The sequence below is a fragment of the Mesorhizobium abyssinicae genome (genome assembly GCF_049887195.1).
Lineage (GTDB): Bacteria > Pseudomonadota > Alphaproteobacteria > Rhizobiales > Rhizobiaceae > Mesorhizobium > Mesorhizobium abyssinicae.
The window spans coordinates 1-53,917 of the sequence record NZ_JARAKC010000027.1 but is presented as its reverse complement, the minus strand read 5'-3'; the positions used below and the strand labels follow the sequence as shown (position 1 = coordinate 53,917).

General features: G+C 58.6%; 52 protein-coding genes and 4 pseudogenes. 31 read left to right on the top strand and 25 right to left on the bottom strand.

Going from position 1 to position 53,917, the window contains the following annotated elements; all coding sequences use genetic code 11:
- Positions 1–445 precede the first annotated feature (445 nt).
- The 11 genes and pseudogenes from PU724_RS30220 to PU724_RS30170 all read left to right on the top strand — a co-directional run.
- A pseudogene (locus PU724_RS30220) lies at positions 446–687 on the top strand (transposase); the annotation flags it as partial.
- Between the two features lie 1,357 nt (positions 688–2,044).
- The gene (locus PU724_RS30215; RefSeq protein WP_354425025.1) at positions 2,045–3,169 is read left to right on the top strand and encodes a serine hydrolase domain-containing protein; all 1,125 of its coding nucleotides are present in this window, start codon (positions 2,045–2,047) and stop codon (positions 3,167–3,169) included.
- A 279-nt stretch (positions 3,170–3,448) separates the two neighbouring features.
- Positions 3,449–3,760 (top strand): hypothetical protein, encoded by a 312-nt coding sequence (locus tag PU724_RS30210; RefSeq protein WP_354425027.1) that lies wholly within the window; start codon positions 3,449–3,451, stop codon positions 3,758–3,760.
- Positions 3,761–4,274: 514 nt separating this feature from the next.
- Complete coding sequence (locus PU724_RS30205) at positions 4,275–4,409, top strand: hypothetical protein (RefSeq protein ID WP_426213734.1); 135 nt, start codon at positions 4,275–4,277, stop codon at positions 4,407–4,409.
- Positions 4,410–4,523: 114 nt separating this feature from the next.
- Positions 4,524–4,844 carry a LysR family transcriptional regulator gene (locus tag PU724_RS30200; protein ID WP_354425122.1) on the top strand — a complete coding sequence of 107 codons (321 nt, stop codon included), beginning with the start codon at positions 4,524–4,526 and terminating at the stop codon, positions 4,842–4,844.
- A pseudogene (locus tag PU724_RS30195) lies at positions 4,780–4,995 on the top strand (LysR substrate-binding domain-containing protein); the annotation flags it as partial. The gene PU724_RS30200 and the pseudogene PU724_RS30195, both read left to right, overlap by 65 nt.
- A 38-nt stretch (positions 4,996–5,033) precedes the next feature.
- Positions 5,034–5,390 carry a LysR substrate-binding domain-containing protein gene (locus PU724_RS30190; protein WP_354425029.1) on the top strand — a complete coding sequence of 119 codons (357 nt, stop codon included), beginning with the start codon at positions 5,034–5,036 and terminating at the stop codon, positions 5,388–5,390.
- Between the two features lie 370 nt (positions 5,391–5,760).
- Positions 5,761–6,345: an SET domain-containing protein-lysine N-methyltransferase gene (locus PU724_RS30185; RefSeq protein WP_354425031.1), complete on the top strand. Its 585-nt coding sequence runs from the start codon at positions 5,761–5,763 to the stop codon at positions 6,343–6,345.
- Between the two features lie 993 nt (positions 6,346–7,338).
- Entirely contained in the window at positions 7,339–7,488 is a 150-nt protein-coding gene (locus PU724_RS30180) for a hypothetical protein (protein ID WP_426213733.1), read from the top strand.
- Between the two features lie 98 nt (positions 7,489–7,586).
- The gene (locus PU724_RS30175; RefSeq protein ID WP_354425033.1) at positions 7,587–8,642 is read left to right on the top strand and encodes a hypothetical protein; all 1,056 of its coding nucleotides are present in this window, start codon (positions 7,587–7,589) and stop codon (positions 8,640–8,642) included.
- A 63-nt stretch (positions 8,643–8,705) separates the two neighbouring features.
- Complete coding sequence (locus PU724_RS30170) at positions 8,706–9,074, top strand: hypothetical protein (protein WP_354425035.1); 369 nt, start codon at positions 8,706–8,708, stop codon at positions 9,072–9,074.
- On the opposite strand, the gene PU724_RS30165 is transcribed toward PU724_RS30170, so the two are convergent.
- Positions 9,025–9,372, bottom strand: coding sequence for a hypothetical protein (locus PU724_RS30165; RefSeq protein WP_354425037.1), 348 nt, complete (start codon positions 9,370–9,372; stop codon positions 9,025–9,027). The two genes, PU724_RS30170 and PU724_RS30165, sit on opposite strands and share 50 nt — an antisense overlap.
- A 378-nt stretch (positions 9,373–9,750) precedes the next feature.
- On the opposite strand from PU724_RS30165, the gene PU724_RS30160 reads away from it, so the two are divergent.
- A complete protein-coding gene (locus PU724_RS30160; protein WP_354425039.1) occupies positions 9,751–11,277 on the top strand; it encodes a Fic family protein in 1,527 nt (508 codons plus the stop codon).
- Between the two features lie 279 nt (positions 11,278–11,556).
- On the opposite strand, the gene PU724_RS30155 is transcribed toward PU724_RS30160, so the two are convergent.
- Positions 11,557–12,636, bottom strand: coding sequence for an IS5 family transposase (locus PU724_RS30155; RefSeq protein ID WP_354425041.1), 1,080 nt, complete (start codon positions 12,634–12,636; stop codon positions 11,557–11,559).
- 549 nt (positions 12,637–13,185) lie between these two features.
- Between PU724_RS30155 and PU724_RS30150 the strand changes: the two are divergent.
- From PU724_RS30150 to PU724_RS30135, 4 genes and pseudogenes are all read left to right on the top strand, one after another.
- Positions 13,186–13,391: pseudogene (locus tag PU724_RS30150) on the top strand (MFS transporter); the annotation flags it as partial.
- Positions 13,392–13,756: 365 nt separating this feature from the next.
- On the top strand, positions 13,757–14,266 hold the full coding sequence (locus tag PU724_RS30145; RefSeq protein WP_354425043.1) for a phasin: 510 nt from the start codon (positions 13,757–13,759) through the stop codon (positions 14,264–14,266).
- Positions 14,267–14,872: 606 nt separating this feature from the next.
- A complete protein-coding gene (locus tag PU724_RS30140) occupies positions 14,873–15,106 on the top strand; it encodes a hypothetical protein (RefSeq protein ID WP_426213732.1) in 234 nt (77 codons plus the stop codon).
- A 28-nt stretch (positions 15,107–15,134) separates the two neighbouring features.
- Entirely contained in the window at positions 15,135–15,776 is a 642-nt protein-coding gene (locus PU724_RS30135) for a DUF930 domain-containing protein (protein ID WP_354425045.1), read from the top strand.
- A gap of 29 nt (positions 15,777–15,805) precedes the next feature.
- On the opposite strand, the gene PU724_RS30130 is transcribed toward PU724_RS30135, so the two are convergent.
- The 6 genes from PU724_RS30130 to PU724_RS30105 form a co-directional block, all read right to left on the bottom strand.
- The gene (locus PU724_RS30130; RefSeq protein ID WP_426213731.1) at positions 15,806–16,054 is read right to left on the bottom strand and encodes a hypothetical protein; all 249 of its coding nucleotides are present in this window, start codon (positions 16,052–16,054) and stop codon (positions 15,806–15,808) included.
- A 228-nt stretch (positions 16,055–16,282) separates the two neighbouring features.
- Positions 16,283–16,618, bottom strand: a complete 336-nt coding sequence (locus tag PU724_RS30125) for a hypothetical protein (RefSeq protein ID WP_354425049.1) — start codon at positions 16,616–16,618, stop codon at positions 16,283–16,285.
- Positions 16,619–17,162: 544 nt separating this feature from the next.
- Positions 17,163–19,175, bottom strand: coding sequence for a tetratricopeptide repeat protein (locus PU724_RS30120; RefSeq protein ID WP_354425051.1), 2,013 nt, complete (start codon positions 19,173–19,175; stop codon positions 17,163–17,165).
- A gap of 2 nt (positions 19,176–19,177) precedes the next feature.
- On the bottom strand, positions 19,178–19,810 hold the full coding sequence (locus PU724_RS30115) for a hypothetical protein (RefSeq protein WP_354425053.1): 633 nt from the start codon (positions 19,808–19,810) through the stop codon (positions 19,178–19,180).
- A gap of 19 nt (positions 19,811–19,829) precedes the next feature.
- Positions 19,830–20,753 (bottom strand): ImmA/IrrE family metallo-endopeptidase, encoded by a 924-nt coding sequence (locus PU724_RS30110; RefSeq protein ID WP_354425055.1) that lies wholly within the window; start codon positions 20,751–20,753, stop codon positions 19,830–19,832.
- Positions 20,750–21,070: a helix-turn-helix domain-containing protein gene (locus PU724_RS30105; RefSeq protein ID WP_189044636.1), complete on the bottom strand. Its 321-nt coding sequence runs from the start codon at positions 21,068–21,070 to the stop codon at positions 20,750–20,752. Before PU724_RS30105 ends, PU724_RS30110 begins: the two co-directional genes overlap by 4 nt.
- Before the next feature lie 187 nt (positions 21,071–21,257).
- On the opposite strand from PU724_RS30105, the gene PU724_RS30100 reads away from it, so the two are divergent.
- The 3 genes from PU724_RS30100 (at position 21,258) to PU724_RS30090 (ending at position 23,857) form a co-directional block, all read left to right on the top strand.
- Positions 21,258–22,505: a nucleotidyltransferase domain-containing protein gene (locus tag PU724_RS30100; RefSeq protein ID WP_354425057.1), complete on the top strand. Its 1,248-nt coding sequence runs from the start codon at positions 21,258–21,260 to the stop codon at positions 22,503–22,505.
- Positions 22,505–22,885: a type II CBASS E2 protein gene (locus tag PU724_RS30095; protein WP_354425059.1), complete on the top strand. Its 381-nt coding sequence runs from the start codon at positions 22,505–22,507 to the stop codon at positions 22,883–22,885. The genes PU724_RS30100 and PU724_RS30095 overlap by 1 nt, the downstream gene beginning before the upstream one ends.
- A gap of 264 nt (positions 22,886–23,149) precedes the next feature.
- Positions 23,150–23,857: a patatin-like phospholipase family protein gene (locus PU724_RS30090; protein ID WP_354425061.1), complete on the top strand. Its 708-nt coding sequence runs from the start codon at positions 23,150–23,152 to the stop codon at positions 23,855–23,857.
- Positions 23,858–23,879: 22 nt separating this feature from the next.
- On the opposite strand, the gene PU724_RS30085 is transcribed toward PU724_RS30090, so the two are convergent.
- A complete protein-coding gene (locus PU724_RS30085; RefSeq protein WP_354425063.1) occupies positions 23,880–24,320 on the bottom strand; it encodes a hypothetical protein in 441 nt (146 codons plus the stop codon).
- Between the two features lie 332 nt (positions 24,321–24,652).
- On the opposite strand from PU724_RS30085, the gene PU724_RS30080 reads away from it, so the two are divergent.
- From PU724_RS30080 to PU724_RS30060, 5 genes are all read left to right on the top strand, one after another.
- Positions 24,653–25,228, top strand: coding sequence for a hypothetical protein (locus PU724_RS30080; RefSeq protein WP_354425065.1), 576 nt, complete (start codon positions 24,653–24,655; stop codon positions 25,226–25,228).
- The gene (locus tag PU724_RS30075; RefSeq protein WP_354425066.1) at positions 25,225–26,610 is read left to right on the top strand and encodes a 7-cyano-7-deazaguanine synthase; all 1,386 of its coding nucleotides are present in this window, start codon (positions 25,225–25,227) and stop codon (positions 26,608–26,610) included. Before PU724_RS30080 ends, PU724_RS30075 begins: the two co-directional genes overlap by 4 nt.
- Positions 26,594–27,784, top strand: a complete 1,191-nt coding sequence (locus tag PU724_RS30070; protein ID WP_354425068.1) for a helix-turn-helix domain-containing protein — start codon at positions 26,594–26,596, stop codon at positions 27,782–27,784. Before PU724_RS30075 ends, PU724_RS30070 begins: the two co-directional genes overlap by 17 nt.
- Positions 27,741–28,418, top strand: coding sequence for a PIN domain-containing protein (locus PU724_RS30065; RefSeq protein WP_426213730.1), 678 nt, complete (start codon positions 27,741–27,743; stop codon positions 28,416–28,418). Before PU724_RS30070 ends, PU724_RS30065 begins: the two co-directional genes overlap by 44 nt.
- A gap of 468 nt (positions 28,419–28,886) precedes the next feature.
- Positions 28,887–29,330 (top strand): hypothetical protein, encoded by a 444-nt coding sequence (locus PU724_RS30060; RefSeq protein WP_354425072.1) that lies wholly within the window; start codon positions 28,887–28,889, stop codon positions 29,328–29,330.
- Between the two features lie 49 nt (positions 29,331–29,379).
- On the opposite strand, the gene PU724_RS30055 is transcribed toward PU724_RS30060, so the two are convergent.
- Positions 29,380–29,907 (bottom strand): helix-turn-helix domain-containing protein, encoded by a 528-nt coding sequence (locus tag PU724_RS30055; RefSeq protein WP_426213729.1) that lies wholly within the window; start codon positions 29,905–29,907, stop codon positions 29,380–29,382.
- Positions 29,908–30,007: 100 nt separating this feature from the next.
- Positions 30,008–30,421: a hypothetical protein gene (locus PU724_RS30050; protein ID WP_354425078.1), complete on the bottom strand. Its 414-nt coding sequence runs from the start codon at positions 30,419–30,421 to the stop codon at positions 30,008–30,010.
- A 596-nt stretch (positions 30,422–31,017) separates the two neighbouring features.
- Between PU724_RS30050 and PU724_RS30045 the strand changes: the two genes are divergently transcribed.
- Positions 31,018–34,704, top strand: a complete 3,687-nt coding sequence (locus PU724_RS30045; protein WP_354425080.1) for a poly-gamma-glutamate hydrolase family protein — start codon at positions 31,018–31,020, stop codon at positions 34,702–34,704.
- A 901-nt stretch (positions 34,705–35,605) separates the two neighbouring features.
- On the opposite strand, the gene PU724_RS30040 is transcribed toward PU724_RS30045, so the two are convergent.
- The 4 genes and pseudogenes from PU724_RS30040 to PU724_RS30025 all read right to left on the bottom strand — a co-directional run.
- Entirely contained in the window at positions 35,606–36,631 is a 1,026-nt protein-coding gene (locus tag PU724_RS30040; protein WP_354425082.1) for an IS110 family RNA-guided transposase, read from the bottom strand.
- A gap of 187 nt (positions 36,632–36,818) precedes the next feature.
- The gene (locus tag PU724_RS30035; RefSeq protein ID WP_354425084.1) at positions 36,819–37,898 is read right to left on the bottom strand and encodes an IS110 family RNA-guided transposase; all 1,080 of its coding nucleotides are present in this window, start codon (positions 37,896–37,898) and stop codon (positions 36,819–36,821) included.
- 533 nt (positions 37,899–38,431) lie between these two features.
- Positions 38,432–38,638, bottom strand: coding sequence for a lytic transglycosylase domain-containing protein (locus PU724_RS30030; protein ID WP_354425086.1), 207 nt, complete (start codon positions 38,636–38,638; stop codon positions 38,432–38,434).
- Between the two features lie 241 nt (positions 38,639–38,879).
- A pseudogene (locus PU724_RS30025) lies at positions 38,880–39,116 on the bottom strand (DUF736 domain-containing protein); the annotation flags it as partial.
- A gap of 25 nt (positions 39,117–39,141) precedes the next feature.
- Between PU724_RS30025 and PU724_RS30020 the strand changes: the two are divergent.
- On the top strand, positions 39,142–39,792 hold the full coding sequence (locus PU724_RS30020; RefSeq protein WP_354425088.1) for a zinc metalloprotease: 651 nt from the start codon (positions 39,142–39,144) through the stop codon (positions 39,790–39,792).
- A 42-nt stretch (positions 39,793–39,834) separates the two neighbouring features.
- On the opposite strand, the gene PU724_RS30015 is transcribed toward PU724_RS30020, so the two are convergent.
- Complete coding sequence (locus PU724_RS30015) at positions 39,835–41,049, bottom strand: hypothetical protein (RefSeq protein WP_354425090.1); 1,215 nt, start codon at positions 41,047–41,049, stop codon at positions 39,835–39,837.
- A gap of 337 nt (positions 41,050–41,386) precedes the next feature.
- Here PU724_RS30015 and PU724_RS30010 point away from each other — a divergent pair, with 337 nt between their 5' ends.
- Positions 41,387–42,496, top strand: coding sequence for a type IV toxin-antitoxin system AbiEi family antitoxin (locus PU724_RS30010; protein WP_354425092.1), 1,110 nt, complete (start codon positions 41,387–41,389; stop codon positions 42,494–42,496).
- Positions 42,487–43,350, top strand: coding sequence for a nucleotidyl transferase AbiEii/AbiGii toxin family protein (locus PU724_RS30005; RefSeq protein ID WP_354425094.1), 864 nt, complete (start codon positions 42,487–42,489; stop codon positions 43,348–43,350). Before PU724_RS30010 ends, PU724_RS30005 begins: the two co-directional genes overlap by 10 nt.
- A 167-nt stretch (positions 43,351–43,517) precedes the next feature.
- On the opposite strand, the gene PU724_RS30000 is transcribed toward PU724_RS30005, so the two are convergent.
- Complete coding sequence (locus tag PU724_RS30000) at positions 43,518–44,933, bottom strand: hypothetical protein (RefSeq protein ID WP_354425096.1); 1,416 nt, start codon at positions 44,931–44,933, stop codon at positions 43,518–43,520.
- A 232-nt stretch (positions 44,934–45,165) separates the two neighbouring features.
- Here PU724_RS30000 and PU724_RS29995 point away from each other — a divergent pair, with 232 nt between their 5' ends.
- Positions 45,166–46,032 carry a hypothetical protein gene (locus tag PU724_RS29995; protein ID WP_354425098.1) on the top strand — a complete coding sequence of 289 codons (867 nt, stop codon included), beginning with the start codon at positions 45,166–45,168 and terminating at the stop codon, positions 46,030–46,032.
- An 11-nt stretch (positions 46,033–46,043) separates the two neighbouring features.
- Here the strand turns inward: PU724_RS29995 and PU724_RS29990 are convergent, their stop codons facing one another.
- The 3 genes from PU724_RS29990 to PU724_RS29980 all read right to left on the bottom strand — a co-directional run bounded on the left by PU724_RS29990 (position 46,044) and on the right by PU724_RS29980 (position 47,277).
- Entirely contained in the window at positions 46,044–46,550 is a 507-nt protein-coding gene (locus PU724_RS29990) for a hypothetical protein (RefSeq protein ID WP_354425100.1), read from the bottom strand.
- Positions 46,477–46,866 (bottom strand): hypothetical protein, encoded by a 390-nt coding sequence (locus PU724_RS29985; RefSeq protein WP_354425102.1) that lies wholly within the window; start codon positions 46,864–46,866, stop codon positions 46,477–46,479. Before PU724_RS29985 ends, PU724_RS29990 begins: the two co-directional genes overlap by 74 nt.
- Positions 46,867–46,974: 108 nt before the next feature.
- Positions 46,975–47,277 carry a hypothetical protein gene (locus tag PU724_RS29980; RefSeq protein ID WP_354425104.1) on the bottom strand — a complete coding sequence of 101 codons (303 nt, stop codon included), beginning with the start codon at positions 47,275–47,277 and terminating at the stop codon, positions 46,975–46,977.
- A gap of 227 nt (positions 47,278–47,504) precedes the next feature.
- Here PU724_RS29980 and PU724_RS29975 point away from each other — a divergent pair, with 227 nt between their 5' ends.
- Positions 47,505–47,921, top strand: a complete 417-nt coding sequence (locus PU724_RS29975) for a recombinase zinc beta ribbon domain-containing protein (RefSeq protein ID WP_354425106.1) — start codon at positions 47,505–47,507, stop codon at positions 47,919–47,921.
- 349 nt (positions 47,922–48,270) lie between these two features.
- On the opposite strand, the gene PU724_RS29970 is transcribed toward PU724_RS29975, so the two are convergent.
- The 4 genes from PU724_RS29970 to PU724_RS29955 form a co-directional block, all read right to left on the bottom strand.
- On the bottom strand, positions 48,271–49,251 hold the full coding sequence (locus PU724_RS29970; RefSeq protein ID WP_354425108.1) for a recombinase zinc beta ribbon domain-containing protein: 981 nt from the start codon (positions 49,249–49,251) through the stop codon (positions 48,271–48,273).
- 41 nt (positions 49,252–49,292) lie between these two features.
- Positions 49,293–49,961: a recombinase family protein gene (locus tag PU724_RS29965; protein ID WP_354425110.1), complete on the bottom strand. Its 669-nt coding sequence runs from the start codon at positions 49,959–49,961 to the stop codon at positions 49,293–49,295.
- 24 nt (positions 49,962–49,985) lie between these two features.
- The gene (locus PU724_RS29960) at positions 49,986–50,219 is read right to left on the bottom strand and encodes a hypothetical protein (RefSeq protein ID WP_354425112.1); all 234 of its coding nucleotides are present in this window, start codon (positions 50,217–50,219) and stop codon (positions 49,986–49,988) included.
- A 318-nt stretch (positions 50,220–50,537) separates the two neighbouring features.
- Positions 50,538–51,176, bottom strand: coding sequence for a hypothetical protein (locus PU724_RS29955; protein WP_354425114.1), 639 nt, complete (start codon positions 51,174–51,176; stop codon positions 50,538–50,540).
- Between the two features lie 176 nt (positions 51,177–51,352).
- Here PU724_RS29955 and PU724_RS29950 point away from each other — a divergent pair, with 176 nt between their 5' ends.
- Positions 51,353–51,598 (top strand): helix-turn-helix domain-containing protein, encoded by a 246-nt coding sequence (locus PU724_RS29950; RefSeq protein WP_354425124.1) that lies wholly within the window; start codon positions 51,353–51,355, stop codon positions 51,596–51,598.
- Positions 51,599–52,182: 584 nt separating this feature from the next.
- Here the strand turns inward: PU724_RS29950 and PU724_RS29945 are convergent.
- Positions 52,183–53,760 (bottom strand): TIR domain-containing protein, encoded by a 1,578-nt coding sequence (locus PU724_RS29945; protein ID WP_354425116.1) that lies wholly within the window; start codon positions 53,758–53,760, stop codon positions 52,183–52,185.
- Positions 53,761–53,917 lie beyond the last annotated feature (157 nt).

Below are 53,917 nucleotides of genomic sequence, written 5' to 3'. Positions count from 1 at the left end.
CGGATTTGAAGAGGATCTGGTGTTATGTGCCATTGGGAGAGCCGGCGAAGCAGATATTCATGTGGTCGAGTCATAAATTCTCCTGAATGTTTGCTTTACGAGAACCCTTATGGCAGCCCTATCTGACAGCCTGAAAGCGGTCTGCGGGATGGCGATCCTGTCTGATCGCAGCGAGATCCAACGGAGCTGGGGCGCCCCATGGGATGCGCAGCCTGTATTGCGTTCGGACGAATGTCATGTGAGCTCCTAGGCTAAAGACTGCGCGACGGGCCATGTCGGAACACGGCATCACGGCTATGAATATGCAATTGGCATGCCACCAAAAGGGTTGTGAGCAGCGGCCCCAAATCGGAGGGTTGCCCCTGGCCGGCTTGATCCTAACCTCCAGGAGGTCTGGATCTGAACACAGATTGTCGTCAATCGGACGCGGACAAAATGCTGTGGCCACACCACCGCCAATCTCAGGATGCCCAATAACATGACGGCGATCTTCCTGCCCTCGCGCACCCCCGGAACTGAACCCGGTCGAAAACGTCGGCAATATCTGCGGCAGAATTGGCTCTCAAACCGCGTCTTCGACGACTACGACGCCATCATCGACGCCGCTTGCAAGGCTTGGAAGAACTCCTCGCTGCGCCCGAAACCATCACATCAATCGGAATGCGGCAATGGGCGCACGCCGGTCAAACTCCATGGTTATTACACTTGAAACCCTTTTCGGTCTTGCTGTGGTGCGCTAAGCCGCGATATCGGTCACCTGCGGCTCGGTCCGCTCGTCCCACCCTCGGGCAGCACACCCTCGGGAAGAGCTGCGCCGGGCCGCCCCTGTGTTTCATGGCCTCGCCGGCGGCTCGCTCCAGACGCGAGGTGCTCGGCCTGCAGTTCTGCGTCACGCGATCCCAAGCAGAGTCAGCAATTGGCGCGGTTCAAGGGCACAACGAAAAGCTGCCCACACGAAGCAGTCACGCCATTGCACCTCGTCGACGCCAGAGACCGAAACGCACATGTTCTCGGGAAAAATAGTCGTCGCGATCAGTAACTCAGTGCAGATGGAGATTATGCCATCGCCCCCCGGAAAGCCGCACATACCGAAGGTTAGGAAGTTCCGTGACTTGCCTGGATGCGAAGTCTCCCTCGGAAATCAACGGAGTTGCGAGCGACGAAGGTTCACTCCCGTTGATGACGAGGGAAATGAGCTTTCCAGCCCCTTTGCGCCGGCACATTTCGAGCGCCTCTCTCCAAACTTCTGGACGCAATCCGAGAACGACAGCGCCGTTTGTCGGCAACGGCACGACACTTCGCAACGCGTTGAAATTGAACGCGCACCAAGTTGGCATGGCTGTTGCTTCGGCCTTACAGACTTCGCAAAATGGCGATATCTATTTTTGCATACAACTCATGCGCGTCAAATCCAATCACAACTCATAAAGGAGAAAGACCCATGATCCGCACGCTCGCAATGGCCGTCTTTCTTCTTACAACCTGCGTCTCGTCTTTCACGACTACTCCAAGCGAATTCCGAGATGAAGCAAGGATTTCGCCTTCGCACGACTGGAAACCTCCCGCAGGGTCCGGGATAATCTTTAAAAGTAAATCCTCACCGAGCTTGAACATAGATGATCAGTTTGTGTGCTTCTACCCCTTTTATTGCGTTAGGTTGCCCTAAATGACCTGTATCTGGTGATCGGATGTAGGCCGAGTTGCGAGCGCGCGGCTGGCTCCACCTTGGCACTGCTTTTCGAGCAGTAGTTGCTATCCATAGTAGTGGATTGAATCTAACACTTGGTGCCCACGTTTGACGGCGGCATGATTTTGTCCGGTCGGCGGTCCAGGTGAAGCGTTGGGTTGTCGGATTATGCTCGGCGAGGAAGCGGTTGATGGCCGCCTACAGGTCGACGACCTGATGAAAGCCGCCTCGCCCTGCTCATGCTTGGACGGCGCTTTTTGCCAGATCCACTCATTCCGCACGGTTTCGACGCCGCGACGTTCTGTGCGCTGGAAACATTTAAGATGTTGTCAAAGAAATCAAAGGAAGGTGCCGTCTATGATACTCAGCACAATAGTTAATCCCGACCTTGTCGCCGGGTCCGACCAAACGCCCCGCTGGAACGTGCCAGAGTACCGTCGCCGCGGTTTCCATAATCTGCACACTATAGCCCGTTACACCATCTCACTGCGTGCCCCGCGGGTGTTGCCGCTGAGAAAGCAAATCAACTGGAAGATTGGTGACCGGCCGAACGTGGCACGCTTCCTCGCCGTGCCGCATTTCTCAGCCTTCGTCGTTGTGCGCGACGACCGCATCCTGTATGAGGCCTATGCGCGGGACTTCGGCCCTGATCAGCCGCATCCCCTCATGTCGATCACCAAGACGATGCTCAATCTGATGCTAGGTCGCTTGGTGGCCGACGGCTTGGTCAGCCTCGATGATCGAGTCACAACCTATCTGCCTGAGATCGGCTCGGGATATGCGAAGGCGACTGTCGGAGCGCTTGCTGACATGAACGTCGCCAATGACTACGATGAGTACGGTGCCCCTTTCTCAACGTGGAACTATGCCGTCTCGGGGTTCGTTCTTCCGCCGGAGGGTGGCAAGGAAGAGACGTTCCGCTCTTGGGTCAGCGGCATCACCGGGCACGACCTAATAAATCGCACCGGGTACGAGCTTTACAAGTCGGCCAACAGTGAGGTTCTCGGATGGATCATCGAGCGTGTCAGCGGTCGCTCACTGCGTGATTGGTTGATCGAGATCGTGGAAGCGGCCGGACTCGAGGGACGTTTGCATATCGTTTGTGATCGCGAGGGCGTTCCGGAGATGTCCGGGGGCGCCTGCCTCTCTGCGTGCGACTTGGCGCGTTACGGGCTGCTATTCGCTCGCATGGGCGCGGGTCTCGACGGTCGTAACTTGGGGGACGCTGATTTCATCGAAGACGTCCGGAGGAATCCGGGACCTTCCAAGAGGCCGCCTTTAGAGTGGCTTCGCTACAGCCGCCACCTATTTACCGATGGTGTCTGGCTCGGGCACGGCGGCTCCGGCGGCCAGTTCCTGCTTGCGAACCCTGAAACGGGCACTGTCGTCGTCTACTTCAGCGTGCTTGAGAGCGAGAGCGGCCATGACTCCGACTTCACCGTGCTCTTGGTCAGGATGATGGCGGAGGTCGCCGCAGAATAAGGAGACGTTGCGGTCCGAACCGCTTCGGCTAAGGCACGCCAGGTTTCGTGCGTCCGCCCGGGGCATAAGTCGGCATAGTCAACCGATGGTACCCATTGGGAATGCCAGGGACGACTCACTGCGGTATGTCGTTCCGCAACGTGCAATAAATCGAGGCGCAGGGCCCTGTTCCAGGGGTGGGGAGACAGCAACAATGAAGATCGCACTGGTCTGGCATTCCGGCGATGGGCAGTTGCCCTTCTCACTCGTTTCACTTATTTCAGATGATTGAGGATTGCCATGGAAACTGCACATCTGAATTTCGAAAGCTTCGACGGTCGGCTTCGCCGCGCTGCGGAAGACGCGTTGGGTTCGTTGCGGGAACTGGGAAAGGCGAAGAAGCGCGTTCCGGTAACCCTCGACCCACAGATCGCTTCGGTGCTCGCCAGATTTTTGAATACAGCTCTGGAGCGGAGCGGCGTTGCTTACGGACCGCTTGGAACGGAACTGTCACCTAGCCAGGCGGGCAAGATTCTGGGTCTATCGTCGGATGAAAGATGGGCAGCTGCCATTCCACTATGTCGGCACTCACAGGCGCTGCACCCTCGCTAATGTCCTTAGCCTGAAGACCAAGGAGGACGAGCAGAATCGCCTTATGACCGAGATTTATCAGGACTTCGAGGGGATCGGAGGCATTGGATCGGAGCCAGCGATCTGACGACAGGCCGACCGTTCTGGCGGATACCAATCTCCTCTTTTCGCAACATCAGCGAAACATCCCGACGACGCCGGCCCTCGAAGGGCTTTTTCGCTTGCATCGGTCAGCCAAGGTCGAGAACGACCGCGATGCGGCAACGCACTCAGAATTGTGCTGTAGAGCCCTCACCGCGTACTCGGTAGCAGGCCGTGGGTCTCTTAAGAGCATTGTCGTGGCTTTTGGCCGCGGTTGCCCTACATTAAACGCGAGACGCGTTCTCAGGAGCTTGCGCCATCACGTTCGATATCTTCTTCTGGTATGTTTTCCCGCTGATCGTGGCCGTCGGCGCCTTCAGTTGGATCGCCTAAGACCGCCACATCAAAAGTCGCTCGCTGACATCAAGGCGTTTCTTGCCAAGAACAACGGCAATTGCGCCATCGCCTGCGACGCCAATGGACCGGCGGTGATATCGTGAAGGTCAGCGATGCTGCCTTCCGCGGATTGCTTACGGTGCGCTGGTTCGGCTTCCCACTGATGGTCTATGTCGCGGCTTTCTTCCTCTGATGCACCGAGCTGCTTTTCCTCTTATGCAATAGATTGCATTCCGTGATAATACGCTCGATCTGAGATGCATTGTTTTGCATTTTGCAAGAGTGACCGGTGGACATAATCACGGCAATGCGCATCGCCATCGAAGTCGCGCGCCTCGGCAGTTTTACCGCAGCAAGCAGGGGGTTGAGGCTTTCTGCGCCGTCAGTGAGCCGGATTATGGCTGAGCTGGAGGCCGATTTAGGGGTGCGCCTCTTCAACCGCACGACCCGTCAACTCAATCTGACGGAGGCTTGTCTGGAGTTTGTGCAAAAAAGTTCCGGCATACTTGAGGAGCTAGACAACATGCGAAGCGTGGTTCCGCGAGCGCCACGACACCCCGCGAGGGCAACTGCGTGTGTCGTGCGTTACGGCTTTTGGCAACGAATGCCTAGCGCCAGCGCTGCCTGAGTTTTTGCAAAGAATCCCCCAAGTAGGCATCTCCCTTGCGCTTGGCAACCGTTTTGTTGATCTTATTGAAGAGCATTGCGATGTAGCAATTCGAGTCGGCCCATTAAGCAATTCGTCTATGATTGCGCAGAAGATTTCTTCGCAAAGATAGAATTTGTCGCGTCTCACGGGTTTTGCAGAAGGTTTGTTATGCCGAACTCATTCGACGAAATCAGACGCTACCCATCGGTCACGCAAATAAGCGGAGAATGGGGCGGAATACACCAGTTTAGACATTTAGGAAAAATTGTCGATTTTGAAGTAGGGCAACACTTTACAATGAACTCCGCCCGCGCCGTGAAGAATGCGTGCCTGACAGGCTACGGTTATTCCTTGCTAGCGGATCTTATGGTTGCAAAGGACCTTGCAGAAAACCGCCTGGTGCAGCTCCCGCCAAACTACGAACCCGTGGACCAGCCAATTTACGCCTTTTATCCTCAACGGCGGCACACGCCGCAGAAGGTTCGAGTTTTCATTGACTACTTGACTGAGATTTTCGGGCGTTGATCACCAGACAGCGGTCAGCATCTTTCTTTCTCCGGCTGTCGGGGGCGGCGTCACACCAGCCGCACCTCCTGAAGAACGCGTCAGCGGCGTGCGAACTGCAGCATTGAATTCGTTTGGTCGAACGCGCTTTTCGCTCTTCGGCCATTCTAAGTGCACAGACAGCTCGATCGACGTTTTCCGACATTATTGTCGCGTTTTCAACCCTACTGCCGAGCCCTTTGCCAGCCTACGTCGGGCAAAAAAGGGCGAAGCCGATGCAAAGGGGCCTTTTTTCCAAGGCGAAGCATAGACTGGCACGGAACTTGAGATGCTGTTTACGCTAACTGATCGTTTCACTAGAGCAGACCAGCGCCTAATTTGAAGTGCCGTGATGAAGAATCGTAACGTACCAAATCCGCGTCGGACGAAATGCACCTCTATTTTAGCAGACGACATCGGCTGCGCGAGGCGGATCAATGTTCGGAACGTGACCGTCCGCGACACAGGCGACGAGAGGGGGCGCGGCGTCTTCGCTGCCCGTCGCTTCTTGCCTGGAGAGATTGTTATGATTGGGCTAATCCATCGCTGGGAAAAAGAACGGGCGATATACTCAATTCAGATGGACTGGAACGTTCACGCGATATTTGACGAGCCGGCGAAATACTCGAATCACTCTTGTGATCCCAATCTCGCCATTGTGCCTAATCGCTTCGGCGCCTATGATTTCATCGCAATTCGAGAAATCTCACCTCAGGTCGAGGTCACCTGGGACTACGCCACCACGGAGACCGAGTGCATCGGGGTATCAAACTGCCTTTGTTCGGCAGCAAGTTGCCGAAAACTGATCGGAGCCTTCCCTGCGTTGCCTCCCGATCATCCGCTGCTGATGTCGGGGTTCTATGCACCTTATCTCCAACGAAATCCCCGGCATTTCCCTAGAGGGATAGGGATGTTGGCCAAGATTGTAGGTTCGTAGATCTTTAGGCATCTCTGAGCGAGCACGCTCAACGGTGACACAGCAGCCCCAATCCGAGTTGCTCGTGAGATTGCCTCCAGGCCACTGGAAGTCATTATGGCCGCGCCGTTTATGGATACGTTGGACCTGGCGTCCTACAGAATTGATCCTTCTGCCGGCGTGTTCCTTCGGAAGTCGCTGCGTCTTGTTCAACGCACTTTTCTTGACGAGTTCGTCAAACTCGTCGCCAACGCGTGGGGTCACTTTCATCGAAAGACGTTTTGACGGGGTATCGTGCCAGCTTCTCCACTTCGCTCGATGAACCTCCGCGTTTCTGCGAAGCCGCTCCACCAGGGAATCGTCGTTGACAGACCTGCACGAAGTACGCAACTCAGGCATCATCTGCGGCTCTTCGGGTTCAACGATTTCGGAGCCAATATCCATCACGATGGACTTGACCAATGTCGCAGGATGGCTGCGGCCCTTGCTGCCTAGTGGCAAGCCGTTAACCACCTGATTTCGCTCCGATCAACTCCGCTAACTGCGGAACGGTGCGGTGCCACACGATGGGCCTTCAGGCAGGAAGCTAATCATAGACGCTTAATCGCTACCGGGCTGCGCTACTGCCCGACAGGAAAAGCGCCGTAGCGAACACGTACGACAACTTCGGACAATGAACCTCGGACCTCCCATGGCGCGAACTGAACGTAATCGTATTGCGATCGAAATAGTTCGGATCCGAGCAAATTTGAATCTCGCCGTTTACCCTTTCGAAGGATCCGCACCCTATATGCCGCCTTCCCTGGCGCAAGCTGGGCAATTGAGGACAAACTGATGCTTGCAACACGCATATCGATAGCGACGCGGGACGGCCGCGAAGCACGGGGCTGAGGCCTCCGGTATGTTGTGCCGGAGAACCCTCGCTCCGGCTTCCTGATCCTCCCAGGAACTGTCAACCGCCACGGCGCCCGCCAGTGGAACGCTGTCGGCGCGCGCACAAAAGGAGGGCTCACCATGCGCAAGAAAATTGCAACCAACCGATTCGTTCCGCGCGCTCCGCTGCGGGAGGAACTCCGGCCGGACTGGCAGTCCTCGGCAGCAGTGCTTCGCCCCAAGGAGCGTGACGGCGCTGCCGCCAGAAGGAGCTTGCAAATAGCGAGCTGACGGCTGCTGCGCGGGAGTGGACTCCTCCGGAGCCCACCCGCGCGTCGCGGAAGCTGTCGCGTCCCGCTGCTAAGAAGGGGGAAACTGTGGAGGGCGGGATGCCCTTGCGCTCCACGGCATCCTACCGGGGAACCGTGGTCGACCATGCCCGGAATCGGGAGTTCGTCTACGAGAGCAAGGAGGAGCGCGGCTTCATCTACCTCTCGCTGGCCAGTAGCCTGGTCGATGATTACCTCGATCAGCCGCCTCCGGTCGAATACTTGGATGAAAATGGGAGGCTCGCCATGCACACCTTTGACGCTTTCGTGGACCTCGTCGACGGCACCCGCGCAGCCGTTGACGTGAAGCCGAAAAGCAACGTCGTCAAATCGGGAATCCTTCAAGTCCAGCGGCTCATCCAGCAACAGCACGGGAAGACGGTTGCAGACGTCTATCTGGTCTGGACCGAGGATCACATTCACCCGGATGACGTGGCGGACGCGAAGCTCCTGCTTCGCGCTCGTCGGCTCCTCTGCGAGAAGGCCGATGCGGTGGTCGCCGGACTTGCCGACAGCTTGCACGGCTGGTGTCGCCTTCGCGACCTCGTGGCTGTGCGTAGCATCATCATCGATCATGCTCTCGATACGCTCGCACTCGGTCCAGGCAATGTCTTGTTCGGGCGCGATGTCGGTACCCGTCGACTCCATTCTGTCCACACGGCTGCACAGGAGTTCTCGGTTCATCCCAAACGGCTGCGCAAGGCGTTGGAGAGGACGGGGCTTGCTAGTCAGGGCCCGGTCCGGCTCAGGGGTCACCGCGTGGTTGTTGACCCTGCACAGGTGGCCACCCTCGCGATGCAATTGAAGGCGACGATGAACATGACAGCCGCGCAAGCCTACGCTGTGAAGGCACTCGTCGATAAGGGGCTCATCACGACCGTCACGGTGAAGAACCCCGTCACCGGATGGATGCAGCCGATTGTCCGGAAAGACGAGCTCGAACGGTACCAGAGGGAATACGTGTCACTGCACGCGTTGGCGCGGGAACGGGGCGAGCATTTCGCGCGGGTGAAGAAGGCCCTCGTAGCAGCAGGAGTCGCTCCAGTCGGCGATCCTGAGGAACTGAAGCAGACGCTCTATCGGAGGTCCGATCTTCCCTATGGATCAACCCGATAAGGACCGATGCGTAGCTGAGAAAGGCAAGGAATCAGTTATAGGCCCAGACGAAAGGGGTGAGCCATGGAAGCCGACGACTCCCAGCAGAAACTGCCCGTACCGCTCGACCGAAACGGACTTCTTTCGCCCGGATTCTCGGGAATGCTGCATCCCGATCAGATGTGGCTCAGGCAAAACCGCTTCAACCGCACCAAGTACAGCGCTCTTGCGCACGGTTACTCCCTCTTGGAAATGGAGGATGAATTCGGCGACGTCTGGTACCTTGTCTTCGACGATTCGGCAATCCTATCCCGGGAGTTTTCGATTCACCCGAAGATGCCGCTGACAAGGCGGAAGAGCACTGGAAACAACGCAATCCTGGTCGGCCTGGATTCGAGCCCCGCTAGACGAAACCGTTGGCTGCCTCGAAAGCCCGCCGATCATCTGCATTGAGCTTGATCAGCCCAATCCTGACGCACTTGACGTTGTCCGGATGGTCCCATTTCATCAGCGAGCGACGGCCATATTTTGCCTCGTGCTCTAATGCCTTGGCCGCCCTTTCGGTCAGTTCGCGGTAAGCCGTCCTTATTTCCTCGAGCGGCGATACAGACAGCCTTGAACCAAGGCGGCCCATGAAACTTGCGAGCACGTCGTAAGAGCCGCGTCCTTCAGCACGCAGCATCGCGCCCAGCGCGACTCCATCATCGTTTTCCGGGGTTTTGCCCAACACGGTATCGGCCGCCGCATCCATCCGCACTCTCCATTCAATTGGACCCCCTTCACGATGCCTGATGGCGCTGCCGGCGCAAGCAGAAGCGGAACAACTCGACACGGCTTTCCGAGCAGCCTTCATGCGAGCAAGTGATGAGAAGCGATGCGTGAGCGCGAATTAGTGACGCGTCACGCCTCCCCCTGACGGCACCTATGGCCCCTATCCGGGCTCGCCTGACTTCGCAGGCTTCTTATGTCGGAAAAGTTTTCGAATCTACGCCATTAACTCTCGATTATTTTCATTTCGGCTTCTTCCCGCCCCCTTTCAATACGTTAAGTGCGAAAAGTTTTCGACGACAGGCGGTTAAGTCGGAATTGTTTTCAAAATGCCGCTGTCTCAAACCTTAATGGGGCAGGAATGAGCGACTTCCCTGAGTTTGTGCTGTCGACAAAGGAGAATTCCTTAAAAGTCTCGCGTGCTGCAGAGGCGGGGAAGCTACGCGAGATCGGAAGCCGCCTCTACACGACCCACATGTTCGAAGACCGGACGGCTCTCGTCCGGCGTAATATCTGGAAGATCGTCCCTCTCTATTTCCCAGATGCAATTGTAGCAGATCGAACCGCCCTAGAACAGAAGCCTGCCAGCGACGGCTCTGTGTTCCTGATCGCCAAAACCAAGCGTGATGTCGAATTGCCGGGGTGCGTTATCCGGTCACGCAAGGGGCACGACAGAATAGAGGGCGACTACCCGATGCGCGTCAATCTGTATTGCACGTCACTAGCCCGCACGTTTGTGGAAAACATGGTACCGTCTCGCTCAAGAAGCGGGATCGCAAGAACAGCATCGCGTAGCGAGATCGAAACCCACCTTCTCACACATTATCGCACTGGTGGCGAGACGGGCATCAATATCTTACGCGATCAGATCAAGAAGGTCGGGAGCGAACTCGGATTGATCGATGAAGCCAGGCAGCTGGGTTCTATGATCGGCGCCCTGATCGGTACGCAAGAAGCCAAACTGTCGGCGCCAGCCGTGCCTGCTCATGTCTCCGGCGAACCCTACGATCCACAACGCATCGATCTGTTCAATAAGGTTTACGACCTTCTCAGAGGCAGGGCGCCCCAAGCTCCACTGCTGTCCACTCTCAGCCATGAAGGCAAGATCAATCAGGCCTTTTTCGAGGCATACTTCTCCAACTTCATCGAAGGCACAGAATTCGAACTAAATGAGGCCGAAGATATCGTCTTCAATGGAGCTATCCCTAACGAGCGGCCTGCCGATGCTCATGATATTGTGGGCACGTTCGAAGCTATCTCAGATTCGAATGACAATGGCCGCGTTCCAAACAATTTTGATGACTTCATCGAACTTCTGAAGGAGCGCAACAAGCGGATCATGAATGCGAGGCCGGAGAAATCACCAGGCCAATTCAAGACAAAAGAAAACAGATTTGGGATGGTGACCTTTGTGAAGCCAGAGGATGTCATCGGCACGCTGAAGGAGGGCTTCAAAATCCATCAACGTCTCGATAGCCCGATGGACCGGGCGATCTTCATGATGTTCTTGGTCGCCGAGGTCCATCCATTCCACGATGGAAATGGCAGAACCGCCCGGATCATGATGAATGCAGAGCTGACGACATCAAAGGAAACACGGATTATCATCCCGACTGTCTACCGTTCGAACTACCTCGAAGGGCTTCGGATGACAACCAATGCAGGTGATCCCAGCGCTCTCATCAGAACGCTTGAATTCGCACAGCGTTACGTTCACGCGATCAATTGGTCCACTCTCCAGAAGGCAACCTCCTTTCTCACAAAAACAAATGCTTTTGTTCGCCCAGAAGTCGGCGACCGAGAAGCGATCAGGCTTCGTTTACCGCGTCCAGAAGATGACGACGGTGATGGTAGCGGCGGCTCCGTGTCAGGCGGACCTAAACTCTGACTGTTCTCCTGTCATCCTGCGGCGGTGACGGCGTGATTTGTCACTGCTCGTCTCGCAGCCCGCGAAATCGGACGGCACCATCCAAATCAGCGGACAACGTACAGAGCGGAAACTTGATCAGCATTTGGACAGATCGATTTACCGCGGCTTTTGAACGGCAAGGTGCGCAAAACGCGCGCTGTTGGCCGAATCTAACTCTAAACAAGGTTTTCGCCCCTTGCCTGGGTGGATGGCCGATTGACTTCGTCGTTGCGTCAGCGGTTTTCGCCGCCTTCGCCGTCATGCGAGCGCAGTTCGCCCCTGGTGCCATACGAAGCGGGTGAGATTGTAGGCGAGGTTGGCCATGCCGATCTTGATCCTGGCCCGCGCGATGCCGATCGTGCGCACGAACAGGCCCATCCTGGATTTCTGCTGCGCGAAGACGTGTTCGACGAATGCGCGGGTTTTCGATCTCCGCCCATTGGCCCGCGACGTCGCCTCGCTCATGGGCCGACCTTTCGGTTTCTTCTGGTGGATGTCAGAGACGTAGCCGTTCTTCTCCAGCCACTCCTCGTTCTTTTTCGAGCGATAGGCCGTGTCGGCCCAGACAGTCGAACCGGTGTTGGCGCGGTTGAGGACATTGCGAAGCTGCGCGCCATCATAGGCCGCCGCGCTCGTGACGTTCCAGCCGCGGATGAAGCCATGCCGACAATCGATCGCAGCGTGGTTCTTGTAGCCGAAGGCGGGAATGGCGATGTCGCGCTGCTGCGCCTTTCCGTCCCCGGCCATCTTGGCCTTCGAGAACTTCACCGTCCAACGCGCGTCACGGTCCTTCTGGCGCAGCTTGGCGGGCTTGTTCTTCCACTGGTGCGGAACCTTGCCCGCCTTGATGTCAGTCTTCTCGGCGTCGGTGTTGCGCTGCTTGGGCGCCGCCACGATGGTGGCATCAACAATCTGCCCGCCCATCGCCAGGTAGCCGGCCTCGCCGAGGTGCTTGTCGAAACGGGCGAACAGCTTGTCCACCGCGCCGGCCTGTGTGAGATGCTCCCGGAACAGCCAGATCGTCTTGGCGTCCGGCACCCTGTCGCCGAGCCCCAGCCCGAGGAAGCGCATGAAGGATAGCCGGTCCTGGATCTGGAACTCGGCCTGCTCGTCAGACAGGCCGTAGAGCGCCTGCAAAACCATGATCTTGAACATCATCACCGGATCGTAAGGTGGTCGGCCACCCTTCGTACCATCGGAGCGCTTCAGCGCCTTGCCGAGCGGCTTGCGGAAAACCTCCCACGGCACTACCGCGTTCAGCTTCCCCAACGGATCGCCGGCCTCACTCAGCCGCAAATAGCGCTCGTCAATGTCCCAGAAACCAGCCTGTCCCCGCATCCACTGCCTCCACGCAAATCAACGCGCCGAGTGAATCAAAATCCGGTTCCAAAGGCGAGGTATTTCGAACTGTCCATTTGCGATGGTGAATTCGCGCGTCCGAAACTCCTGACATTTGAATACCCACGAAGCGCCCCAACGAGTCGAAGGCCACGGTGTCAAACGCTATCCCGAACTGCCCCCTTTGGTGAACCCGAAGGTGGGGGCAGTTCTTCATGACGGCTTTCGAGCGTCCCGATCTTGGTGTGTTGCCGCTTAACCGATCGGGCAAATTCGATCGGCTCGCGACAAGACTGCGAACGTCTGGCATGCCAAGCCGTTAATATAAATCGTCTGGTTCAAGTCGTGGCGAGGGCAAGAGTGTTTGAGCTGACGAAACCTATTTCGAACCCGTGAGGAGGCTGTTTTTCGCCCCGTCGCAAGATCCATCCTGTCTCAAGACGCAAGAAGTCGATGAAGATCGCAATCGTGGATCTGGTCGAGAGGTGGAAGTCGGCACGCAAGACCGACATCCGTCACGTTCTGGTACGAAACGCCGACCTCAAAAGCCCGACAGCCTTTCTTACGGGAACCGGTGCCGCAGCGGGCATTGCACTGATCAATTCGGTAGGAAATCTGGCCGGCTTCGTCAGCCTTGCGGGCTACCTCACGATCTGACCGGGACGACGCACGTCGCCATGTACGCGCTCGCCACCATCCTCCTGGCCGGCGCGATGCTGGTGCTGACGCCCCCGCCCAAGCTGGTCAACAAGTGACGCGACCGAAGTAGAATGGAGTGTCCACGATGACTGTTCCCGCTGTGCATGAGTAAAACCCCGTTATGACCAGCGCGACCCGGGTAGCAGTGATTGGCCCCGGCTGCAACAGCGCGTTCAGATCGCTTTCCGCTATGGCAAAAGCATAAATGCATCAAAAATGTAAAGCGCACAGGCCAAAATGTAATATAATATTAACAAATCAAATTATTTGTATGATTATATACTGTGCTACAGTTCAGACGTCCTTTTGCTCTCGGCAAACGCGCGTTATCGCCGTCCTAGTGAGCAACAGTAGAGACGATAACGGCTGGCGAACGAAAACCCGGTGGTGGCTTGCCAAGCGCAAAAGGAGCCCTCGTGCAATGCAAAAAGAGAATGCGCACATCAGAGAGATCGTCGATCAGAAGGATAGCGAAATGGCCAAGACCGAAGATCAAGACGTCGGAACTATCCAATTCCCGGCATTAGACCCTGCCAAAGCCATCGATCAGATGCGTGCAGTCGCCGAAAAGGCGGGCAAGCTGTCGACAGGAACTCTTGTCAAATTCGCGTCGAGTGCTGAAGACGCCCGGAAAATGCTCGATTCCATCTTCGAAAACACAAAAGCGGTCGGTGCCGAACTTTCGCTGAAGACGATCGCTGGAATGCGCGCCAATGCCGAGGCAGACCTCTCGCATCTACATGCGTTGGTTGGCGCCAAGTTGCCGTCCCAAGTTATCGCGCTGCAGTCGGGCTTCTGGCGCAAGCGGGTCGAAATGTATGTGCAGCAGGCCAAGGAATTCCAGGCGCTCAGCACCAAAGCAGTGGCCGACGTCACCAAGCCGATCACGGACGCCTTGGAGAAGGCGCTGACCGACGCCAAGGCGGCATGATCTTGCCGGAAACTAGATGGAAGGTCCCCTTGGCATCGGCCGAGGGCTCTATCCGGAGCCCTTGGCATCTTCAGAACCGGGCCACGCAAACATACATCAGTTCGCGAACCTGCTGATCGACTTCACCGGTCCGGCAGAGGCCGCGATCGAAGCCATTTCACTGCGCTACAACGCGGATCGGACACCGCCGGGAGGACGCCAAGTAGTACCTCTGCAATAGGATTTGACGATTTCGATGGGTTGTAACCTGGCAGGCTATCGGGTTCGACGAGCAGTTCAATGCTGCGCGCGAGGCCCGGTTGCCTACGGATCAATCCCGCGTGCTCGAGGGGGTCAGCACCATCTGATGGACGGAAGGCGCGGTGGCGCCGAAAAAGCGCTGCATGTCGCATTCGGCCGGCGAGCGCCCGTTGAGCCAGGCCGTAGGTCCCGATGAAGGCGAGATGCTGTCCCTGCTTTTCGGTGAAGCGGGGTTGGGCTGGGCGGCTGTCCTTCAAGTAATTGATTCATTCTTCTTCCGGAACCTCCCCAACCGAAGGAGACCATCCGGATGAATGTACGCTATCCCGTCGATCTCGATCAACCCGAGGCGACGAACTCACAGCCATGCTGCGAAGCCGCAAGCATTCGGCGCGCAAGCTCAAGCGCGCCCAGATCCTGCTCGCTGCCGATGCCGGTTTGGGCGACGAGACCATTGCGACGAGCTCCGGAGGACATTCTTCTCGGCTTTATTCGGAAGTGGAAAAGAGCATTTTAGCCGATCTGAGCTTGGCCCAGGTCCACGGCCATCAGAGCTGTAACCTTGCCGATACACGAAAAAAACGGCCGGTATGCCCCTAACGCAATAGCGCTGAGCCTTGCAATCTGGATGACGTTGCACCTGATCGTCGTCTTAGCCGTTGGATTCCTGCCAACTAGGAAATCGCCGCCTCCGCCAACCGGACAAAGCATCACCGTCGAAATCCTGAGTGAACAGCAAGCTGCAGCAACCGCACAGCCTGCTGTTACCCAAAGCGACAGCAAGCCCATCGCATTGCCCACACCAATTGACCGGGCACCTGAGCAAGACACAAAACCAGCGATAGCCAACGAGTTGGTTCCTCAGGGAAATGGTATGGTTCGGGCCAAGGAGTTATTCTCAGCGAAAGTGCTGGCAGACCCGCTAAGCAAGGAAGCTTTGGTTGCGCTGAGACTACTGGGCACTGATGATCGTATTATCCAACTCTGCAACGTCGAGGCCATGGAACAGGTCCAAATATGGAAGGCCGACTTCCAGCCGGATTTCGTCGTTGCCTACGCCATGGCCGACACAAAGCTTTCCGGTCTTACACTCCGAGCGGACGGCGCGGCGCTCAGAAGCAAGCGCCATTGGTACAACATTAAATTCAAATGCGAGGTAACCCAGGATTTGGAAAGGGTGGTTGCCTTCGAATTCTCGCTGGGCCCGGAAATCCCTAAGAGCGAATGGGAAACATATTCACTTCCCGTCGGCGACGGTCCATCCGACTGAGGTCGAAGTCCCTGTGCATGCTTAGAGTGTCATTTCGCCCCCTGCCGGAGCCGACCCCTCCGTCGTCTACCTGAATGCATCTGTTCGTATTCCTCCGGCGTGAGATAATCGAGCGCCGAATGGCAGGCGCTGCGTGTTGTAAACGGTCTCAATGAAGGCGCCGATGGCCTGCGGGCATCATCAGCGTCCTTATAGGCGAGACCTTGCACCTCTTCCTGCTTCAGCGTTTTCATGAAGCTTTCCGCCTTCGCGGTCTTATACACCACGGTAATGGACACTGCATATCAAGACCGGCTTCGGCTGGGTCTTATGCGTTTGGGACGGCGGTCTCTTTGAACAGACACATCCTGGCGAAATAGCTTAAGTTTCAGACCCGCCCGGCTGACCGGCCAAGGCAGTGACATCGCGCTATTTCCGGTGGTGGTAGCGCCTCTCCGGCGCCCCAAGCCTACTCATCAAAAAATGTCGTTCACCTAAAGCCTGAGGGCCACCATCTCGCGTTCAGTTCAAGCATTTAGCCCGGGATTCTTCCACAGCATGATTTCGATCTTACCGGGGACATCAAGATGCTCAGGGAAATCGGGAAAGCGAATTGGATTACCGTCGCGTACGAAGATAGCGACATCAGTACCGCTATTCGTGTCAACATGGTTTTCTCGCCTTGCTTTTCCATCGTTGGAGTCGAACACAAATCCTGTAGAATTTATCCACGATGGTGAAAAGAAGTTAAGATCGTCAGCGATGCGCCAGACGCGAATCAAGCGCACGCGGAAAGCCGCGGAGAAGTTAATCGGGTCTGGGATGAAGATCGAAAGATTGCGAACGCCCATTTCGTCGAGCATTTCTAGTAGGCGATAGAGGACAAAATGATGATCATTGGTGTTACGCAAAGAGGAAACTGATTGTAGCGCCTAATGTTGTGCTTTCGCAGCTCAATTATCTTTCTCGAAACGTCCTCACATATCTCATATGGGTGCACAATGTGAAAGACAATGCGAATTTTATGTTTCGCAAAAAGAGCAATCTTTTCTGCAGTGAACGCTGCGGGTTCATACACAATAGCTCTTGTATGAAGTCGTATTGACTTCACCGACGGCACCGAACGAAGGCCACTTCTTCAGTGGCCCGGCCGCGGAATTCGTGCCGTGCCACTCCCTGCCCGCCTGAAGCGCTTCAAGAAATCTTCGGTGTTGCGGCAATAATCCGGATAGCCTTCCCGAACGCAAAAAACCGTCCCGGTTAGACCGGGACGGTAATTGATTTATGATAGAATTGGTTGCGGGGACTCGCAACCATCTCAACTTGCGATTCCCCTCCATCTACCGGCCGATACTCGACCAGCTTGCCGGAGAGGGCTGCGGCGGATTGTTTCGTGCCGCAGTGTAGCTATGGGTCGAGACCGATTTCATCGGAAGATAGGGTTCGTCGATTGGGATCGGGCGAAAAGAAGACCGGCATATCACGTCGGAGTTTTGCGGCGAGTTCGTGGTCGGGGAATCGATCGATGGCCGTCGCCCAGATCGCCAAAGCCTCAATCTTATCGCCGCTATTCCAGTGAGTGCCGCCGAGATTGAACATCGCCAGATTATAGGCAGGATCGAGCGCGAGCGCCTTCTCATAGGCCTCGATGGCTTGCGCGGACTGGCCAAGATCGCCGTAAGCTACGCCGAGCTGAAACCAGCTCATGGCATCAGGCTGGATGCGCTCGGCCTGTTCCCGCAAGATTGGCAGGCTCTCCTCACACCGACCGAGAAAGTTGAGGGCGGTGCCGAGGCAGTAGCCGTAGTGGCCGCCTGCCAGATCGTAGGCCTGCCGAAAACAGAACTCAGCTTCGATCCAGTTTGCTTCATCTTGCGCCCAGTGCCCAAGGCGATCCCATAGGAAGGCGACTTCATCGTTGTCGGTGACGTGCTCGATTTGGCGGTCGAACTCGGCACGGAATTCTGCATAGGTCCGGCCAACATCCTGTCCCTTTGCTCGCAGGTACAGGGTCGCCAACAGCAGTTCGCGACGACCTCCGGAGCTCTCGGGGTGGGCGCCGACATAGCGGTGCCAGAAACCCAACGCCTGGCGCGCATTCTCTGTCGTTGTGCGGCCGAAGCTCGCCACCAGCCGTGCGAAAAACGGCCAAATCCATGGCTCGCGATCAGCATAGACTAGTAGGCCGTTGATCTCACGAAACGCCGCGCTGCCCTCTCCCATGTTGAAGAGGACGTTGGCCCTCCAACCCCCAACGGCAGCCGCCTTGGCGTATGTAAGGTTGGAGAAAACGGCCTGATCCAGATGCGTGAGGGCGTCCTTCCACTCGCCTCGGCGTATGTAAAATTGGGCCAAGGCATTGTGAGCTTCTGGAAGATGCGGGTTCAACCTCAAGGCCTCGCGGTAGTGCTCGACTGCTCGCTCCTCATCACCGAGTCTTTCAAAGCTCGTACCGAGGTTCTTGTGGCCTTGGCTCGCCAGGTCCGGCGTATTGGCGAATGCGGGATCAGCGAGAGCCGCCTCATAGGCGGCCTTGGCGTCCTCCTCCTGGCCGAGCGCCGAGAAGGCATTGCCGATCGTGTAGTAAAGACTGTCCCGCTCGTAGCGGCCCAGGTCGAGCTCATTCCTGAAAAACGGCACAGCGGCTTCGATCCGAAGGCGCAACCGACTTAATCCCGCCATCCCAAGGTTGACCTCTGCCATGTAAGCGGGACCCATGGCTTCGTCGTCCAACCCCAGCGCTGCCGCAAATCTATCGAAGGCAGCGCTAATCGCTAGGTCGGCGCCCTGATTGTATAGGTCTGCAAGGAGTTGGCCAGCCCGGGCGGGATCGTCCGGAACGTGGATGTCTGGAATACCGCGCAGAACGAAACTAGCGACGTCTCCAGGCGCTGCCCGGGTCTGCTCAATCCGACGATCGCGCGCGGCCCGGGCCGCAGATCTGGCTAATGTGGCCAGCCGATCCAACCGCGCTATCGTCAGTTCCTCCGTGAAATTGACGGTGAGCGATTGCTGGTGGGTCCAGCTTTTTCCCGCGTGCTCGTATTCTCGGAGAACAGTCTCTGCTGGACAGATGCGCAGCGACGAAGTCGGGATGTGATAAGCGGCGTAGAAGCTGTGCGGATGCATCAGCAGGTAATTCAGATTTGTGCGGCTGACCTCAATACTGAGAGAGCCATCCGTGTTGAGCGGACGTTCGGTCCCTTTGAGCTGCACGTGCACTCTGACGTTGGTCGCCTGCTCGTGGTCGACCACTTCAATCTGACAGTCCGTTCCATAGTCTTTGCGTTCGGCACGCTGGAGTATGAAGCGGCCGCTCGCCGTTAGGTGTTCCTGGAAGGCCGCTTCCGCCTTTTCTTCCGCGACATGATTGCCATCACGCTTCGGCAAGTCGTCGAGATGGTCGAGATCGCTACCCATCTCTATCCCTTGCGCGTAATGAAGGCGAAGTCTGTGGCGCCTGCTTTCGCGGACAACTCCAGCCAGTTCTCGTTGAAGTCGGGCAGGTTGGCGTGCTCAAGTGCCGCGGCGGCCACCGCCGCGCAGTAGGCAATCCCGACATGCACGGTAGACCCCAAGAAATTGAGGAACCGGGTCAGGTCCGGTGGGTAAGCCAAGTCTGTGGCGCTTTCGAAAATACGGTGTCGTTCGCCATCCACGAAGGTGTTGATTGCACTCTCCAACACGGCATAGCCCAGAAAGGCGTCGGCCGGGGCGCCGCGTTTCGTCAGAACGGCGTTGAGCTCAGGCCGCCATTCGAGGGCCTTCCGGCTGAGCGCCGGGTGGACGTGACCAACCGCAATGTTCCGGATGTACTTGGCAAATTCGAAGTTGCGCCGATGCGGTGTGATGATCTCCGAAATTGGCGGATGGTCCTTGTAGAGCCCGCGACAGATCAACTCGAGATCAGTGACGTTCGCGCAGGATACCAGAAGCTGTTTCAACAGAATGAGCCTGACACCATCATCGGCGGGGCCGGCTTCAAGGGCCGCGTCGGCGGCGACGAGATCGCCGTGGGCCAGGCGAGCAGAAATGGCGATATGAACAAAATCCATGAACTGATCCGCCCAACCTTTAGCGATCCGGAGCCTGTCCGTTCCGCACAAAACGGTCGAGGACGTCACTCTCCTCCTCTTCCTCCTGAAAGCGTGGGCCCTCTGCTTCAAATTGCAGCAGGGTGATTTCCTGATCGTAGCGGTCAGAGCGAAGGCACATCTCGTGCACCGACTCGGGAAACCACACGCCAGCTTGATGCATGACACCGGTTAGCGCCGCGCTGGAATAGTCGCGTCGCGCTGCAAAGGCCTGACCGGGGAGCTCGAACACGGTGTCTCTCGTCCGGATGCAACGCCCAGATTTAAGCGCCGCCCTGCTAGGCTTCGCCCAATGGGCGAACCCCTCATTCGACACGACCATGATTGCCCGCGTTTCAGTGTATTCGAGCCAGCGCAGGATCGCCGCTGTCAGCGAAACACCGTAGCGCTTTGCCAGTCGACCGAGCGCTTCGAAATCGGCGCGGGCCTTAGCTGGCAGTTGGCGGCGGAAGTCATGAAAGGGCATCAGCAACGCCGCTGCGAACTCGTCGGCTTCCTGCTCGATGCCGGATCCCTTGCGACGAACCACCGCGTTCTCGTCGCAATAGATGCCGCCGTCGAAACGCACATCTTCCTCGATTAACTGGCGGTGCAGTACGTAGTGGGCGAACTCGTGCCCGACGGTAAACGAGCGGCGTCCGTTCGACTGATCGACATGGTACATGATCGCCCACTGGCGCGGCCGCGCCTCTCCGTACACCAACGCGCCGACGCAACCCGGGATGTTGCGCTCGACGACCTCGTGGATGGGACTGTTGGGCGCGATTTGGCGAGAATACTCTAGTGCGAGACTGATCACGTCGACCGGCGCACGATCAAAGCGATCCGCCCCAAGGACCAGGTCGAGCATCTGCGTGATACGGGCCGCCTCCTTTAGCGGCTGGAGGCGGGTCGACTCGCTCATTTGCGGGTCTTCGTGTCGAGGATGCGAGCCATCTCGCGAATCTGCCGGCGCGTTTCCTCCGGGAGCCCGCTGTACTGCCGGAAGAAAGCGGTGTCTTCCGCCTCGCTGAGCGTTTGGGTGTCAGCCCCGATCAAGTAGTCGACGGTCACCCCCAAGGCACCTGCAATCGCGGAAAGCTTTTCGGCCGATGGCCTGGGCGGATTCTTGTTCTCGAGCTCCCAGATGTAGCTCTTCGACGACCCGGTCTCCTGTGCGAGTTGATCGAGCGTCAGGCCCTTTTTTGTTCGTAAGTCCTTGATCCGCTCACCAAATTTCATAGCCGGTCCTTCTACTTTATCCGCCCAAACCCAGGGTTCGGAGTAGCTATATTCTATGTCCCTTGACAGACGCATTCAAGCTCCCCATCTTGTTCGGAGTAGACGTACATACCTTCTTATCATCCCGAACACCGCGCGGGCGATGGCGAGATGTGCAGATCCAGCCAAGCCCGCAGTGGAGATAGATGTGAACATCCAGCTTGCGCCGACCGGCCTCAATCCCTTTGACGACCCGCTTGACCGCATCCTCGCCGAGATCGCGCTCAGCGTTCAGCTGCCGCCCTCGCTGCATGACAAGGCGAAGTCGCGCTACGATGCGGTGCGGCGCCATCTTGAGGCCTATACCGCCTTCTTCGACCAGATCGAGCACTTCTACCCGCAGGGCTCCATGGCGATCGACGCCACGATCTCGACGCGCGGCACCGACGACGAATACGATCTCGACATCGTCTCGCAGCTGGGTGGCCGCTTTCGCGGCATGACGCCGCTCGAAATCCTCACCGAGCTCGAAACCGCCCTCGCCGACTATCCGGTTCAGCGGGTGTTGCGGCAGACGCGCTGCGTCACTCTGTTTTACGCGGACAAAATGCATCTCGACGTCACGCCGTCGCTGCGGGTTCACGGCACGCACGATCGCGAGAGCGTGATCACTCACGCCAAGGGGCCGCGCCTGTCGGCCGACGACCGGTTCGTCGACATGAACGCCTATGGCTTCGCGCAGTGGTATGCGGCCAGGACGCCGCTCGAATTGCGCATGGCGAAGGAATTCCACCGCCGCTGGCTTGACCATGCCGGCCTTGCCGCTCGGGCCGATGCCGATGTGGACGACGTTCCGGACCAGTGCGACTTCATCGTGAAGAACACCGCGACGCTTGCCCTTCAGCTCCTCAAGCGCTTCCGCAACATTCGCTACGCCAGCTACACCGGCCGCATCCCGCCTTCGGTGATGCTCTCCTACTATGCCGGGCTTGCTGCGCATCCGAACATGTCGCTCAGCGCCATGCTCATGCGCCTTGCGAACTGGATCATTCGCGACATCGAGCAGGCGTCGCTCTACAAGCGACTTCTGCATGTTGCCAATCCGATTTGCGAAGCCGACGTCTTCACGGACCGCTGGCCAGAATCCATCGCTCAGCAGAACGAGTTCGCCGGACATTTGCGCGAACTCGTCCGCTCGCTCGAGGCGATGCGTACGGGGGAGATGTTCCCCGACACGATGATGGACACGTTGCGCGGGAACTTCGGCGATCGCGTCGTGACCCGGGCCGCCAACCAGATCGCCACCGAGATCGGTGGCGGCATCCAGCAATCCCGTCAGCTCTATACGCGGCGGGGCGGCCTCCTTTTGCCTTCCGCCGCTGCGGGCGCAGCTCCGCTCGCCAATCCCGCGGTGTCGATGGCCCGACCTCACACCTTCTTCGGGCGCAAGATCTGATGGTGACGGCGATCCTCTCCATCGACGAGCAGGTGGCCACGATGAAGGTCACGTGGCCGCAATTCTCAGCGCGCCGGATCGACCGTCGCGCGCGGTTCGCGCGATGGGTGGGGAGCGTGAAGCCGCAATATGCAAGCTACTTGCTGGAGATCCGCTATCAGGTTGGGTCGTTCCCCGAGGTGCGGGTGCTTTCACCCGAACTGGTTCGATTGCACTGCAATTCCGAGGGGCAGCTGCCCCAGGTCTATCCCCCGGCCGAGGATCCTACCCTTTGTTTGTTCGACCCTCGTGAAAGGGAATGGACACCGGCGATGACCATCGCGAGCACGACCGTCCCTTGGGCGCTCGACTGGATCGCGCTTGCTACGAACTTTGGTTGATGACCGGGCGTTGGACCGGCGGCGGGTGCCACGCCGGAGATCGCGGCGAGGCAATGGAGACAACACCATGAAGTACATTCCGCCGCGCCGATCCGATGGCACGATCCAACATGCTCGCTTGAAGCAGCCATGGCCGCAGGGCCGCCCGTTCCGCCCATGGGATGACGGCTAAGCAGGCATTGAACATCTATCTCGAACGCGGCGGGCAACGGCGAGCGCGATGATTCCACCCGTCGAGGTGCGCCGGCGGCCGGGCTCGGCAGGGTGTCGAGGACGCTGCGATGGCTGTTCAAACCTAAGCATAACCAAGCCGCCCTCAAGGACGAGTTGCTCCGGATCTTCGGCGACAAGGTGCTCGACGATGCCGTCACCCGGCTGGTGATCCCAAGCTTCGAAGGACGCCACGGCGAGCCGTTCCTCTACAAGACGCCTCACCATCCTGACTACCAGAAGGACCGCCACAAGAGGTTCGCGCATGTCGCCCTCCACACAACTGCCGCCCCATCCTATTATCCCGGTGTCGAGGACGACGGTTATGTGATGATCGATGGCGGCATCTGGGCCAACAATCCGGTCATGAACGCTCTGGTCGATGCCCTGGCCTGCTTCGACATTGCGCGCGAGGACGTGCGTATCCTTAGCCTGGGCACCGGTGAGTCGACTTTCACTGTCGACGAGCGGGCACGCAACGGTGGCATCAAGGATTGGGCGTTCATGCGCTCCTTCAACGCCGCCGCCCGCGCGCAGTCCCGGAACGCCCTCGGGCAAGCCTATCTGCTGGTCGGCAAGAATAACGTTACACGCATCGACGTGCCGGAAAGCGACTCACCGATCGCGATGGACGATGTGGGCCGCTCCGTGCGGGAACTACCGCTGGTGGCGCGCAGTCTCGTCGAAGGCGCCGGGCATCACATTGAGCGCATGTTTCTCGACGGCGCGGTTGAGAAGTTCATCCGTTGCCCGATGACGTAAGCGTTGGAACGGGCACTTGTCCCTATCGAGCCGTGAGTAGACGACAGGCGAGCTCGCGCTCGCCCCAGCGAGTCGAGAAGGTGTCGGAAACCTCGAGCCAGGAACCGTCGTTGCCGGCGCCGTGATTGGCGCCCATGCAGGAGCACTGGCATTCGTGACCCTGTGCTTCCTGGCACGCCCGCGCGCAGATCTCCTGCTCACGAAATGGCTGGATAATGTAAACCTTGCCGTAGTGCTGAAGCGCGCGGTTGACGAAGTCGTTGAACCAGGATTTTGGCAGCTCCCAATAGGCGTGACTGCCGCCCATCCAATCCGGTGTCGTTCGCCGGCCATTCTGCAGCCATTGCCGGTTGTCGTCGGCAAACGGCAAGCGCACTCGAAGCTTCTCACCACGCCCAGTTCGCCGCAGCACGACCGGCGTTGGTTTCTGCTTCCAGACATAACTGAGGGTGAGCCGCTCCATGGACACCTTCTTCAGATCACCGACCGCCGCAGGCTCGGCTAATGATTCATCTTAGCGCAACCCGAGGTCTGGCGTATATTTCCTGGCCTTCACATCAACACGATAGAATGAGGAGCCGCGATTCTCACTGACAAGCCCTCCAGATGCAGCAGGTCAGTTTCGCCCAGCCGCGCTCCTCGTTTTCGTAAATCGCCACGGCCCTTCTCAACCGCGCACCTGCGCCTAAGACGACCTGCTTCCGCAGCTTGATCAGCTATAATGTCAGATATTTTCGATAGAATATTGACTTTGTCAGATATGCCGGCCATATTCCCGACATAGGGAGGGCTGTCATGACCGATGGGCCATTCAGAAACGCAGAACTGAGCAGCCGTTGGAAACGGTACGGGCAAGACCTCGTCAGCGACGCGGTCAGCTCGGAAGAGCGGACGACACAGGCTTGTCACAGCATGATTGGTGACGTCGACATCAAGGCATTCAGCCCGCTTTTCGGCAACCTCAAGGCGCATGCGGAACGCACGCAGATGGATCTAGACCCGGTGTCTGCGGTCGAAACGATTTTCGACAGTCATCCGACGTCGCCTCTGGCGGATGCGCTTCAGCGGCATTTGATCGCGAACCTGCGCGACCAGATGCCTATGGACGAAGCTCTTAGTCGATCGCTCGATAGCACGGCGAAAGACTGGATCGACACTACCAAGAACCGGCTCGACGAGGAATGCATCCGGGCCCGCGAGCTCGGCGACATGAAGCGCGAGGATTATCACAAGGGGATCGAACGGAATCGCGAGACGTTTGCGGCCGTCAAGCCCAACGAGCTCTGCGATGCCCTGGCCACGGGTAACAAGAGCGCTTTTCGACAGGCAGTTCAGAAGAAAGCCGGCGTAGACCAGGGGCCAGAAGAGTGAACGCCCATACGCATGAGTCACTGATATCGGGCAAGCACCTGGTCGTTATCGAGAAGGGGCAGAAACCCGGTCGCGCTCTCCCGAAGGGCGCCGTAACGACGGAGGTCGGCCGGCACATTCGCTTCAATGCGGCGGTTCTGGATACGTTCGACGTGAAGGGATTCCAGCCGCTGCACTACGACATGCTGGTCCTGTGCGCCGCCATTGAATTTGCTGACCGACGTTGGAAGCGTCCGTTTGGGTGGCGCCGTACCCTGGAAGTGACTGTCCCGGTCATCGACCTCAAAAGTTGGCAGAAGCCGGAGGTTTTGATGAGCCTTCATGGCGTCTTGAATCACCTGACCGGCGACACGTGGCGGTTTTCCTTCGTTGGAGCGAAAGATAGCTCACCCATCGGTTCGCGGCAGATTCCATTGGACTTCGGCAAGACCAAGACCTTCGCCGTCGCCTACAGCGACGGCTTGGATTCGCGTGCGGTCTCTGCGTTGAGTGGCACCCGAGACGAAGCCCTATGCATTCGGATCGCCGGCAAGCGCCAGCGTCGGAAAACCGGAGACAGCTTTTTCACGCAGATCCCGTTCAAGGTACAGGGATATCGCGGACACGAAAGCAGCTTCCGATCGCGCGGATTCCAGTTTGCAGCGGTAGCGGCAATTGCCGCACAGCTTTCCAGCGTGGCGCGTATCATGGTTCCCGAGAGCGGCCAGGGTGCACTTGGGCCCGTATTGCTGCCACTGCACAACATCTATCCCGACTATCGCAACCATCCGACGTTCTTCCGAAAGATGGAGCGGTTCATCACGGCACTGCTGGGCTATCGAGGCAAGTTTGAGCAGCCACGCTTGTGGTCGACGAAGGGGCAGACGTTACGAGCATTCCTGGACATTCCCGGAAAGACCGAACGGCACCTCACGAGCACGCATTCCTGCTGGCAGAGCCGCCGCGTGGTGAATGTCGGCGGTCGAAAGCAGTGTGGCTTGTGTGCTGCCTGTTTGCTCAGGCGCGTTAGTTTGCATGCAGCTGGTGTTAACGAGGCGCTTGACGCTTATGTGGTGTCCGATCTGGCCGCCACTGACGCGAGCAGCGCCCTATCCGTCATACCCCTAAAGGCCGATCGGGACATCATGGTCGAATACGGAAGCGTTGGCGCACGACACCTGCAGCACCTTGCCGAGCTCGCTGGCTTGCCTGATGACGCCCTTCGTGTCCACGCCTCGCAGATCGGTGCGGCAATCGAGGAAAGCACTGAGGAAACGCTGACGAAGCTAAGGACAATGTTGGGTACGCACGCCGTAGAATGGCGGGCATTTCTGTCCGCGCAAGGAGAGCAAAGCTTTTTGAAGAGCTGGATGGATGGAGGGCGCTATGGCCGATTTGAATGAGCTGAGCGCGCAAGAAATAGGACGTCGACTGCGCATCGCGCGAGAGAGCGCGGATATCCGGCAGGATGACGCGGCCCAGGTCATAGGCATGTCCCGCCCGACGTTGGTATCTATCGAGAAGGGCGTGCGCCGTGTGCGCATTCAAGAAATCCAGATGCTGGCTCGCCACTACGGCGTATCGGTGAACGCCCTGCTTCGCCGAGAAGCCGTCCACACCGATTTGATGCCCCGCTTCCGAAAACTGCGTGAGACGGAGGACGCGCACACCACCGAGGCCATTCTGCTCTTCAACGATCTAATCAAGGCGGACGTTGAAATGGAGAACATTCTAGGGATCCAGCGGCGGAGAAATTACCCGCCGGCGCGCGGCATCAATGACGGTGACGTTGTCGCGTTGGCCGAAAAGCATGCCAAGGAATTGCGTGACTGGCTGGGTCTCGGCCCAGGGCCAATTGCCGACATCTTTTCGGTTATCGAACTGGGCCTCGGCATTCGCTTGTATCAGCGCCGTCTTTCTTCGAACTCGAAGGTGGCGGGCCTGTTCACTTATGATGAAAGCATCGGCGCCTGCATTCTTCTCAACGCCAACCATCCCTTGCCGCGCCGCATCCAATCAGCGGCTCATGAAGTCGGCCATTTCTATGGCACCCGGCAAACCCCGGAGGTGCTCGAGGATGATGAGAAATTCCTGTCGCGCGACGAACGCTATGCAAATGCGTTTGGCCGCGCGTTCCTCACGCCGGCCGGAAGCTTCTCGGAAAGCTTTCGCGAACTGAAGGAGATAACCGGCAAGACGACCCGACGCCTGATCATCCTCCTCGCCCAACAGTACAACATCTCGCGCCAGGCTTGCGGTCTCAGGCTCGAAGAATTGGGTCTCGTCAAGCGGGGCACCTGGGCCTGGTTCGAGAACAATGGAGGCATCACCGACGACCATGTTCGGGAGGTGCTGGGCGAAATGACGGAACGCCGCGATCCGGCAAAGAGTGACGCCGATCGACCGATCTCCCACCGCCTGAGCCTTATGGCGCACGCCGCTTGGAAGCGTGGACTGATGTCGGAAGGACAATTGGCGGAGCTGCTGAAGGCGGGCCGAGTGGAGCTTCGCGGCATTATTGATCAAATCGAGCTTGAGGAAAGAGAAACGGATGAGTTGCTCAAGCTCCCTGATTGATGTCGCGGACCCGCTGGTTCTCGACACGAGCGTTCTGATCAACCTCCACGCCTGCAAACACGGTGAGCGGATCCTCGCAGCCATTCCCAACGATATTCTCGTCCCGGAGATCGTGGCTGGAGAGCTGGAACACGAGACGAGCCGCAGGAACGGGGAGCAGGGCTTCCTGTACAGTCTCGTGGCGAATGGAACTGTGACGCTCGCCGGTTTGACCGAGGCGGAGTACGACATTTTCTACGAACTCACGTCAATCGCTGCTTCGCTAGACGATGGGGAGGCGGCAACGATCGCCGTCGCCGCGGCCAGAAACTTCTTACCGGTCATCGATGAAAAAAGGGGACGTGCTCGCGCCCTCGCTAAAGCGCGAGCGGCGGGCTGGTCACTGGATATCTTCCGTCATCCTGCGGCGCTTGCCACCCTCGGCGATCAGTCCGCCATCGACGCGCTCTATCTCGCCCTTCGCGACGGCCGCATGCGAATACCCCTGGAAAGCGCGGACGGCGTGATCGGGATTATTGGTATCGAGCGTTCGCGCGATTGCACCTGCCTCCCCGGCTACCGGGACCGATTTGCAGGAACGCCCAATCGATCCACTGACGAAGGATCTATGGCATTCGCGAATCCGGAGGATTGAAGTCATTCAGGGCAAGCGACCGGCCGTTTGCCCTGTACACCATCATCTCGAACCGCCCCATGGCGGTCATCGATTGCACGTCTCACGCGATCCAGAGCGATCCTGTCGCTGCCCGCCATCTCTCTCTAGACCTTAAAACTACGAATCTGGGGGTCAGGAGTTTGAATCTCTTCGGGCGCGCCATTTCATCCGATTGAAATTGCCGAATTTTTCGACGTTTCCGCCGACGCGACACCGGCTTGATTTTCGGAATTCAGCCCCGTTTTTCAGCCGGTTTTGGAAGAACGGACATTCCTTCGAACCATATCGCAGCTTAGCGAATGGTGGCTCTCTCCTGTTTTCCTCTTGATCAACATGCGGCACGATCAGATTGGCACGGACCCAGCTTGGCGGTCTGCCCGGCTGCCAGGTGTATGCTTGAGGCAGCGGATGTTGATGTTGCCGGGTTCCTGACGCAAAACGTACGGAATGACAGTCCGAAAAAAGGCTAACCGTCTTCAGTTGCCGCCGGTCGTCGCTGGCGAATGGCGTGGTGAGATCGTCGGATCAGCCAACGTCAATTTTGGCCAGGTCGTGCAGCCGGGCCCGCCCCGTCAATCAGTCGAGTTCACCTATATCATGCTGCCTGCGTCGCTCATCATGCCGAATGCAGCATTCAGATGGCCTGGGATCGTTATGATTATGGCCCCCACTCCCATGAAGACGGAACATCCCGACGCGGGCGTTCTTTTTCAAACCGACGAACTGCCGTCGCTGAGCCTCTCCCTTGACGTCACCAGAGCGCAATTTTCGGACATGCTGCCACGCTTCGAGGCGAAACGGTTCAAAGATTTTTATTTCACGGTAGAGGAGAAGGACTCAAAGGGAAGGTGGCCGGTGCGAAGCTGGGGCATGGGAACCGCCCCACTGTGACTGCCTCTACCGACGATAGTCGCAGGTTGCTGACAGCCGCAACCGTATGTCAGCCGGTCTTGCGGTCAGCCGGCTCGGGCTCGTCGGTCCTCTCGGTATTCTTATCAAGTAATGCCAATTCCTCCCCCAACGCGGAAATCAAGGACGCCACACGGCCACGCACCCGTGGACGAAGCTGCATCAGCCCTCCAATGAGGCGCCGGCCTTCCGCGCTGGCGATAAATTCGATGCGCTCGTCGACCGGCAGAGGCGAAGCCTCACGGCTGGTCTCGTCGTTTCCCGGCAGGCCGTCGAAAAAGCGACTGACGGGAACGTCCAGCGACCTGCTGATCTCGTAGAGCATGGAGGCGCTCACGCGGTTCCTCGCGTTCTCGTATTTCTGAAGCTGTTGGAAGCTGATGCCTATCGATCGGGCAAGCTGGGCCTGCGATACGTCTGATTGGACGCGAACCATCGCGATCTGCCTGCCGACGTGCTGATCTGCTGAATGCGGGAAACTTTCACTTCTAGTCTCTGGCCATGCTTGGAAGACGCGGGGGCGTGTTGGTTCCGCCAATGCCTTTCGCAATTGCGTCACTCCCTTTGGAAAAGTTGGTCGCGGCAGGTTTCCCCTCGCGAGACTAGCCAAACTTCCGAACGATGGGAAGTTTCTAACCGCCAGAAACGGCCTTGTGCAGTCAGCTTGGCTCTGTCTGCCCACCGATCCGACCAACGTCCTTCAGGACCGAGCGGATTTGTGGCCAAGGAAACTCGGCATCGTCCTTCGACGGCTGCCCTTCCCTGAGTACGGCGTCAAGCTTGGCTACTACACCGGCAAGGGAGGTAGCTGGCGTTTCTGACAATTCCTCAAGCAGCGTCTCCGCCCGATCGGCTGCCTCACATTCGGCTCGCAACGTGGCGGAATAGCCAATCACTTGGTCAGAGGCATCCCAGCGCGCCTGATGAGCCGCGAAATCGGCTTCGGCCTTCGCACCGACCGCCACGTCGACAGAACCGGCGCGAAGCACATCGCGAAGCGCCTCAAGTGAACGCAGGGTAGCGATCTTACCATCGGACTTCGTGAGCGGCTTGCCATTTGCGCCACATGGCAACTGCGGGATCGTCGGACTGATCCTTCGCTAGGTAGTTACGCGCAAATGGCCTTGACTGCCATCCGGTAACCGCTGCTGCTCCGGTAAGCAGCCTCCTGCGAGTGACGCGAGGCGAAGTCGTGCTATTGTCGGAATCAGCCATGATCCGAGCTCCCAACAGCTTGGCTGTGGTCAGGCCGGTCAGAGTGTTCGCGCACTCCGATCAGTCACTGCAATATGCACGTGCGATGCACGTGCAACTTTTATGCACTTTTTCGAAGCCGAGTTCAAGCCGCACAGCGAAAATGCCGAAAAAGCCATTCACGACCCGTTTGGATCCATCTGTGCTAGCTCTCGCAGAGCAACTGGCGGCAGCGGAACGTCGCTCGGTAACAGCTGTGATAGAGCTCGCGTTGATCGAATATGCGGAACGTCGTGGCCTCAAAACACAAGAGGCTGAAAGCAACTCATAGCGTTGGCGACAAGGCTGTAGATCGATCCACATGCGCCGTCGACCTCGACGCGCGGATGGAGTGTCAGCAAGACGCCGGCAGGCGCCCAGCGTGTTGGTAAATTCCCAGATGGCCGCAGCCATTGTCAGTTGAGACGCTAACTACATGAACCTCGACGAATACGAAAAGACGTATCTACCAACGTACGATGAGTTCGCGCGAACTGTTCGGTTTATCCTGGAAAATGCGTTGCGCGCTGATAAAAACCTCCCTCGCCCTCAATCTGTTCAGTGTCGCGCAAAAGATGTCGAGAGCCTTCGTCGGCGTCTCGCCGGGGCAAACAAACTGGATACTCAGACGCTAGAGGTCGACCGACGCGATCTCGCTGGCGCCCGGCTCATCTTCTACACCAACAACGACGTTGACCGCTTTTTGGCGTCATCGCTAATCCGCGACAACTTCGAAATCGAGGAGGATTCGACCAAAATCCATCATCCCATTCCTGAGAACGAGGAGGCCCGATATCGCGCGGTGCACTACACGATCAGGCTTCGCGAGGATCGAACGCGCCTCCCTGAATACGTGAAGTTCGCCGGCCTGCGCTGCGAGATTCAAGTCCAGACGATCTTGAACCATGCCTGGTCAGAGACCTCTCACGATATTCTCTACAAGGACAAGCTGGGCAACGGCTATGGCGGGGAAGCGATGAAGGCAATAGCCAGCCGATTTGCCCGGATTATGGACAAGTATCTGATTCCGGCCGGTTTTGAGATCCAGAAGGCTCAGCAGGAGTATGAGCGTCTCCTGCAAGGCAAGAGCCTATTCGACCAGGACATAGCGACGCTGCTCGATAGCGCCCAAAATAACAACGAACGTTACGAGATACTTTCTGGTCTGAAAGACTACGCGATCCCGAATTACGACGACTTGCCAGTCGCCTACGCGGGGCTCAAGGCGCCCTTGCTTCGAACGGTCCAAGCCGCCCGCGCAACGGATGCCGTTCCAATAGAAACCACCTATGGAGAAATGGAGGGTTTTGACGCCGCTGCAGTGACCTCGCTTGTTTTGGAAATAGTAGAGCGGTTGCGCTATGCCGACGTGGTCGGAACATTACAGCTGCTTATCGAGATTTATCGAGACGAGTCGGCGGAGGACATTCGTCAGGCAATCCTAAACGCGGTCAAGCGCCTGGCTGAGTACCGTATCGATGCCTACAATCAAGTCGGACCGATGCTCCAGATGGCGCTCGTGGACCATCTTGCCGGAATGAGTAGTGCGGAACTGGATAGCATTCGGGCCGTCGCCCTAACTGTTTGGACCGAGGCCGTCCAATCCGACATCACAGGCGCCAAGTGGAAAGCGGATTCCGTGGAGCTTAGCACTGGTGCAGTGCCAGCATCCCACCAGTTGATGTTGGTCCGCGACAAGGCGATGAAGGGTCTCTTCGCAGCCTACGAGCGATCCACTGACGACACGCAAAAGCGCAGAGTGCTCGACGCGCTGGACGCGGCTACCAGAGTTCCTAGTCAGGGCCAATATTCCAATGACCTACTGGCCATTACGCTCAAGGACGCAACGCGTATTGTCGAGTTTGTGACAACCCTGTCTAGCTCAGAAAGCTACGAGCTGCTTCAGCACCTCGAACACCAGTTTCTTTACGACTACCGGCGAGCCAGGCCCTTGGCGGATGAAGCGGGGGACCGATTCAACTGTCGAAGCCAAGCTGCCGCGCTCATAGCCGCTATCCTAAAGTTCCGCGATACGATCAACGCAGACGAACGGTTCCTTCAGTACAAAGTTTTGGTCGGATTTGAATCTGTCTTCCCAGAACATTGGGCGGACGAGGAATTCGACTATGAAAAAGCCGATGAGTTTCGAAAGAGGGAGGCAGAAGGTTACATCGAGGCGATCGATGATGAAAACGAGAACGAATGGTTCGGCCTGTTGGCGCGCTGTGCAGAAACCAAGTCGACCGACCTGGCAACCTTCCCTGTTTTCGGAAGTTTCCTCAGCAATTTGGCCCAGCGGAAGCCCGAGGTAGCTGACAGATTCTTGGCGAGAGCGTCCGATGACCTGCGCCGCTTTCTCCCAAGATTCCTTGATGGGCTGTCTCGGAGCGGCTGCACCGACATCTATGCAAACGCCTCGGAACGCGAACTGGCGTCCGGCACTATGTTATCAGGCATAGCGCGCCATCTTCGCTATTCGGAGGTTAGCAATCCCAATCTCGCGAGACGCCTATTGAAGCACGCCATTGACGTGGTGGACTCAGTGGCAGTGAGTGAATGCCTGTTGTTTGTCTTGGAGCACTACGGGACCGAGCGCATCACAGACTCCGACAGTTTCTTACGTGACGCTTTGTCATTCCTTAGCGAGCGCAAGGATGTCCGATGGGTATCGGAAGCGTGGTTTCTCCGGAAGTCCGCAAAGGTCTACAGCGAGATCACCCCGGAACGAAGAGCGCAAATCCTCGAGAACTTGGGCTATGTTAGCAAAGTGGAATATCAGGCGGAGGCCATTCTCGCTCGGCTGGCCGAAAGTCAGCCGGAGGCAGTCTGGGACTATTTTGGTGCCCGCTTGGCCAAAGACCTTGGCAACAATGATAGCGAAGGTCCCTTTGAGGCAGTTCCATTCCGGTTCCATGGTTTGGAAAAGCCACTCTCAAAAGATCCCGCACTTGCTATCCGAAAGGGTCTGGCCTGGTTCGCAGGCGATCGGAGACTGTTTCAGTTTCGGGGAGGTCGCCTGATTGGTAGCGCATTCCCTCATTGCCCGCCGGAGTTTGCTGCTGCGCTTGCCGACTTGGTAACGGCAGGCGGCGACTTCGAGGCGGACTTCGCTCTTGCGATCCTGCGAAACTACCACGGAGAAATTTCCACCCACGTTGCCTTGAAAGAGGTCGTGTCACGTTTCTCGGACGATGATCGCAAAATGAGCGAGGTACGAGCCGTGATCGATAGCACTGGAGTGGTTTCTGGCGAGTTGGGCTTCGCCGACGCGTGGCGGGTCAGGCGAGATTCTCTGGCGGAGTGGCTGTCGGATGAGCGTCCTTCGGTCAAAGCATTTGCCGAGAAGCACATTGCCGACCTCAACCTGCGAATCGCATCGGAACATCGCAGCGCCGAGTCGGAAAGAGAAATGCGCAGCAGGAACTATGAGGACGAGCACGACGAGGACGATAGTCGCGCGCATGACGGTGACGCGGACGCAACGAACGTTGAAGGCGGCCCCACGGCTTCAGAAGCGACTTCATCGCCAACAAATCCGGAAGGAACGCAAGACAAGTACCGATCTTACGCAGCCCTTGCCGCCGGCGAGGTGGAAGGTGTCGACTACAGGAGGAGCTTCACGGAAAAGCCTTCATCATTCCTCATCGCTGCGCCTCACGGCGGAACGATCGAGCCGGGTACGTCTGAAATTGCCGCAGCCGTAGCGGCCGGTGACCTATCCCTCTACTGCTTCGAGGGCCTGATCTCGAACCGTCCACACACGGACCTTCATATTAAATCGCATCTGTTCGATGAACCAGAGTGTCTACGCCTTGCGGCGGTAGCCGACCTCGTAGTCACGATGCACGGTCGAAGGGATGGAGGAGACACACAGACCGTTTGGATCGGTGGTCTCGATCACCAGTTGCGAGACTCAGTTGCTAAGGGTTTACGGGACGCTGGATTTCACACGGCCACTACGGGGCATCGCCTTCCAGGTGAAGAACAGACCAACATTTGCAATCGGGGACGGCGCGGGCGCGGAGTACAAGTCGAAATCCCAAGGACGCTTCGAGATTCGATGACGCCGGGCTCTCAGGCGCTAGCGACGTTCGCAACGGCCATCCGAGCGGCCATCTTGTAATCTCAGTTGCCGCCTGAGCCGACTCTCCGCACCGACGCGCATTGATGGACGCTAGTTGCTTCTCAACTAGCGCAGCCCTTCCTCTTTCCGGCCCCAGCCTACGTTGTCGCGGCGAAAGCCAGCAAGGTGACGCGAGCAGATGCTTCAGCGCGGCCAAACCGACTGGCCCGAACCATAATTTGGCAGTCGTTCTCGTCGTTTCGATTAGTCGCGCAATGTGGAAAAGAGGTAGGGGAGGCAATGGGTTAGTCGTACATGGCACATTGCTTCGCTATATGGCAATGTGCGCTGCAGGAGAAAAAGTTCATCTAAAACAACCGCCCGGCCAACGCGCAATGTGTGGGCTTTTATCTAGCCATCTTAATCGGTTGTGCTTCCAGTGGTCTTTTCGACATCGTCGTTCCTCTCCTTTTGTGCGATAATATACGAATTTATTCTCTATGATACGGTACCGCGTTCTGGCGTCGATTTCCGATGCGCCGTGCAATCTTCCGCGCTCTGCGACGGGGTTAATCGGCTGCACGAAAGCAGCGCTCGAACCGTCGTGGCGCACTTTTCCATCGGACTGACGGAACAACGTCACAGGCAATCGAGCGCGGTCCGGCCGTCTGTCGATCGGCGCGGCCGCAGGCAATGTATGGCCCGCCCCGTCTGCAAGCGGAATGTTTTGAGTGGAACAACCGGTCTGCACCAATGTATCCGGCCTCGACGCTTCAGGCGTCCTGCCAAGATGGAGATTCGCGCGCCCGGCTCCTAACAAGATACACGACCTCGAAAGGGCCGCTGCCTGCCGACAGGTTTGCCGAACGCCGATCAACCGTTGGGCCATCTCTATGTACATCCTCCCGCAGACTTCATGCGGCCGAGCAGTTGCCGGGACGCGCCCGCTCGACCAAACTCGTTACCCGTTGGACGCCATCACGGCTTCGTAGGGGCGCTGGTTTGACATCACTGCCCAGGCGATCCGGGCCAGCTTGTTGGCGAGCGCAACGACCACCACGTTGCGCTTGGCGCGCTGCAGTAGCGCTTGCAGCCAGGCGCCGAGCTGGGTGTCCATTCGCGCCAGATATGGCAGCGCCGCTCGCGCGCCATGGATCAACAGCACCCGCATGTAGGTGCTCCCGCGCTTGCTTATCCCCGTCAGCCGCGGCTTGCCGCGGGTCGTGATCTGACGTGGAACAAGCCCCAGCCAGGCAGCGAAATCACGCCCCTTGGCAAACGCCGACACGTCGCCGACCGCTGCGGCCAGCGCCGTTGCGTTGAGAGCGCCAATGCCTGGCACGCTGCGCAGGAGACGGGCTCGTTCATCGCTTTTGGCGAGCGCTTCAAACTCGTGGTCGAGCTGCTTGATCCGATGATCGAGCGCGTGCAGTTCATCGACCATGTCGTGAACGAGTTGCTGCATCCTGGCGGTCAAGGTCGTGTTGTTCGGCGGGTTCTCGCGCAGCCACAGGTTCAGCTTTGGTCGACCCTTGGCGATGACGATGCCGCGATCGAACAGCACACCGCGCAGTTGATTGATCAGGGCCGTCCGCGTGCCGACCAGTCGCTCGCGCGCACGGTGCAAAGTCTGCACATCGAGTTGCTCTTCCGACTTGACCGGTACGAAGCGCATGGTCGGTCGTGTCGCCGCCTCGGCGATTGCCTCGGCATCGCGATCGTCGTTCTTGTGCGACTTCACGTACGGTTTCACATACTCTGGCGGCATCAGCCGGACATCGTATCCGAGCGAGGTAAACTGACGAGCGAGGTGATGAGCGCCGCAGCACGCCTCCATGCCAATGATGCAGCGCGGTTGCTTTTCGACGAATGCAGCAAGGGATGGCCGGCGCATCCGACGACGCAGCACAACCGCTCCTTCGCGGTCGAGACCGACCAGGCTGCAGAGCGTTTTTCCGAGATCGATTCCGAGTACGGCGATGTTCATCTTCCTTCCTCCTTCTGACGCGGACTGACAGTTTGTCCGGAACCGGAGGGGCGGGCCATCCCATAAGATAACGTGCGTTCCGTCGTTCCTGGTCTGCATCGGTCCTCATCCGCCGGGGCGGATCCCTTGTGTCAGATGGCGCCCGTCAGCGTGCCGGCGCCATGCGTTTGAACTGCCGTCTCACCGTTCATCGATGCGCTCCGAGCAGCCGCCGATCCTTGAGATGAGCGCGCTGGGCAGCATCGTTTCGGCTCGCCGCCGGATCGCCGACGTAGAACGTGCCGTCGTTCCACATGGCATGCATGCTCACCGCCAGCTTGCGCGCCACGGCGACACAGGCCTTGCGGTGGCAGGAGCGTTTGGCGATCGCCTGGCCCCAGCTCTTGACCTTGTCCCTGCCCTTGAAGCGCGTCATCAACCCCGACGCCGCCTCGTAGAGCGACCGGCGCACGTCCGCATTCGAGATGCGGCCCTGAACGTCGATCGAGGTGCCCGACTGCCAGCGTCGCGACGTCAGCCCGAAGTAGGCGGCGACATCACGCGAGCGGCGGAAGCGTGATGGATCATCGATCGCCGTCATGAACGAAAGTGCTGTCACCGGACCGACGCCAGGGATCGCCATGAAGCGCCGGCACAGCTCGCTGCGCGCCACCATCTTGACGACGAGATCGTGCAGCCGGCAGTACTGTCGCCACAGCGCGGCGCGCGCCGACAGCATGGCGTCCATCAGTTCGGACGACAGCGGATCGTCCACCACAGCCTGGCGAACCGCCTGCTCGAAGGCCCCGCGTCCGACCTTGCCCAAGCGGATGCCGAACGACTTCAGCGAATGGCGGACGGAGTTTTCCAGGTCGAGGAACTTGGCCTTCAGATTGCGCCGGTGCGTTAGCAGAAGCCGCGTCCGGTAGCAGCTTTCCGACTTGATGTAGGCCTGCCGGAACCAGCCGGTGCGCATGATATGGGCAATGCCGAGCGCATCGGCTTTGTCAGTCTTGTTGCGCTGCGCCGACAGCGCCGCGCGCACATGCAGCGTTTCAAGGCAGATGGCCGGCAGGCCGAGTTTCTTGAGCTCGGGATGCAGCCAGGGCGACAGCGACCCCGCCTCGTGGCCGACGCGGCGCAGGCGCGGCAGAAACGGTTTCAGCACCGCAAACAGTGCATCGGGATCCGTCACCGCCGTCGCTTCAAGATGCACGACGCCCTGATCGTCGACGACACACACCGCCGTCTCCTCCATCGCTACGTCCAATCCACAAAAGAATTCCATGGTTCGCCTCCTGCGTTGCTTCACAGGCGCAGATTTTGCCGCCGAGTCGCCGACGGTCGCCAGTTGAGCTGCGGCCGACGCACCGCTTTTCCTCTCGGCCGAGTGCCCCCCCCGATTACGGGCGGCAATTGTCCGGTTGTGATGCCTGCCTCCGCCCTCAGCGCTCTTTGATACGCTGAGGTGCGATTTTCGGCAGCCGCCGTCTGCCATCATCGCTGCTCTCCCGACGAGGCTCGCGCAACGAACAGTCCCTTTGACTGCGGCACGATGCCGGAAACATCGCGCACCGTGGTCGCGTCCGCAGTGTCATCCACAGGTCGCCCGGCCGACATGGGGGCGACGGCCCAAGTGCGTCCAGATTGCGCGATGAACACGGCGCGCGCGTCCACGCCGATCGGTCGATTTCAGCCAGAGCGGTCGGATTGGTGATGCCCGAACCGTCGATGATCGGCGCGAGCAGGGCGACGTAGGTGCGCGTTCGGCCGGCAACAGGCGGCCGCCGAGCAAGCTTCATAGCGTCCGGGTCCAGCGTCTTAGGCAGCCAGAAATCCCGGCGTGCCGTAGCGGTCGTGCAAATCGCGAAGGTACGCCGTGCCCGCGAGGATGTTGTCGCGCGGATCGTATGGATTGCGGCCGAGACCATGGCGAGTACGCAAATCGGCCCACGTCGCGGGCATGATCTGCATCAGGCCCATCGCCCCGGCCGAGGAGACCGCGGGGTTCTCCGGCGCTTTCCGCATGCATCACCACCGCCCTGATCCGTGCGATCGGAACGCCGAAGCGGCGTGACACCTCGGCAATATGATCGGCACAGGGATCACGCAGTGAAGGGCGTGCGACCGGCGTGACCTGTGCTACCAAGATCGCGGGCGTGACGCTCGTGATGGCAAGGCCAATAAGGAGAAGGAGAGCCCTCCGTCGGGCCGCGGAAAGCAGCCCGGACCCGCTGAGGCGACTCGTTTGGACGCGAGTCGGCATGGCTCAATCCTTCTCGCCGCGATCGCGCGGGCGCGACCAGCGCAGCGACCAGGCGTTACCGGCATCGTCGTCGCGGAACAGGTTGGCGCGGATCGGATACAGGAATGTGGATCGTCGATCAGCAGCGCGACGTATTCGCCGGCCTTCTCGCCGGTGCGTTTCCAGGCCGCGCCGACCTCCGGGCCAATTTCGTTGCTCATACCATCGAAGATGGTGAACGCGATAATCTGGAGCGTTCTGTCTCGAATCTCGCTAGGACGTACCGATGAAACAACGCCTGCTGCATCATCTTCAGGACCTTGCCCGCCGCGTCGCCCAACACGAAATGGGGCATTATATGGTCGCGCGAGCGATGGGTTTCCATACTGGCGATGTTTCGATTGAGCTGACCGGGCCGTTCGACGGCCACCGTGGAATGGCCGCGATTACACTTCCGGAGCAGACCGGCACGATCGAACTCCTGGCCAGTTACATCGCGCGACGCGTGATAGTGCTTTACGCCGGCAGCGCCGCAGAAACACTTCCAGGCGGCGGCGCGCCGACACGCGCCGTTGACGTCGAGATGGCGATTGAAATCATCCGCAATCCTGGCCAAGACGCAGAGCAGGATCATGCGAAAGCCCGCGAGCTGATCCAGATCCTGAGAAATATCACGCGGGCCGGGACCGACGTCAGCGATGAAGCGACGACGCAATCCGAGCTTGATGAGTTAGATCGCCAATTGTTCGGCAGGGCAGTTGAGCTCGTCGAACTGCACGCCGACACAATTGTCGGCCTGGCGGGCAACCTTGCTGATCGCATCCAGATGATAAAGGAGCATGTGACGCTGGACGCTCCATATCTGGAAGGGCTGCCTGCCGTGCAAAATATTTCAGTGGTTGAGCCGATTCCGATGGGCGACACGACCAAAGATTGATCCAGGCTCTAGCGATATAAATGTAACGGGAGCCTAGGCCCGTCAGCCAGACGGGTTGAGACCGAACCGAAGCCTCGGAAACTCCTCGCGCTCGAGGGCAACCGTGAACACCTGATTGAGCGCGCTAATAAAGGCCGCTTCATCAGCGAGGTGAAGAGTGTAGGAATGCAGCTCAGGATAATCCAACACGAAGCAAGGAACGGCTGTCTCATTGAATAAGCCGAGGACAGGGGGGCTGTAGACTGAATATTCGGAATTGAACAGCTCCTTGACAACAATCAAGCCAACGAGATCACGATCACCCAAGTCGATCTCGTGATAACTCTTGCCCGTTCTAAATTTTAGTGGGACGCATGATCGGGCGTAGCCGATTGAACCACGCATCTGGTCGACAGCTTTTTTGAGATGTCCGACGACCGTAGACTTCTTTCGGCCGATCGAGCGAAGCAAGACCTTCTCCGTATTAGGGCTGTCCTTGGCCTGAACGAGGAAGACCGTGTTCGGCGTGATCAGCAAGACGTCCAGGAATTCTTTCCCGTCGTCGTGGCGAATCGGGTTCAGGTAGATATCGTCGTTCTGGAAGATGCGTTGCATCGCATGGACGATATCAAGCTCGTTGAAGTGCCCGGCATCCTCGCGTTCCAGCATCGTGTGCATCGGCGTCTTTGCGCCGTGATATGCGTTCACGTCCGGCCGAACGTCTTGGATGTACATGTCATCGGGGAACAGCGGTTCGCCGAAGCAGATCGAATAGGCCTCGTCATCGTTTTTGGCGGTCCGGAGCCCGAACCACTCGGACAGTTGGTCGTGGATATCGCGAGCCAGCTCGACCGAGAACGGAGCAAAGGCCATCGCGCTCATGCTTGCTTTAAATAGTGCGGCCTCATCGTTCGTCGCGCTGTATCCAAGCAGTTCTCGATTATGCTCATCGAACATGTGCACGCTCAGTTTATCCGAGGCAAAAAGCTCCTGAATCTCGGCCGTGAATTCATCATCAAAGAGCGCTGTCGATAGAGTGAGCGGCTCATCGGCATCATCGAAGAATGCAGATACCATTCCGCATGATTTTCGGCCGTTGGCCATCAACGGCGCAACATAGATGCGAAAGCCGCGATTAAGCTTGGCGGCGAGAATCCACTCCTTTGGGCATTTGATGATCAAGCGCAAAGCGCTTTCGCCTGGAATGCGTATTGGGAACAGCCCACCGGGAAAGTTCCCAAGACCGCCAAGTAATTCCGGATGGGTGATGGTAAGCACGTGATTTCTCAAATTTGCGCGACGCGGTTCTTAGTCACTGCGTTCGAATTTGACGATTGTTCATCGCGAACACAATTGCTGCCTGCGATGGTGGTGCTTACGCGCCGCCGAATTTCCAGACCGGTATGCCGAGCTTCCTGGCCTTATCGGCAAGGTGGTCGTTGATGCCTTGCCGGGGAAGTGCAGCACGCGCCTGGAACGCTGAATGCCGAGCAGGTCCGAATGGCTCGAAGCATCACGGATTTCACTCAAAACCGATGCTTCACCGCCAAGTGAAATAGCGAACTATGGTGAAACCAGTTGCCAATTCCACCGAAATAGGCTATTTCATTTCCTAATGAAAACCTATGAACGAGTGAAAGAGATCGAAAGCCAAGTCGCTGACGCATTGCGTCAGCAGCTGGAACGGATTCCCTCGCTCAAAATCCAGTCCATCGACCAGGAATGGGACCTGCGAACCAGCCCCAATATGCCGATGGCCGGCGCTGACGTTCTCGCCCGTGTCAAAATGGCGGATCGCGTCATCACGCTGATGTGCGAGGTGAAAGAGCCGGGATACCCGCGGCAGGTCCGAGGCGCCATCGATCAGCTTTATGCCTATATGGCGCGGTATCAGACTCTGGCGCATTCCGACGTCGTCGTTCCTCTGGTCGCCGCGTCATGGCTCTCTCCCGAGTCGCGCAACATCTGCGCGAATGCGAGCATGGGCTGGCTCGATCTTGCCGGCAACTGCCGGATCGCTTTCGACAACGTCTTTATCGAGCGGGAGACAGCCGACAAACCGAAGCCGGCGGCGCGAAACTTTCGCGCCATCTTCTCACCGAAGGCGGGGCAGGTCTTGCGTACGCTTTTGCGCGATCCCAAAAGGCCCTGGAAGGTGGCCGACCTCGCCGAAGCAGCGGATGTCAGCCTCGGCCATGCCAGCAATGTGCGGTCGGCGCTGCGCGACAGGGAATGGGCGACGGTGGATGACGAAGGCCTTCACCTGACCGCGCCGGACGCGATGCTGGATGCCTGGCGCGTTTCCTACGAGCCGGTTCGAGGCAAGCGTTCGTCCTGGTACACTATCCTTCACGGGCGTCAGTTGGACGAAGCGCTTCGCGAAACGTTGAGCCGACACGAGACGGAGGGACATGCCATGCTTGGCGGTCTTTCAGCAGCACACTGGCTTGCGCCTTACATGCGCGGCAATTTGACGACGCTCTATGCCGACACGGCGGTCATGCCGGAACTGATCGAGGCGCTCAAGTTGAAGCCATCGAAGAGCGGCGCCAATGTCGAAGTGATAGAACCGGATGATCCAGCCATCCTGAAGGAGCGCGTCGAGGTTCCCGGCGGACCGCCAGTCTCGTCCCCGATCCTTACCTATCTTGACCTCTCGCATCTCGACGACCGTGGGCGTGAGGCCGCCGAACATCTAAGAGAAAAGTTGCTCAAATGGCATTAGCGCCCGATCCACAATCCGCCGCCGACTATACCGACCGCGTCAGCGCTGCGGTCAAATCGGCGCTTATGGAGATCGGACAGATCCTGGGCAGCTTCGAGGGCAAGTTCGCTATTGTCGGTGGAGCCGTGCCGTGGCTGCTTCTAGAGGCCGACGACATGCAGCATGTGGGCACGATCGACATTGATCTGACACTGGATGCGGAGGCGCTTGGCGATGGCGAATATGTTCGGCTGGTCGAGGCCCTCATGGGCAATGGCTACTCGCAGAGCGCGGAGCACCGACGGTTCCAGCTTGTTCGCACGATTGAATTGGCCGACGGCGGGCCACCCGTCGAAGTGATCGTCGACTTCCTGATGCCGCGTGACACTGAGATCGAGAAGAACATTCCCCCTCTCCTATCGGAATTTGCGGTGCAACGCGCGTCCGGTGCGGAACTGGCCGTGCGCTTTCACCAACTGACGGCGATTGAAGGCACGATGCCGGGCGGCGGACATAACCGGGTGAAGATTGCCGTTGCCTCCATCCCGGCGCTGCTGGCGATGAAAGGCCACGCACTGATGCGACGCCAGAAGCGCAAGGATGCCTACGACGTTTATTACTGCATCCGCAATTACGAAGGCGGTCCCGAGGCGCTCGCTGAGGTCTGCCGCCCACTGCTCGACATCAAGGATGCGCGCGAGGGCTATCTGGGGATCGCGGAGAAGTTCGCGAAAGTGGATATGATAGGACCGGTATGGGTGCGCCAGTTTGTGGAAGGAACGCCGCATATCGGTGATCGCACGCCAGTGCAGTGGCAAACAGATGCCTTCGGACAAGTGCATGCCTGGATGGCGGCGCTGGGGCTGGCTGACTAGGTGTGGCCTTCCGATCCGTTTCGGTGCTCCCATAATCGACGGTTCCTGTCGTAACGGGAACGCCTGCTTATCGAAAGTCGCATGCCTTCATCTTGATCTTGCGGATGGGATCACAGGGATCGACAACGTCTCGTGACCGGAAATCTTTAAGCGGCGGCTCTCGTGGATCATGCCTCGGGGCTATCCATTCTCGAGCCGCGGGCGGCATTGCTGAAGAAATCATCCAGCGACGGCGACGGCTTATCGGAGCTGGTAATCAGGGTCTGCGACCACAGAATCGAAGCTTCGTAGACAGAACTGCAGATCCATTCACCGCCCTGTCTGAACCAATGGGTCGCCTCGGGCAGGAGATCGACGGAGACCGGGTGGCGCGCAAAGGGGTTGTGGAAGACTTCCATCTCCGCCGTCCATGGCTCGTAGCCATGCGGCCAGAGCCCGCGATAGTCGGCACTCGTGATGTCGAGGCAAAACGGAATACCCTTCAATGCGCCGGGTGTTCGGTCGAAGAAATTGCCGATGCGGGTGTAGCGATGACCGGCAGGCGCGCCACCGCCAGAGATGGCCACGCGATTGAGTTTGGCCATCGAGCAGGCATTCGTGAAAACCACAGCGGATAGCTCGGCATGCTCATCGTTGGCGAACAATCCGGTGGGAAATCGCGCAGGCCCCAGCAAATGTTCGGCCGGCATTGGCACAGCCTGCGGCCGGCCGTCGACCTCCGCGACCGTCGCTCCCGATCCAAGCAGGTAGCCGATCAAGCCTTCGCGGCTCCACATCATCGAGCCGGATGCCTGGAAGTCGGCAACAGCCAGGATGAACGGCTTGCCGTTGACATGTGGAAGCTGGTCGTACCGCCGTGCAAGTTTGTTGCCGATGGTTTTGGCGAAGCGCAACGCCGCCGCGCCGAAGAAGACTTCCTCGCGATTGGTCGGCACGTCCGCAAAGGGGGCGTTGACGTGATTGTACGGCACGGCAGGATTGGCCGCAACTGCCTCCACCCATGCTTCACCGCCAAGCCGATTCTCAATGCGGAAATCCGGCGATTCAAAGGGCTCGACAAGCAGACCCTGCTCGCGAAACGACGCGAGAAGCTGCGCTTCCCATAGCCGTGTATGGAAGTTGGTTGTCTGGCAATCGCTCACCCAATTGCGGTCGGGTCTCGGCAGCGCAAGATACAGCTGGTTCAACGCCCAGGCCGCCGATTGATGGGTTTCCATCCCCAACATCCGAAACACGTCGCTTGGCTCGCGGCCGGCGAGATCGAAAAGTGGCGCTCGCATAGGGACGCCGGGCGGCAATGGCTCAAGCGCCAACCCGTCGGCAAGCTCGGGCTCAAGGGCCGTGGCTGCCACGTCTATCGTGGCGAATCCACCGGCGCGCGTGGTGACCATCCAAACGGAATCCACTCGCCGTCGCATGACGATGACGCGGAATGAGTTGCTCTCGGGGTTGTGCGTGACAATGCCACATCCATTTCCGTCATTTGAGCCCCATGCCGCGACCGGTGGCTCCTCGCCACAGGCGTGCCCGCGCGGTAGCGCTAGCGCATAGAAATCAAATTCCCACTGCGGGATTTTGCGCATCACCACTCCCTGTCGCAGACGCCCTGCTGCTGCAGAGCGCCAGCTTCACATCGATTGGCGGGGGCGCGTCAACAATACGGGCCCCTCAAGACTGTTTTCCGCGAGCCAGACAAGCTCGCAAGCATGCGTTCGAACAATAACTGGTGACGCATAACGAAGTGCCTTTCGATTTTCTGTGCCACCCGGTTCGTCAATTGTTTAAGCTGGCGAAAGCGAGTCAGTGGGTGGGCACATGGAAGTTTACTGCAAGGGCATTGCCCGTATCCGTCACGCGTCGAGTGGGGAAATCTTTAAAGTCGAAGCGGAAGATTTGGATTGGGACGCCGTTGGCGGCGATGAGCGCCAGATGGGACCTGAAATCCACTATGAGGCGGTGGTCGACCATCCTGAGCTTGGCGAACTGACCTGGGGGCTTTGGGAGTATCCCGTCGGGATCGAAAACTATCACAACACGGATGTTGGCAGGCACGAGCTCGTCGAAGACTTCGACTACGGGCTTGAGCATGGTGAGCAGGAACCGGACGATTGGCTCGACTATGAGGCACCGTCCAACCCATATCGGGTTTTCATGGACTCCTATCACCACACGGGTGATCTGCTCGCCGATCATGGTGGATATCGCGGCGACCATCTCGTGAACCGGATGATCTTCTCCCACCAGGTCACGGCGCTGGAAGCATATCTCGGCGACACTCTGCTCAATGAGGTTATGGGCGACAAAGCGGCTATGCAGCGTTTGATTGATCAAGACGAGGATCTGGGGAAGAAGAAATTCACTCTGTCCGAGGTATCAAAGGAGCCCGCGTTGGTCGAACGCAAGGTCCGGGAGCACCTGCGTTCTGTCATGTTTCACAATCTCAAAAAGGTCGACGTTCTCTACAACATCGCTCTCGGCGTGCGAATTCTGAACCTCGCCAGCGACAAAGCCAGCCTGTTCAAGGCCGTCTTGCTTCGTCACGATTGCGTCCACCGCAACGGCTTCGACAAGGAGGGAAAGGAGATCGACGTCTTCACCAAGGCGTTCGTCCAGGAGACGGCGAACCTGATCAAGACCTTCGTTGAGGAGATCCAAAACGCAGTACAGGGCCGGCCTTCGTAGATTGGCGGGCTTCACACGCCCGCCTGATTCATCTCAACCTGGGGCGCGAGAATGTCGGTTGCCTCCCAATGCTCGCCGTCGATCACCGTTACAAATTCCCGGTCCCAAACGCCAAATCGCTGCTGCAGCGAACGCGTCGCCAAGGGGTTGTGGACGTAGGTCAGCGGGCGGGTCTTCCGGGATAGATTTCCGAGACTGACGCGAGACCAGAGAACGCCGGAGACGTCGCTGAAGAGTGGGTTGAGGAAAGCAGTGCGCTCGACCGGCTTACCCTGGCGCGCAATTTCGGGCGACGCGTGGTATCCTTCCTCGACTATCTCGTCTGTTGCGCGATCGATGGTGATGTAGGCGTCACCGATGGGGAACAACGATGTCAGGATCAGCGGGGGCTTTTCGGGGACATAGACACCGAAGCGGCTGGCGCTGATTGCGATCAGACGCACGTCATCCGCACCGATGACGCCCTCTTTCAGATACTTTTTGATGACCTTGAATTTCGTCCAGAATGCGCTCGTCATGCGTAGCTGAGCCTGGCGCACTGGCGCCGCAAAAGAGGCCACCGCCTTCGTTCATCGGGACGGGGCGCGTGACTTGGTCTGGGCCGGGATTACCCTCGTCCGGTGCAATGGCCTCGATCCAGATACGCCCACTATCAGTCAGGACGCACAGGTCGGGTTGCCCGCCTTCGCGCAACCGTTCGGACGTCGGTAGCAGCGCATGCCCAGCCTCAAGGAAAGTCCAACCGAGATACATTTCCCAGAAGCGGGCATCGACATCGCGAGCGAAGCCGTCGCGAAAATCTGGATCGGCATAGGGCTCGTAGCGCTCCCACATGCCTTCGATGATGCTGTGCAGCCGCTTTTCCTCGGGATGCTCAGCAGCCCTGAGGTTGATGAAGCCCTTGTTCAGGTTAGGGCCGTTTGGTGTCGAGCAGATAGCGAGTCACAGGTCGACCTTGCGCCCCTCTTGCCTCGGCCGCGAAAAATCGAGATCAGCCCCTACAAGGGGCGAGCGACGAAGCGCGTCGAGGATACGGCCCGCATTCGGCGGCTCACCTGCTACAGCCGTTTTGACCGCTGTTCGGACCTCATCCGCTTCTGGCCCCTCCTCTGCCAAACGACGCGCGAGCGCACGGATCAGCTCTCGATCAGACTCCAGCGCCATCACCTCAAAGCGGATGAACCCGCGCTGCGTCAGCCGCGCGCGATAATTCTGAAGGGCCCTCTTTTGTGCGGCATTGCCCATTGGTCTGCCCCTCGTGTTATATCTGGATATATATTCCAAGCGCGAGATTTGAGCAAGGGACGGCAGGGTGACGGAAGACTCTTCCGACATGGTACCGGAAACGGGCGAAAAAGTGCGCCTTGAGCGCCAGTATTTGCTGTACGCTGCGGCGCGCTCTGGTACGCCCCAGGACGCAAAAGCCGCCGTCTCCTGCGCAAACGACGACTCGGATACCCCGGCCGATACGGTTGCCTACCGCCACGGATGGGACGATCGTTCTTCCGAACGACTTGTATGCGGGTTCGAACGGCGCGACGGTGAAATCAGGCAATCCGCCAAAGCAGAGCAGCGCGCTCCGGCAGATCGAGCCGGAACTGACGCTCGTAAAGTACCTCTTCTCCAGGCTGACGAAGTGCGCCTGCTGCGGCGGTGGCTACACGATGATCTCGGCCGACCTCGTTGGATGCGCGACGGCGCGCAACAAGGGCACTTGCGACAATCGGAAGAACATTCGCCGGGATAAGCTGGAGACACGCGTTCTGAACGCACTTCACCACCATCTTATGGACCCGGAGCTGTTTGCTGAATTCTGCAAGGAATTCACTCAGGAGATGAACCGGCTTCGCATGGAGGCACGATCGACTATGCCGCCGAGACTGAACTGACCCGCGTCGAACGTGAACTTGAGAGGATTCTGGATCTCTATCTCAAGGAGGCGATGTCCGTCGATACGGTGAAGGAGCGAAGCGGAAAGCTCGAGGCGCGGAAAAGGAGCTTGTGCGCCTACTGGGGGAAGCTGAGGAGCCGCCTCCTCTCCTCCACCCAAACATGGCACATCACTATAGTGTTCAGGTGGACGAGCTGTACGCAGCGCTTCAGGAGGATTCGGAGGAAAAGCGCATGACCGCGGCCGATTTGATCCGGTCCCTCGTAAAGGAGATCATTCTGATCCCCGACGAGAAGGAGATCCAAATCGACGTGCGTGGCGACCTGGCCGGCATCCTTGGGATATCGCTAAAAAGCAAAAAGCCCGCCGGAGGGGCGGGCCATTCGCAAGTAGAGTTGGTTGCGGGGACCCGCAACCCCTTTTGTCATAATATCGTCAGACCTTTGATTTTGGTCGGGTTTTGCGAATTCGAGGATGCCGAACAACTCGCCGCGTAGCTCGGCATGGACGTCGCCACGCTTGTCGCCGGGCGTGAGCACAATCTCTCCGATCAACCAGCGCAGCGCCTCGGCGGCTTTGCGTCCGTCCTCGTGGTCGGCGAGCGCTTGCGTGAGTTGCTCGAGCCGCCTGCGGTAGAGAGTAGCGATGTTGGGATGCAGGTCAGGTACGTCTGTGGGAGCCACCGCCAGACGCGCGGTGGTCTCCGCCTTCTGCCTTTCCAGGTCTTCCATTCTCGCTTTCATCGAAGGTTGGTACAGGCCATCCTCAATCGCGGCCATAATGCCGGCGATAGCGCGCTCGATCTTGTCGAGTGCCTTGCGGTCCTGTTCGCCTTCCGCACGACGCTCTTGGTTGAGGCGGTTGGTCTCCTGGGCATAGGCGCTGACCGCCTCGGCCACGGCGTCGGCCGAGACGAGCCTTTCCTTCAGGCCTGAAAGGACGCGCTGCTCGATCTTCTCACGGGTGATGGTGCGGCCGTTGGCGCAGATGCCCCGGCGCTGGTGGTTGAGACAGGCATAACGCTCGCGTGTGAACAGGCCGTAGAGCCCGCCGCAGCAGCCGCAGATGAGCAGGCCGGAGAGGAGGGAGACAGGCCGCTTCATGGTGTGCAGCTTCATGGCCCGGACCTTGCGCGTGGCGATCGCCACGGCCTCGAACTGGCTGGCGATGGATTTCTGTCTCTCCTTCACGGCCTGCCACAATTCGTCCTCGACGATCCTGAGATGCGGCACCTCGGTGCGGATCCATTTGATTGGCGGATTGGCCCGTGAGACGCGCTTGCCGGTGGCGGGATCCTTGACGAAGTGCAGGCGGTTCCAAACCAGCATACCGGTATAGAGCTCGTTGCTAATGACACCGGTGCCCCGGCTTACGTGCCCGCGCACGCTGGATCGCCCCAGTGCCGGCCGAGCGGACCAGGAACGCCCTCCTTGTTGAGGTCGACGGCGATCGCCTTCGGGCTCTTGCCGGCGGCGAACTCGCGGAAGATGCGGCGCACCATGTTCGCTTCGCCCGGCACGATCTCGCGATCGCCGCGAACAGGCTCGCCTTCCGCATCCAGTTTCTTCAGCACCCGGTAGCCGTAGCACAGCCCACCCCCGGCCTTACCCTTCTCCACCCTCCCCCGCAGGCCACGATGAGTCTTGAGGGCAAGATCCTTGAGGAACAGTGCATTCATCGTGCCCTTAAGGCCGACATGCAACTCGCTGATCTCGCCCTCGGCCAAGGTGACGATGGTAACGCCGGCGAATTTGAGATGTTTGAAGAGGGTGGCGACATCTGCCTGGTCGCGGCTGATGCGATCGAGCGCCTCGGCCAGCACCACCTCGAAGCGGCCGCGCTGGGCATCGCGTACCAGATGTTGGATGCCCGGTCGCAGCACCGTGCTGGCGCCAGAGATCGCCGCGTCTTGATAGGTTCCGGCCACGCTCCAGCCCTCACGCGCCGCCTGCTCGCGGCACAGCCTCAACTGGTCCTCAATGGAGGCGTCCCGCTGGCTGTCGGATGAATAGCGAGCATAGAGTGCGACACGGGTCATGGCGGCAGATCCTCTCTCTTCTCCTCAACAGGTTTGCCATCCAACTAGCAGCGGCCCGACCGATTGTCGTTGGCCGCCAACGCGGCCGCGGATGCTTCCCGCGCCAACCCGCCCGCCGATCAGCCGGGCGATATCCAGCACCAACCGATCCAGTTTGGCCGTAGCCACGTTTTCGGGGCCACCTTCGGGGCTGACGAGGTCGCCGCTGTCATTCGCCGGAACAAGCTGCTGCGGCCCAGTCCTGGTTTCCTCTGCCATCGATCGCGGTCTCCAATTGTGGATCGACCTGCAATCAGAGTCTTTCGGACTGCGAAGGAAAGCACGAAGTTCGTGTCGTAGGGCCACAGCGTGCAATGACTTGCGCTGTGCGGTTTCGTCTCAATCGTCAAGGCTGGGCTGCAGGCGACAAAACCGTACGCCGACCTTATGCCGCCCTGTTTCCGTACGGCGCGCCGGGTCATGCCACATGGTCTTATTGGCTATCTCTGCGCCTTCTGCACGCCTTGGCTAGCGTAACCTTTGACCACCCTTTTGATCGAAATTTCAAACGGACCGCTACCAAACGCTCGTATGCAGTCAGCCTGACGCGGTCTGCCCACCGATCCGACCAATGTCCTCCAAGACAGAGCGGATTTGAGGCCAGGGGAATTCCCCATCGTCCTTCGACGGCTGCCCTTCCCGGAGCACAGCGTCAAGCTTCGCGGCCACGCCGGCAAGGGAGACAGCCTGCGTTTCTGATAATGCCTCAAGCAAAGCCAGCGCCCTGTCGGCGGCGTCATCCTCGGCGCGGATAGCAACTGAGTAGCCAATCGTGCGGTCGGCAACCTCCCAGCAGGCGTTATGAGCGGCCAAATCAACCTCAGCCTGCACAACGGCTGCCACGTCGACAGAGCCGGCATCGATCAGGTCTCGAAGTGCCTCAAGTGAGTGTAGGGTAACGGCGCTACCGTCGGACAATTGGATTATCGCACTAGGAAAGCCGACTGTTTCTACCAGCTTTCGTTCCAAGCGCTGCTGCTCACGGTTCAACCGCTCGGTCTCTTCTTGAGCGGTTTGCCATTTGCGCCACACCGCTACTGCGGGATCGTCTGATGAGCCGGGCTCCGTCGGGATTCCCGTTTCTGCTGGCGCTTGCTCGATCGCACTCGCCGATAGCACAGTTCCCGTCTTGCGCGTGACGACGGACAAAGTCGTGATATTGTCGGAATCAGCCATGGACCCGAGCTCCCAACAGCTTTGCTGTGGTTAGTGCGGGCTGCGTGCAAGCTCACGTCGCCCGGCCATATTCGCGCGACAGCCGATATCTGCAAGGACTTGCGTCGTTGCAAGCGGCTGAAGCGGCCTACCCGCTAACGTTTAACCGATCCGAGATCACTTTGCAATCACATGATCTGAAAGATATCACAGGCGCTCAAATGCGGGCCGCACGCGCATTGATCCGTTGGAGCGCGAAAGATCTCGCCGAAGCTGCAAGCGTGGGCGTGGCGACTGTAAGACGCGCCGAATCCGACGACGGCATTCCGCCGACGACGTTAGCTAATCGAAAAGCGATCCGCAGCGCGCTGGAGGCGGCGGGCATCGAGTTTATTTCTGAAAATGGCGGCGGCCCTGGCGTAAGGCTCGCTCGTCGTTTTTGAGTGTGGGTGCTGCTAACGATTTCCGACCGACCAAGGTGGCATGCAGCGGTCTCTTACGTGTGTCTGGCAAGCAGACTAGAGGCCGCGTGTAGCCGCTCGCGAGCGCGCCTTCAAACGGCGCCGCAGCGAGCGAGTGGCGGCCTTGCGCCCAATCTGAGACGTTCAGACAAAACTTGCTTTCTCCCAGAAGCGGATGTTCGCGCGCCCTGTCCACGAACGTCAGCCAACGCGTCTTAAGTTCGGGCGTTCAAAGCTCGTAATGTCGATCATATTAGCTGCCGCTGCCTTGTATTAGCGCCCGATATCGACTGCGGATGCGCGGCGCGCCAGATTGTATACGCAGTCAATTGTTTCGACTGGCCAACTGCGCTTTTCGGCATGGGCTAAGCCGCCTTGCCGAGGCGGATCGCGGGAGAAGGAGCTGTCGTCTCCTCACTCTCATGAGGAAATCTCAGAATCGATCTTATCGAAAATATCTTTGCTCTCAATCGCCCGGATTCCGTTCGCAACCAATTCCGATTTCTTGCTGCGATGGGAAAGGAAAGCGGAGCTGGCCATCGTTCTCAACGCTGCTTCTTTGCGCGTCAACTTCGGTGTCGTCGCGCGTCCACGGCATGAGATATCCAGTGGCTGAGATTATCCCGGATGTATTCATAAACGGCAACGCTGTCGGTAAACGGCGGGTCGTAGGTCTGGGCGTCCATGGCAGTGCCTTCGATCAAAAGCGCATCGAAGGGGCTCGCTCCCTTTTCTGAGGACCGCCCGTCCCGGTCCTTGAGATTGTGAACGTGGATCGCGAGGATGCCGAGGCCGGTGCGCCATGCCCTTTCTATCTCGTACCTTACCCACTTTCGGTCAGCGGTCTGGGCACCGACCAACACGATCAGACACTCTTTCCCACGCATGTTGTCGTCAACCCAGGCAGTGATGGCCTTGTCGCCACGCCTGAGAACCTTGTCCCACGCCTCCCGATCCAGTATCGGCTGCGTTTCGATTCGACCCATGTTCCGCATTTGCTGAACCCGCCACATGTCATGCGCGGCGTCGAAGCTGATGTAGCACTTCCGCCCGGGACGGGGCCCAGGCTCCAGTTGCGCTGGCCTAAGCATGTTTACGATTTTTCTCGCAGCGGAATCGAAGTCGAGGCTAACGGTGACATACTGCATGTGGCGTAGAAGGTCGGGTATTGCCGAGGTGGGCGTGCCATCCAGCAAGACAGGCACGATGAATCTAGAATGCCCGTCGGTCGCCGCTTGCCGTTGGAAAGCGCGAATCTCGAATTCCTGCCAACGACGCTCGCGTGTGCCGTCCCCGACCAATACCAGCATGTGGTCCGACGCCTCAATCGCGGATCGCAGCGCCGCCTCAGACGGCTCTCCGGCTTGAAGCTCATAACGGTCCATAAAGACCGAAAGCCCCCGCTTCGAAAGCGCCTCCCGCATTTCTTCGGCCGCGAACGTGTTAACATGGTCGTAGCTCAGGAACACGTCTGACCTAGAACGCCTACTGCCGGCAGCGATGCGCCTCGCGGCGGCCACGTAATCGTCGCGGCTCTCCAGCATAAGGCTCGTCTGGCCCAGCCTGTGAGCGAGCAACGCGGCAAGAGTCTCAAGGCTGTAGTTGATGCCGAGGGGGTCCGCGGTCTCGTCCTCGACGACGGACAGCCGTTCCCCGAAGGTCCAATAGGGCACGTAAGGGATGGTGGTGGCCTGGATAAGCCGAGCGGTCGAGTCCGTGGGCCCGGCCCAACCGCAATAGAACTCAGCAAGCTCGGTCGCAAACCGGTCCCGCCACGCCATCGAAATCCGATGCTCGAACTGGGTTTCGAAGCGCGCAGGTATCGGAAGGAGCAGGAGCCGCGAACGGTCCAGGGCGAGACCGTTGCGAGCTTTGGCCGCACGCCGTGCAACCTCGACCGAGCCCTCGAGGCTCTGCTCATTTGCGGTGAACAGAAATGCGAGCACGTCGGGGAGCTGCGCAGCAATAATGCCGGAAAAGTCTGTGACGCCCGTGCGGGCGTCGATCAGGACGTAGTCGAACTCATCTCGTAACTCGCCGAACATCCGCTCCAACGCACTTCCGAGACCCGAGCGGTAGAGGCTCTTCCAATTCAGACGGCGCAGGCGCTGGGAATATGTCCGATCGGCTTGGCCCGCTTTCATCAGCGAGATTCCCCCAAGCGACGGGGAGCTTAAGACCGTATGTCCTTTCTGGTTGCCGGCTGTGAGGTGGTTCGCCCTACACTGGCAGTGTTGAAGCGAGGGTTGCTCGTCGAGCCTATCCTCATGCCAGGAGGACGAACCATGGAAGAATATAGCG

Excerpts from the sequence above, each read along its gene's own strand:
- PU724_RS30215 (WP_354425025.1), top strand. The coding sequence starts at position 2,045 with ATGATACTCAGCACAATAGTTAATCCCGACCTTGTCGCCGGGTCCGAC.
- PU724_RS30210 (WP_354425027.1), top strand. The coding sequence starts at position 3,449 with ATGGAAACTGCACATCTGAATTTCGAAAGCTTCGACGGTCGGCTTCGC.
- PU724_RS30200 (WP_354425122.1), top strand. The coding sequence starts at position 4,524 with ATGCGCATCGCCATCGAAGTCGCGCGCCTCGGCAGTTTTACCGCAGCA.
- PU724_RS30190 (WP_354425029.1), top strand. The coding sequence starts at position 5,034 with ATGCCGAACTCATTCGACGAAATCAGACGCTACCCATCGGTCACGCAA.
- PU724_RS30185 (WP_354425031.1), top strand. The coding sequence starts at position 5,761 with ATGAAGAATCGTAACGTACCAAATCCGCGTCGGACGAAATGCACCTCT.
- PU724_RS30180 (WP_426213733.1), top strand. The coding sequence starts at position 7,339 with ATGCGCAAGAAAATTGCAACCAACCGATTCGTTCCGCGCGCTCCGCTG.
- PU724_RS30175 (WP_354425033.1), top strand. The coding sequence starts at position 7,587 with ATGCCCTTGCGCTCCACGGCATCCTACCGGGGAACCGTGGTCGACCAT.
- PU724_RS30170 (WP_354425035.1), top strand. The coding sequence starts at position 8,706 with ATGGAAGCCGACGACTCCCAGCAGAAACTGCCCGTACCGCTCGACCGA.
- PU724_RS30165 (WP_354425037.1), bottom strand. The coding sequence starts at position 9,372 with ATGGATGCGGCGGCCGATACCGTGTTGGGCAAAACCCCGGAAAACGAT.
- PU724_RS30160 (WP_354425039.1), top strand. The coding sequence starts at position 9,751 with ATGAGCGACTTCCCTGAGTTTGTGCTGTCGACAAAGGAGAATTCCTTA.
- PU724_RS30155 (WP_354425041.1), bottom strand. The coding sequence starts at position 12,636 with ATGCGGGGACAGGCTGGTTTCTGGGACATTGACGAGCGCTATTTGCGG.
- PU724_RS30145 (WP_354425043.1), top strand. The coding sequence starts at position 13,757 with ATGCAAAAAGAGAATGCGCACATCAGAGAGATCGTCGATCAGAAGGAT.
- PU724_RS30140 (WP_426213732.1), top strand. The coding sequence starts at position 14,873 with ATGCTGCGAAGCCGCAAGCATTCGGCGCGCAAGCTCAAGCGCGCCCAG.
- PU724_RS30135 (WP_354425045.1), top strand. The coding sequence starts at position 15,135 with ATGACGTTGCACCTGATCGTCGTCTTAGCCGTTGGATTCCTGCCAACT.
- PU724_RS30125 (WP_354425049.1), bottom strand. The coding sequence starts at position 16,618 with ATGCTCGACGAAATGGGCGTTCGCAATCTTTCGATCTTCATCCCAGAC.
- PU724_RS30120 (WP_354425051.1), bottom strand. The coding sequence starts at position 19,175 with ATGGGTAGCGATCTCGACCATCTCGACGACTTGCCGAAGCGTGATGGC.
- PU724_RS30115 (WP_354425053.1), bottom strand. The coding sequence starts at position 19,810 with ATGGATTTTGTTCATATCGCCATTTCTGCTCGCCTGGCCCACGGCGAT.
- PU724_RS30110 (WP_354425055.1), bottom strand. The coding sequence starts at position 20,753 with ATGAGCGAGTCGACCCGCCTCCAGCCGCTAAAGGAGGCGGCCCGTATC.
- PU724_RS30105 (WP_189044636.1), bottom strand. The coding sequence starts at position 21,070 with ATGAAATTTGGTGAGCGGATCAAGGACTTACGAACAAAAAAGGGCCTG.
- PU724_RS30095 (WP_354425059.1), top strand. The coding sequence starts at position 22,505 with ATGGTGACGGCGATCCTCTCCATCGACGAGCAGGTGGCCACGATGAAG.
- PU724_RS30085 (WP_354425063.1), bottom strand. The coding sequence starts at position 24,320 with ATGGAGCGGCTCACCCTCAGTTATGTCTGGAAGCAGAAACCAACGCCG.
- PU724_RS30080 (WP_354425065.1), top strand. The coding sequence starts at position 24,653 with ATGACCGATGGGCCATTCAGAAACGCAGAACTGAGCAGCCGTTGGAAA.
- PU724_RS30070 (WP_354425068.1), top strand. The coding sequence starts at position 26,594 with ATGGCCGATTTGAATGAGCTGAGCGCGCAAGAAATAGGACGTCGACTG.
- PU724_RS30060 (WP_354425072.1), top strand. The coding sequence starts at position 28,887 with ATGACAGTCCGAAAAAAGGCTAACCGTCTTCAGTTGCCGCCGGTCGTC.
- PU724_RS30045 (WP_354425080.1), top strand. The coding sequence starts at position 31,018 with ATGAACCTCGACGAATACGAAAAGACGTATCTACCAACGTACGATGAG.
- PU724_RS30040 (WP_354425082.1), bottom strand. The coding sequence starts at position 36,631 with ATGAACATCGCCGTACTCGGAATCGATCTCGGAAAAACGCTCTGCAGC.
- PU724_RS30035 (WP_354425084.1), bottom strand. The coding sequence starts at position 37,898 with ATGGAATTCTTTTGTGGATTGGACGTAGCGATGGAGGAGACGGCGGTG.
- PU724_RS30030 (WP_354425086.1), bottom strand. The coding sequence starts at position 38,638 with ATGCGGAAAGCGCCGGAGAACCCCGCGGTCTCCTCGGCCGGGGCGATG.
- PU724_RS30020 (WP_354425088.1), top strand. The coding sequence starts at position 39,142 with ATGAAACAACGCCTGCTGCATCATCTTCAGGACCTTGCCCGCCGCGTC.
- PU724_RS30010 (WP_354425092.1), top strand. The coding sequence starts at position 41,387 with ATGAAAACCTATGAACGAGTGAAAGAGATCGAAAGCCAAGTCGCTGAC.
- PU724_RS30005 (WP_354425094.1), top strand. The coding sequence starts at position 42,487 with ATGGCATTAGCGCCCGATCCACAATCCGCCGCCGACTATACCGACCGC.
- PU724_RS30000 (WP_354425096.1), bottom strand. The coding sequence starts at position 44,933 with ATGCGCAAAATCCCGCAGTGGGAATTTGATTTCTATGCGCTAGCGCTA.
- PU724_RS29995 (WP_354425098.1), top strand. The coding sequence starts at position 45,166 with ATGGAAGTTTACTGCAAGGGCATTGCCCGTATCCGTCACGCGTCGAGT.
- PU724_RS29990 (WP_354425100.1), bottom strand. The coding sequence starts at position 46,550 with ATGACGAGCGCATTCTGGACGAAATTCAAGGTCATCAAAAAGTATCTG.
- PU724_RS29985 (WP_354425102.1), bottom strand. The coding sequence starts at position 46,866 with ATGTGGGAGCGCTACGAGCCCTATGCCGATCCAGATTTTCGCGACGGC.
- PU724_RS29980 (WP_354425104.1), bottom strand. The coding sequence starts at position 47,277 with ATGGGCAATGCCGCACAAAAGAGGGCCCTTCAGAATTATCGCGCGCGG.
- PU724_RS29970 (WP_354425108.1), bottom strand. The coding sequence starts at position 49,251 with ATGCTGGTTTGGAACCGCCTGCACTTCGTCAAGGATCCCGCCACCGGC.
- PU724_RS29965 (WP_354425110.1), bottom strand. The coding sequence starts at position 49,961 with ATGACCCGTGTCGCACTCTATGCTCGCTATTCATCCGACAGCCAGCGG.
- PU724_RS29960 (WP_354425112.1), bottom strand. The coding sequence starts at position 50,219 with ATGGCAGAGGAAACCAGGACTGGGCCGCAGCAGCTTGTTCCGGCGAAT.
- PU724_RS29955 (WP_354425114.1), bottom strand. The coding sequence starts at position 51,176 with ATGGCTGATTCCGACAATATCACGACTTTGTCCGTCGTCACGCGCAAG.
- PU724_RS29945 (WP_354425116.1), bottom strand. The coding sequence starts at position 53,760 with ATGAAAGCGGGCCAAGCCGATCGGACATATTCCCAGCGCCTGCGCCGT.